We start from the raw sequence: 42303 nt of genomic DNA, 5'->3' as shown, positions 1-42303 counted from the left end.
AAACGCCCGGTTACATTCCGAACCCGGAAGCTAAGCCTTACAGCGCCGATGGTACTGCAGGGGGGACCCTGTGGGAGAGTAGGACGCCGCCGAACTCCTTTTAGAGCTCTGGCTCTTGGGCAACAACCCAAGAGCCAGAGCTTTTTTGCGTTGAGGTAAGGTCAGGGGGCATCGTTGGCACGTTTCCCACAGGAGGCCCCCGGGTGGAGGTCCAGGAGACCCGCGTCCAGACGGACCGGGTACTCACCATCCCCAACATCCTCAGCATGGCGCGTCTCGTCGGCGTGCCGGTCTTTCTGTGGCTGATCCTCAGGCCCGAGTTCGGTGGCCCCAAGAGTGACACGTGGGCGCTGCTGGTGCTGGCTCTGAGCGGAGTCAGTGACTACCTCGACGGCAAGCTCGCGCGGCGTTGGAACCAGATCAGCAGCCTCGGCCGGCTGCTCGACCCCGCGGCCGACCGGCTCTACATTCTCTCGACGTTGGTCGGCCTCACCTGGCGCGAGATTCTGCCGTTCTGGTTGACCGCTGTACTACTGGCGCGCGAGCTCGTCCTGCTGGTGATGGTGGGCATCCTGCGGCGGCACGGCTATCCGCCGCCGCAGGTGAACTTCCTGGGGAAGGCGGCCACCTTCAACCTGATGTACGCCTTCCCGTTGCTCCTGCTCAGTGACGGAACCGGATGGATCTCGTCACTCGCTGCTATTTTCGGATGGGCGTTCGCTGGATGGGGTACAACGCTCTACTGGTGGGCAGGAGTCCTCTACGTGGTACAAGTCCGCCGCCTCGTCCGCGCGGACGCCATGGCCGATTGAACTCGCCGATTGCTGCGGCCGTAGTGGCCGGATGGCCCTCGGCGGAAAAGTGCGGGACAATCTGGGCGGGTGAAGTCGGCTAGACCGTCGTCTTTTTGAGGAGGACGCTTCCGACATGAAGGCCGTCGTGATGGCCGGAGGCGAAGGCACACGCCTTCGCCCCATGACCTCAAGCATGCCCAAGCCGCTCCTGCCCGTGGCCAACCGCCCGATCATGGAGCATGTGCTACGGCTGCTCAAAAGGCATGGGCTGAACGAGACCGTCGTAACTGTCCAGTTCCTGGCCTCATTGGTCAAGAACTACTTCGGTGACGGCGAAGAGCTCGGAATGGAGCTCTCCTATGCCAACGAGGAGAAGCCACTCGGTACCGCAGGAAGCGTCAAGAACGCCGAAGAGGCGTTGAAGGACGATGCCTTCCTCGTCATCTCCGGTGATGCCCTGACCGACTTCGACCTCACCGAGCTGATCAATTTCCACAAGGAAAAGGGTGCGCTCGTCACTGTTTGCCTGACGCGCGTGCCGAACCCGCTGGAATTCGGCATCACGATCGTCGACGAAGAAGGAAAGGTCGAGCGCTTCCTCGAGAAACCCACCTGGGGGCAGGTCTTCTCCGACACGGTGAACACGGGCATCTATGTGATGGAGCCCGAAGTCTTCGACTATGTCGAGCCCGATGTGCCCGTCGACTGGTCCGGGGATGTCTTTCCGCAGTTGATGAAGGAAGGCAAGCCGATCTACGGCTATGTCGCGGAAGGGTACTGGGAGGACGTCGGTACTCACGAGAGCTATGTGAAGGCGCAGGCCGACGTTCTGGAGGGCAGGGTCGACGTCGAGATCGACGGCTTCGAGATGTCCCCGGGTGTGTGGGTGGCCGAGGGCGCCGAGGTGCATCCCGACGCCGTGCTGCGCGGCCCGCTCTACATTGGCGACTACGCCAAGGTCGAATCCGGCGCCGAAATTCGTGAGCACACCGTCGTCGGCTCGAACGTCGTGGTGAAGAGCGGGGCGTTTCTGCACAAGGCCGTTGTGCACGACAACGTGTATGTGGGGCAGCACAGCAATCTGCGTGGCTGCGTCGTCGGAAAGAACACCGACATCATGCGTGCTGCTCGGATCGAGGACGGCGCGGTCATCGGCGACGAGTGCCTCATCGGTGAAGAATCGATCGTTCAGGGCAATGTGCGGGTCTACCCGTTCAAGACCATCGAGGCCGGCGCCTTCGTCAACACGTCGGTCATCTGGGAGTCCAGGGGCCAGGCGCATCTGTTCGGTGCTCGCGGGGTGTCCGGCATCCTGAACGTGGAGATCACGCCCGAGCTCGCCGTGCGCCTGGCCGGTGCCTATGCGACGACTCTGAAGAAGGGCTCCACTGTCACCACGGCCCGCGACCACTCCCGTGGCGCCCGTGCGCTGAAGCGAGCGGTCATCTCCGCCCTGCAGGCCAGCGCCATCGACGTACGGGACCTGGAGAACGTACCGCTGCCCGTTGCCCGGCAGCAGACGGCGCGGGGCAGTGCGGGCGGGATCATGATCCGGACCACGCCCGGGGTGCCGGACTCCGTGGACATCATGTTCTTCGACGGGAACGGGGCCGATCTCTCGCAGGGCAGCCAGCGAAAGCTGGACCGGGTGTTCGCGCGGCAGGAGTACCGGCGTGCGTTCCCGGGGGAGATCGGAGACCTGCATTTTCCTGCGAGCGTCTTCGACTCGTACACCGGTTCGCTGTTGCGGAACGTCGACACCACCGGGATCACCGAGTCCGGGCTGAAGGTCGTCGTCGACGCGTCGAACGGCAGCGCCGGGCTTGTCCTGCCCAGCCTGCTGGGCAAGCTCGGTGTGGACTCGCTGACCATCAATCCCGGGCTCGACGAGTCGCGGCCCACGGAGTCCGCCGATGTGCGGCGGTCGGGGCTGGTGCGGCTCGGTGAGATCGTGGCGTCGTCGCGGGCCGCCTTCGGAGTGCGGTTCGACCCGGTTGGCGAGCGGTTGTCGCTGGTCGACGAGAAGGGGCGGATCGTCGAGGACGACCGGGCGCTGCTCGTCATGCTGGATCTGGTGGCCGCTGAGCGGCGCAGCGGGCGGGTGGCGCTGCCGGTGACCACGACGAGGATCGCCGAGCAGGTTGCGGCGTACCACGGGACGCAGGTGGAGTGGACGACGACCTCGCCCGACGACCTGACGAGGGTCGGAGGCGACGATTCGACCATCTTCGGCGGTGACGGCAAGGGCGGCTTCATCGTCCCGGAGTTCAGCAGTGTCTTCGACGGTACGGCGGCCTTCGTACGGCTGATCGGGCTGGTGGCGCGGACGCAGCTCACGCTGAGCCAGATCGATGCCCGGATTCCGCGGGCACACGTCCTCAAGCGGGATCTTGCGACTCCCTGGGCCGTCAAGGGACTGGTGATGCGGCGCGTGGTCGAGGCGGCCGGAGACCGCTTCGTGGACACCACGGACGGCGTGCGCGTCGTGGAGACCGATGGGCGCTGGGTGATGGTGCTGCCCGACCCGGCCGAAGCGGTCACCCACCTGTGGGCGGAGGGACCGGACGACGCCTCCGCCCAGGCTCTGCTCGACGAGTGGTCGGCGGTTGTGGACAGCGCCGGCCGCTGAAAAACGCAGCACGCGCGCGTGCCGGACAGGTGTCCCCAAGGGGGCCCGTCCGGCACGCCGGTGGGGCCATTCGGAGGTAGTGGTCGCGACATGCGACGATGTGCGGCATGCCGCAGCAGCCCCCCGTTCGGAGTACCCCCACGCGACCCTCGCGTCCGGACGCTTCCATGTCGCTGCTCACCAACGTCATGGACCACAGCCTGGACGACGGCTACGCCGAGGCGGCCGCCAGGAAAAGGGCCGCGGGCGACGGTCCTCTGTCGAAGACCCTTCGGGCCCGGCTCGGCCTGGCCGCCGGGCTGGTGCTCGCGGCTCTTGTCGTAACCGTCGGAGCGGCACAGGCTCGGGTGGCCGCTCCCGTCGTCGCCAAGGAGCGCGAAGAACTGATCAACCGCATCGACCGGGAGACCACGGCGGCGGACAAGCTGGAGGGCTCCGTCGACAAGCTGCGCGACGATGTGAGCTCGCGCCAGCGGGAGGCCCTCGAGAAGAGCGGCAGTGGAGATCAGTCGGAGCTGGTGGGGATTTTGTCGGGCGCCGTCGAAGTACACGGCCCCGGCGTGAGACTGGTCGTGAACGACGCCAAGGAAGCAACCAGCGGCGGCAACGGCAACCCGCGCGAGACCTCGGACTTCTCCGACACCGGTCGAGTGCGGGACCGCGACATGCAGCGTGTGATCAACGGGCTGTGGGAGTCGGGGGCCGAGGCCGTTTCGATCAATGGGCAGCGGCTGACGGCGCTTTCGGCCATCAGGGCCGCGGGGGACGCGATACTGGTCGACAACAAGCCGCTGGTTCCCCCTTATACGGTGCTGGCCGTGGGGAACGGCAAGCAGCTGAGCAGCAGGTTCCAGGACAGCGCCGACGGGCTGTATCTGCACGCCCTGCAGGAGACATACGGCATCCGGACCAGCATTTCCGTGGAAGGCGACCTCCGGCTGCCTGCCGCACCGAGTGTGATCGTACGTACAGCACAGCCGACAACCGAGAAGACTGAGAAGGGCACATCGTGATCGCCGTACTGGGCCTCGTAGTGGGAGTCGTGGCCGGCCTGTTGGTCCGGCCTGAGGTTCCGGCGGTCGTCGAGCCTTACCTGCCAATCGCCGTGGTCGCGGCGCTCGACGCCGTCTTCGGCGGTCTGCGGGCCATGCTCGACGGGATCTTCGACGACAAGGTCTTCGTGGTGTCGTTCCTGTCCAACGTGGTCGTGGCGGCGTTGATCGTGTTCCTGGGTGACAAGCTGGGTGTGGGCGCCCAGCTGTCCACCGGTGTCGTCGTGGTCCTCGGGATCCGCATCTTCTCGAACGCCGCGGCGATCCGCCGGCACGTGTTCCGGGCGTGAGGCCGATGAGCGACAGCGAAAAGACGCCGGAGAACAGGCTGCGCAAGGAACTTCCGCAGGAGGTCCCCGCTACGGAGCCCGACGTGACCCAGGCAGCTCCCGAGGACAAGCAGCTCTCTGAGGACAAGCAGCTCTCTGAGGAGAAGCGGCCCTCTGAGGAGGAGCAGCCCTCTCTCACCGGGCGGCAGCGGCTGGTGAAAGGCCTCTGGCCGCCGCGTGTGACCCGCGCCCAACTCATCGTCGCCGTCCTGCTGTTCGGCCTCGGCTTCGGCCTGGCCGTCCAGGTTGCCTCGAACAGCAACAGCGACAGCGCCCTGCGCGGCGCGCGTCAGGAAGATCTTGTTCGCATCCTGGATGAACTCGACAACCGTACACAGCGTCTTGAGGACGAGAAGCAGGGACTGGAGAAGCAGCGAGACGAGCTGGAGAACAGCTCCAACCAGGCCGAGGAGGCCCGCAAGCAGACCGTCGAGAAGGAGAAGCAACTCGGCATTCTGGCGGGCACGGCGGCCGCTCAGGGGCCCGGCATCACGATGACCATCGAGGACACGAAGGGGACGGTCCAGGCGGACATGCTGCTCGACGCGATCCAGGAACTGCGTGCGGCAGGGGCGGAGGCGATCCAGGTGAACGATGTACGTGTCGTCGCCAACACCTACCTCACCGACTCGGGCAAGAGCGTGAGCGTCGACGGGAACAAGATCAACGCTCCCTTTCGTTTCAAGGTCATCGGGAAGCCGGCGGACCTCGAACCGGCGCTCAACATCCCGGGAGGCGTGGTGCAGACTCTTGAGAAGGAGCAGGCCACCGTTGCCGTCGAGCGGTCGAACAAGATCATTGTGGACGCCTTGCGAGCGGCGAAGCGGCCTGACTACGCTCGGTCGTCCTCCCAGTGAACAGGCGGTGCATGGCCGACGTCCGGTGGGGGCATGAGGTTGCGGGGGGTCGGCGCACCGAATGGGTGGTGCGTGGTGGAAACTGTCTGGTGGATACGGACGTTGTGAGGATGTCCGGGTCGGCCGGTGTATGCAATCAGGGTTCGTCCTGCCCCACGGGCGGGTCTGTTTCGGTCAAGGGGAATCGCCCGTGAAGTTGTTTGCGAAGTTGTTCGGCAAGAGCGCGCGAGAGGGTAGCGACAACGCGACCGCTCGTCATCGCGCACAGCCAGATGAAGAGGGCCGGCGCCCGTTGTTCCGGGACCAGGTCCCTGGTCCGGGTGGTGACATTCCCGGAGGTCAGGGCGCGCCGTCTGTTGACCCTGCGCAGTCCGGCGGCATAGGTTTCGGGCAACCGTCAACCTCAAGTACGGGTGGAGGGTTTTCCCCTATGTCGGCCCTGGTGTGTACGAGGTGCGGTAACCGCAACGCGGAGAACAGCCGCTTCTGCTCCAACTGTGGCGCCCCGCTGCGCGCCGGCGGCGCGGCCGAGCGGCCGTCCGAGACGACGTCCACGATCTCGATTTCCGGCATCGAGGCCTACGACGCCGAGGTCACCGGTCAGACGCAGGTGCCGGCGCTGTCCCCCGAGGCGCAGGCGGCCGTAGATGCGCTGCCGCTGGGCTCCGCGCTCCTGGTCGTGCGCCGCGGGCCGAACTCGGGCAGCCGCTTCCTGCTGGACGGCGACCTGACCACGGCCGGGCGTCACCCGCAGAGCGACATCTTCCTGGACGACGTGACGGTCTCGCGCCGGCACGTGGAGTTCCGCCGTGGTGCGGACGGCTCGTTCACGGTGGCCGACGTGGGCAGTCTGAACGGCACGTACGTCAACCGCGAGCGGATCGACCAGGTCGCTCTGAACAACGGTGACGAGGTGCAGATCGGAAAGTACCGGCTGGTCTTCTATGCAAGCCAGCGGGGCTACTGACCCTTCCCCCAGACCCCGTCCGGGGGGACCCCAAGGGAATGTCCATGCTTCGAACACCGAGCGGCGGTGCCGGGCACGGCACCGCCGGCACGGACAGCGGTCTGATGAGCATCGGCACGGTGCTGAACGTGCTGCGCGACGAGTTCCCCGAAGTCACCATCTCCAAGATCCGTTTCCTGGAGTCGGAGGGGCTCATCGAGCCGCAGCGCACCCCGTCGGGGTACCGCAAGTTCAGCGCGGACGACGTCGAGCGCCTCGGCCATGTGCTGAGGATGCAGCGGGACCACTATCTGCCCCTCAAGGTGATCCGCGAGCATCTGGAGGCCATGGAGCGCGGTGAGGCAGTCCCGCTGCCCGTCGTGGGACGCCAGCGGGACGGCGAGTCCCTCCTCGAAGCGCCCGAGGGGCCCACCGCGGCTCGGATCGGGCGCGCCGAGCTGCTCGCGGCCGCCGGGATCGGCGAGCAGGAACTCGAGGAGTGGGAGTCGTACGGCCTGGTCGCGCCGCTGCCGGACGGGGCGTACGACGCGGAGACGGTGACCGTGGCGTCGCTCGTCGTGGAACTCGGGCGGTCCGGAATCGAACCGCGGCACCTGAGGGCCATGAAGGCCGCCGCCGAGCGTGAGGCCGGGCTGGTGGACCAGGTGGTGGCCCCGCTGAAGCGCCACCGCAATCCGCAGACCAGGGCGCATGCCGAGGCGCGTACGAAGGAGCTGGCGGCGCTCACGGTGAAGCTGCACGCAGCCCTGGTGCAGACCGCGCTCGGTGTGCGACTGCCCTGAGTCCGGGGCCTTTCCGGAGGCCGGATCGGCCCCCCGTTCCCGGCTCGACTACCCAAACGTCCCGGGCAGGTCCTAGGGTTGCTGTGTGAACGAGCTCGATGTCGTAGGTGTCCGGGTCGAAATGCCCTCCAACCAACCGATCGTGCTCCTGCGTGAAGTGGGAGGCGACCGTTACCTCCCCATCTGGATCGGGCCGGGGGAGGCGACTGCCATTGCCTTCGCCCAGCAGGGCATGGCCCCCGCACGACCGCTGACCCACGACCTGTTCAAGGACGTGCTGGAGGCCGTCGGTCAGGAGCTGACCGAAGTGCGCATCACGGATCTGCGGGAGGGCGTCTTCTACGCGGAGCTGGTCTTCGCCAGCGGGGTCGAAGTCAGTGCCCGTCCGTCCGACGCCATAGCGCTGGCCCTGCGCACCGGAACGCCGATCTACGGCAGCGACGGCGTGCTCGACGACGCAGGCATCGCGATTCCGGATGAGCAGGAGGACGAGGTGGAGAAGTTCCGCGAGTTCCTCGATCAGATCTCGCCGGAGGACTTCGGGACAAGCAGCCAGTGAGTCTCACATGCCGGCAAGTGCCAACGGCCAGTGAGAGCGTCCTGAGGCCCCCTCCGAGCGCATTCGGCTAGCCTTTCCCCGCGGTGGGGTGCGGGAAACCACTCTTAGGGTGATTATCACTCGGCGTGCCGAGTGTGGCGATCGTTGACGCACCCCTGGTGACTGCCTACCGTCGAGATGGCAGGTCAAGGACGGAGGTCGGCGTGAGAAGCAGCGGCGACGGTACGGCTGGGGGTGGCCCCGGACGCAGTCTCGGGGAGAGCGGTCCGTACCCTCCCCCAAGCTCTCAACTTCGTTCGAGTTGGGGGGACCCTCATCCCGGCAGCGCGGCCGATCACGCTCCGCGGCGACCGGCGGCCGTGCCGAGCAGCGGAGGGGCGGCGTCCATGGCGTCCGAGCAGATCGGCTATCGCGGTCCGACGGCCTGTGCGGCCGCCGGCATCACTTACCGGCAACTGGACTACTGGGCCCGTACCGGGCTCGTCGAGCCGAGCGTGCGGCCCGCCTACGGGTCCGGCACGCAGCGGCTGTACAGCTTCCGGGACGTCGTCGTCCTGAAGATCGTCAAGCGGTTCCTGGACACCGGGGTGTCGCTGCAGAACATCCGCACCGCGGTGGTGCATCTGCGTGAGCGGGGCTTCCGGGACCTGGAGCGCATGACGCTGATGAGCGACGGCGCCACCGTCTACGAATGCACCTCGCCGGACGAGGTCCATGCGCTGCTCCAGGGCGGCCAGGGGATCTTCGGGATCGCCGTCGGTGTGGTGTGGCGGGACGTCGACAGTGCGCTCTCGCAGCTGCACGGCGAGCGGATCGACACCGGCGAGACCCTGGTCGGGCACAACCCGGCGGACGAGCTGGCACGACGGCGCAACCGGGCGGGCTGACCGCGTCCTCGTCGGCTTCTGAGAGCCCTTTGGCGGTCGTAGGACGGCATTGTCAGTGGCGTAGGGCAGCATCGGAGATGTGAGAAACGCGCCCACGATCCTGCATCTCGACATGGATGCCTTCTACGCCTCGGCGGAGCAGGCATCCAAGCCGAGCCTGCGCGGGAAAGCCGTGATCGTGGGTGGGCTCGGGCCGCGCGGGGTGGTCGCCACCGCTTCGTACGAGGCGCGGGTCTTCGGGGTCCGGTCGGCGATGCCGATGGCTCAGGCGCGGCGGCTGGCACCGAACGCCGCGTATCTGGTGCCGCGCTTCGGGTTCTACCGGTCGATCAGCGAGCAGGTCATGGGGCTGCTGCACTCGCTGTCGCCGCTGGTGGAGCCGCTGAGCCTGGATGAGGCCTTCGTGGACCTGGAGGCCGGGGAGGCGGCCTGGGACGCGGCGTCGGCGCGGCTGGTGGGGGAGAAGCTGCGCGCCGACATACGGGCGGATACGGGGCTGACCGGGTCCGTGGGCCTTGCCGCCTGCAAGATGCTCGCGAAGATCGCCTCCGAGGAGGCCAAGCCGAACGGACTGGTGCTGGTCGAGCCAGGGACCGAGCGGGCCAAGCTCGGACCGATGTCGGTGCGGATGCTGCCGGGGGTGGGGCCGGCCACGGGGGACCATCTGCGGCGGGCCGGCATCACCACGGTCGACGAGATCGCCGAGGCCGGTGAGGACGAGCTCGTCCGGCTGCTGGGCAAGGCCCATGGGCACGCGTTGTACGCCATGGCGCTGGCCCACGACGACCGGCCCGTGGTGGCCGAGCGGGAGGCCAAGTCGGTATCGGTCGAGGACACGTACGACGTGGACATCCACGACCGGGTGAGGGTGGGGCTGGAGGTGCAGCGGCTGGCCGACCGGTGTGTGCGGCGGCTGCGAGGTGCGGGTCTTTCGGGGCGGACCATCGTGCTGAAGGTGCGCCGCTTCGACTTCTCGACGCTGACCCGTTCCGAGACGCTGCGCGGGCCCACGGACGATCCGGCGGTGGTGCGGGAGGCTGCTGCCCGGCTGCTGGATTCGGTGGACACGACGGGGGGTGTGCGGTTGCTGGGGGTCGGGGTGAGCGGGCTTGCCGACTACACGCAGGAAGACTTGTTCGCGCAGGCCGCCGGGGAAGGCGTGGAACATTCGGCGGACGAGGCGGACGAGGAGCCCGTCGAGGAGCAGCAGGTGGTTGTCGAGCGGCGGTGGCCCGCCGGGCACGATGTGCGGCATGCCGAGTTCGGGCACGGGTGGGTGCAGGGAAGTGGGCTGGGGCGGGTGACCGTGCGGTTCGAGACGCCGGATTCGGGGCCGGGGCGGGTGCGGACGTTTCGCACCGATGACCCTGAGCTGGAGCCGGCGGATCCATTGCCGTTGGTGGCGGGGAGACCCGGGGCCTCCGTGCACGGGGCCAGAGCCTGACCGTGGAGGGTGCTGGTCCGCGCGGGAGCCGGGCGCGGTGGGACGGGTGGGCTACGCGTCCGCGTCCTCCGTGCCCGCGAGCTTGCCGAAGTCGTGGTCCGGGAAGGGGGAAGCGGCGGGGATGTCGAGGCCGTAGTGGTGGTAGAGCTGGAGCTCCTGCTCGGGGGAGAGGTGGCGGCCGACGCCGAAGTCGGGGGCGTCCTTGATGAGGGACCGGTCGAAGGGGACGTGGAGGGTGCCCTCGATCAGTTCGCTGGGTTCCAGAGGGACGAAGGCGTCCCGGGAGAACAGGCCGGTGCGTATGGCCGCCCACTCCGGCACGCCCGTCGCGTCGTCGAGGTAGACCTCGTCGATGGTGCCGAGCTTGGTGCCGTTGCGGTCGAAAGCCTTGCGGCCGATCAGGTTGCGCGGATCGATGTCGGTCTGCACGGGCCCTCCATTTGGTCGCAACTCATCCGTAAGCACTACGAAAGAGCAGATTGGTGATGGCGGCCACTCGAAGGATTGGATGTGGTGCTCGCTGGTAGGCTGACAGCGGCTGCTGACCCCGTGCGGGAGAGTCCTCCAGACATCACCGGAGGCGCCGAAGGAGCAAATCCTCCCCGGAATCTCTCAGGCTCACGTACCGCGCGGACGAGGTCACTCTGGAAAGCAGGGCGGGTGTCGACAGCTCCCGCTCTCACCGACGGTGAAAGCCGGGTGCCCTCGGGTGATCCGGTGAAGCTCTCAGGTTGAGATGACAGAGGGGGAGGCCGTCCGGGTACCCGTGCCGTGGTGCCCCTCGAAGGTCGTGTCAGACCAGGAGGCCTCCGCAATGACCGCCCATCGCATTCCGCTCTCCGAGCTCGAACAGGGAATACCGTTCGAGCAGCGCCACATCGGGCCTGACCACGAGGCACGGGCCAAGATGCTCGCGCACGTCGGATACGGCTCGCTGGACGAACTCACCGCGGCAGCGGTGCCGGATGTGATCAAGAACTCGGATGCGCTGGAGCTGCCGGGTGCGCGCACCGAGGCCGAGGTGCTGGCCGAGCTGCGGTCGCTCGCCGACCGGAACCAGGTGCTCGACTCCATGATCGGGCTCGGGTACTACGGGACCTTCACTCCGCCCGTCATCCTGCGCAACGTCATGGAGAATCCCGCCTGGTACACGGCCTACACGCCCTACCAGCCCGAGATCTCGCAGGGGCGGCTCGAGGCCCTGCTCAACTTCCAGACCATGGTCGCCGACCTCACCGGGCTGCCGACCTCCGGTGCCTCGCTGCTCGACGAGGGGACGGCCGCCGCCGAGGCGATGGCGCTGTCCCGGCGCATGGGCAGGAACAAGAAGGGCCTGTTCCTGGTCGACGCGGACGTGCTGCCGCAGACCATCGCCGTGCTCGAGACCCGTGCCGAGCCGACCGGTGTGGAGGTCGTGGTCGCCGACCTCAGCGACGGAATTCCGGCCGAGATCGCCGGGCGTGAGATCAACGGCGTGCTCGTCCAGTACCCCGGCGCCTCCGGTGCCGTACGCGACCTCAAGCCGCTCGTCGACCAGGCGCACGAACTCGGAGCGCTGGTCACCGTCGCCGCCGATCTGCTGGCGCTGACGCTGCTGAAGTCGCCCGGGGAACTCGGCGCGGACATCGCGGTCGGGACCACGCAGCGCTTCGGTGTGCCGATGGGCTTCGGCGGGCCGCACGCGGGCTACATGGCGGTGCACGAGAAGTTCGCGCGCAGCCTTCCCGGGCGGCTGGTGGGCGTGTCCGTGGACGCGGACGGGCACCAGGCGTACCGGCTCGCGCTGCAGACGCGTGAGCAGCACATCCGGCGGGAGAAGGCCACCAGCAACATCTGTACGGCCCAGGTGCTGCTCGCCGTCATGGCGGGGATGTACGCCGTGTACCACGGGCCGGAGGGGCTCAAGGCGATCGCGCGGCGCACCCACCGGTACGCCACGATCCTTGCCGCGGGGCTTCAGGCCGGTGGCGTAGAGGTCGTGCACGGCTCCTACTTCGACACGGTCACCGTGCGGGTGCCGGGCCGCGCCGCCGAGGTGGTGGCCGCCGCGCGGGAGAACGGAGTCAACCTTCACCTGGTCGACGCCGACCATGTGTCGATCGCCTGCGACGAGACCACCGCGCGGGCCCAGCTGGGCGCCGTGTGGACCGCGTTCGGGGTCGAGGGCGACATCGAGGCGCTGGACGCGGCGACCGAGGACTCCCTGCCCGCCGGACTGCTGCGCACCGACGACTACCTGACCCACCCGGTCTTCCAGCAGCACCGCTCCGAGACCGCGATGCTGCGCTACCTGCGCCGGCTCGCCGACCGTGACTACGCGCTCGACCGGGGCATGATCCCGCTGGGCTCCTGCACCATGAAGCTCAACGCGACCACCGAGATGGAGCCGGTCACCTGGCCCGAGTTCGGGCAGCTGCACCCCTTCGCGCCCGCCGAGCAGGCGCAGGGCTACCTCACCCTCATCCGCGAGCTCGAAGAGCGGCTCGCCGAGGTCACCGGGTACGACAAGGTGTCCCTGCAGCCCAACGCCGGATCGCAGGGCGAGCTGGCCGGACTCCTCGCCGTACGCGGATATCACCGGGCCAACGGTGACGAGCAGCGCACGGTGTGTCTGATTCCGTCGTCCGCGCACGGGACGAACGCCGCCAGCGCCGTCATGGCCGGGATGAAGGTCGTCGTCGTGAAGACCGCCGAGGACGGCGAGATCGACGTCGAGGACCTGCGGGCCAAGATCGAGCAGTACCGCGACGAGCTGGCCGTGCTGATGATCACGTACCCCTCCACGCACGGTGTGTTCGAGGAGCATGTCGCCGACATCTGCGCCCAGGTGCACGAGGCCGGCGGGCAGGTGTACGTCGACGGCGCCAACCTCAACGCCCTTGTGGGGCTTGCCAAGCCGGGGCACTTCGGCGGTGACGTCTCGCACCTCAACCTGCACAAGACCTTCTGCATCCCGCACGGCGGCGGCGGGCCGGGCGTCGGGCCGGTCGGCGTACGGGCGCATCTGGCGCCGTATCTGCCGAACCACCCGATGCAGCCGGCCGCGGGACCGGCGACGGGTGTCGGACCGATCTCCGCGGCCCCCTGGGGTTCCGCGGGCATCCTGCCGATCTCCTGGGCGTACGTCCGGCTCATGGGCGGCGAGGGGCTGAAGCGGGCCACGCAGGTGGCCGTGCTGAGCGCCAACTACATCGCCAAGCGGCTCGAGCCGCACTACCCCGTGCTCTACACCGGTCCCGGCGGGCTGGTCGCGCACGAGTGCATCATCGATCTGCGGCCGCTGACCAAGGCGACCGGTGTGAGCGTCGACGACGTCGCCAAGCGGCTCATCGACTACGGATTCCACGCGCCGACGATGTCGTTCCCGGTGGCCGGCACACTGATGATCGAGCCGACCGAGTCCGAGGACCTGATCGAGCTGGACCGGTTCTGCGAGGCGATGATCGCCATCCGTGCGGAGATCGAGAAGGTCGGGGCGGGCGAGTGGCCGGCCGAGGACAACCCGCTCCGCGGTGCGCCGCACACCGCTGCCGCGCTCGGTGGGGAGTGGGAGCACGCGTACTCGCGTGAGGAGGCCGTCTTCCCGGCCGGGGTGTCGGCCGCCGACAAGTACTGGCCGCCGGTGCGCCGGATCGACCAGGCCTTCGGTGACCGGAACCTGGTGTGCTCGTGCCCGCCGCTGGACGCGTACGACGACTGAGGCAGTGGTCGTGGAGAAGGGCCCCGCTTCGGCGGGGCCCTTTCCCGTTACGCCGTCGCGAGTGAGATCTCCGTCGACTTGATCAGGGCCACGACAGGTGTGCCAGTGGCCAGGGCGAGGTCCGTGACGGCGTCCTTGGTGATGGCGGAGGTCAGTTCGCCGCCGTCGAAGGCGACCTTCACGGAGGCCATCGCGCCGCCGGTGGCCACGGCGGTGACCGTGCCCGGGAGCTGGTTGCGGATGGACAGGCCCTCGACCGGGGCGGTGGCCAAGGAGACCTCCGTCGACTTCACCAGGGCGCGTACGGCGGTGCCCGCCGCGAGGCCCAGTTCCTCGGCGGACTCGAGGGTGATCGCCGCGGTGATCTCCTGGCCTCCGGTGAGGCGGACCTTGACGGTGGCCATGACCTCGCCGGAGGTGACGGCGGTGACCGTACCGGGGATTTGGTTGCGGATGCTCAGGCTCATGGGGCTCATGGGGAACGCCTCGCAGGGGGTGGGGGGTTGAGGGCCTTCTGCCGGGGCCCACCGTAGCCCCGGTGGGGTGTTATGTCGGCTACGCGCCGGTCTGCGCCGTCTTGGCCATCGCTCAGACCGTGGCGCCCGGGAAACGCATGGGCCGCGGTTCGCTGTGGGCGTGTTGTCCGTGGTCAGGTGCGGTCGATGTGCACGTTGGTCGACTTCACGCGGGCGGTGGCCTCCATGCCGACCTCGAGGCCCAGCTCCTCCACGGCCTCGCGGGTCAGCAGTGAGACCAGGCGGTGCGGGCCGGCCTGGATCTCGACCTGGGCCGCCACGTCACCGAGCTTGATCGCGGTGACGATGCCGGGGAAGGCGTTGCGGACCGAGGTGTAGGAGGTCTCCTCCTCGGTGGTGCCCGCCTTGGCGAGTTCGACGGAGAAGGCGGCCAGGTCCCGGCCGTCGATGAGGCGTCGGCCGCCCTCGTCGCGATGGGTCGCCACCCGGCCGGCGTCGGCCCAGCGGCGTGCGGTGTCCGGACTCACGCCGAGCAGTCGTGCGGCCTGGCCGATTGTGTAGCTCTGCATGCGGTCACGATAGGGCCGGGAACAAGCCCTGGTGGACCGGGGCTTCGTATGCGGACCGGGCCCGGTCGTGGAGGTGCTGCGTGTCGCGGCCGGGGACGGTCGACCTGCCGGGGAGTGGCTTCGGAGGCCGCCGGCAAGGATGTCGACCGCATCGAGAAACGCGGCGCTTCCGCTCGGCGCGGTGACGGCCGGGTGGTGCCGCGGCGGCTGGAGATCGACTCGGAGTGGGGTGAGGTGACGCTCGACCTCACCGACGCGGTGATCACGCACGACACCCTGCGCATCGATGCCGGTGTGCGGCTCGGCCCGTGGGGTGCCTCGATCTGCTGTTGATCGTCTGCGGCGCCGTCGTGGCTGGTCGCGCCCGTGCGGCGGAGCCGCATATGGATGCAGTCCCGCGCCCCTCCACAGACCCGCCTCAGCCCGTGTGGACGCGCGGCCTGCGGACACGGTCCGGTTCGGCTTCGCGGAGGACCTCCCGGGTGACCGGGGCGACCTCGCCCTGGCCGAAGAGGAAGAAGCGCAGGAAGTTGGCGAAGGGGTTGCCCTCGGTCCACTCGAAGTAGATGTGCGGGGTGCACTGGGTGGTGTCGCGGACGTGCAGGAGCAGGGCGGCCAGCGCGTTCGGGATGGAGGAGGACTCCAGGGTCAGCACCCGGTAGCGGTCGTGCAGGACCTCGCCGCGCACCGTCAGGCCCGCTTCGAACTCGGACGGGTCGATGACCGTGACCTCGACGAAGACGAAGTCCTCGCCGGGGATGTCGTTGTCGGCGCGGATCTGCTCGATCTTGTCGCGGTACTCGGCCTTGTCCCGCTGGTCCGGCTCGTTGGCGATGAAGCGGATCTTTCGGCTGGCCATGTCCCGGATGAAACGTTCCGCCATGGGATCCAGTTCGACGTGCGTGACGCGCAGCTCGAAGGCGCGGGCCAGCCGGGACAGCAGCGAGACCAGGATGATGCCGGCGATGAAACAGGCGCCGATCTTGACGCCGTCCGGGCGCTCGATGACGTTGGCCACGGTGACGTAGAGGAGGACCGCCGAGACGACTCCGAAACCGATGGTCCAGCCCCGCTGCTGGGCGCGGCGGGCGACGATTGTCACCGCGATCGCGGCCGAGGACATCAGGACCAGGACGCCGGTGGCGTAGGCGCCGCCCTGGGCGTCGACGTCGGCGTCGAAGATCCAGGTGACCAGGAAGCCGATCAGGGTGAAGACGATCACCATCGGGCGCACGGCGCGGGCCCAGTGCGGGGCCATGCCGTAGCGGGGCAGATAGCGGGGCATCAGGTTGAGCAGGCCGGCCATGGCGGAGGCGCCGGCGAACCAGAGGATGGCGATGGTCGAGATGTCGTAGACCGTGCCGAAGGCGTTGCCCAGGTACTCGTGGGAGAGGTAGGCGAGGGCGCGTCCGTTGGCCTGGCCGCCGGACTTGAACTCCTTCTCCGGGATCAGCACGGTGGTGATGAAGCTCGTCGCGATCAGGAACACACTCATGATCAGAGCGGCGGCGGTGAGGAGCTTCTTCGTGTCGCGGATGCGGCCCTGCGGGTTCTCCTCGGTGTCGCCGGGGTCGCCCTGGACGTGCGGCATGACCGCGACGCCGGTCTCGAAGCCGGAGAGGCCGAGTGCGAGCTTGGGGAAGACCAGCAGGGAGACGCCGATCATGGCGAAGATGTTGCCGTGTTCCGTGGTCAGGGCGCTGGTCCAGTCGGTGACGAGGTGGCCCGCCGTGATCACGTGGTACATGCCCACGGCCACGACGACGACGTTGAGACCGAGGTAGACCACCACCAGCGCGACCGCGACCCCGATCGCCTCCAGGAAGCCCTTGAGGAACACCGCGCCGAGCAGGGCGACCAGGATGAGCGTGATCAGCATCTGCTGGTCGTGCAGGGTGCTGGTCAGGTGGGGGTTCTCGACGAGGTGGGTCGCGGCGTCCGCCGCCGAGAGGGTGATGGTGATCAGGAAGTCGGTGGCGGCGAAGCCGAGCAGGGTCAGGACGAACAGCTTGCCCTTCCAGAACGTCAGCAGCCGCTCCAGCATGGCGATGGAGCCTTCGCCGTGCGGGCTCTCCTCGGCCACCCGGCGGTAGACCGGCAACGCGCCGGCAAGCGTCACTATCACGAGGACGATGGTCGCCACCGGCGACAGGAGGCCGGCGGCCAGAGCCGCGATGCCGGGCTGATAGCCGAGGGTCGAGAAGTAGTCGACGCCGGTCAGGCACATCACGCGGTACCAGCGCTGCCCCTTGTGCGCGGGCTCCGGCTGGGCGTGCGGCGCCTGCTGGACGCCCTTGCCCATGTCGGACAGACCCTCCAGCATCCAGGCGCGCAGGCGACTGGGAGGGGGGTGCTCGGTCGTGGCCATCGGCGTGCTCCTGAGGTGCGGCTCAGCGTGTGGATTCCGGCCATCACGCGGACGGCGGCACCAGCGTAAGCGGAGAGTGACGCACGGGCCCACGGATGAGGGGGGCGACGGCGTCAAGCTTCCGTTAAGACTCGCTGTTCGTCTCAGGCGGCGCCCAGGAAGGGGGGTTCTGGAGTGGTTCGCTCTTGTTTGGGCCGTCCGGGGGAGGGGGTTCGCCGATCGGGACTGGACACCCAGCGTCATGGCGCGTGGGATGACGGCACCGGTGCACCGGCCGATCGCGCGGCCGCTGTGGCTCAGATGTCCGTCAGGCGGGCTTCCTCCAGGTCCAACGAACGCTGGAGCCTCCTGCGTGTCGTGTCGCTGATGGCGTGTTCGTCGTACAGGCGCTGCAGTTCCACTGCCTCGAAGGCGATGACGTCGCGGCGCAGCTGCCGGTAGAGCAGGTCGGCGGATTCGGCGGGGGCGCTTTGGCCGGTGTGGTCGGTGAGGCGGTCTCGGGCGTCGTCGAGGCGGGCGGTGAGGCCGCGACGGAGGCGGTCGAGAACGACCTCGGGGACGGCTTGCAGGTCGGAGAGTTCCTCCAGGCGGCGTATGCCCGCGTCGGCGAGGCGGCAGCGGGCCGCGGCCTCCTCGCGCTCGGTGTGGTCGGGTTCGAGGGCGATGCCGGAGCGGCGGACCACGGGGGCCAGGGTGAAGCCCTGGACGACGAGGGTGACGACCACCACCGAGGTGGTCAGGACCAGCACCAGGGGGCGGCCCGCGAGCGCCGCGCCGCTCTTGGCGGTCTCCGGGATGGACAGGGCCGCGGCCAGGGGGACCACGCCCCGGGTGCCCGCCCAGGTCAGCACCATCGGGACCCGCCAGTTCATGGGGCGGATACCGCCCTTGCGCTGTACCACCGCCGACAGCGGGGCCAGCCACAGCAGCCGTACGGCGATCAGGGTGCCGGCAACGGCGAGCGCGTACAGCGGCCACGCCCGGTCGTTGGGGGACAGCGCCTGCACCTGGGCGGGCAGGGCCAGGCCGATGAGGGAGAACACCACGCTCTCCAGGAGGAACACCACGGTGCCGTACACCGCGTGCAGCTGGAGCCGGATGTGCGCGGTGGTGAGCTTCTCGCCCCGTCCGCCCAGGACGACTCCGGCGACCACGACCGAGGTGACGCCGGAGGTGTGGGCCGCCTCGGCCAGGACATAGGCGGCATACGGCGTGACCAGGGCGATCACCGTTTCCAGGACCGGGTCCTCGGTGCGCCGCCGGATGAGTGTGACGACGTGGGCCACGGCCGCCCCGATCAGAGTGCCGCCGCCCGCCAGTACGGCGAACTCGCCGCCCGCCGCGCCCCAGTTCGCCGCCGCGGACGCCACGGCCACGCTCACCGCGACCCGGAACAGGACCAGCGAGGTGGCGTCGTTGAACAGGCTCTCCGCCTGGACCAGGACCTGGACCCTGGGCGGCAGGGCGAGGCGTCTGCCGAGTGCCGTGACCGCCACCGGGTCGGTGCTGGCCAGGACCGCGCCCAGCACCAACGCCATCGGCCACGACAGCGGCGTCACCAGCGAGGCCACGGCGCCGACCGCCGCCGCCGACGCCAGGACCAGGCCGATCGCGAGGATCCCGACCGGCTTCCACACCGCGCGCAGCTCGCGCCAGGACAAATCCTCCGCGCTCGCGTACAGCAGCGGGGGCAGCACGACCAGGCCGATGGTCTGGGGGCTGGTCCGGATCTCGGGGGTGCCCGGCAGCAGGGCCACGGCGAGGCCGGCGAGGACCAGGAGGGACGGTGCGGGGATGCGCCGGCGGTGGGCGAAGGTGGCCACGACGGTGGCCAGTACGACCAGTGCGAGTACCGTCCCGACGCTGCGCATGCCTTCCCCCTGGGGCCTTCACGGAAGCCACCGTGGCTCCCGGCCGACCAGACTTCCCGGCACACCGCCTTCACCCTATCCGCCCCCCACGCGTCAAGACAGTGCCAAGGCTCTTGACGTGGGCCGCGGCGGCTGACCGGTCGGTGCGGCGGGGAGAGGACGCATGATGTTGGCATGTTCTTGGCGAAATCTTGGATCCCGGGCGGTGCTCCGCCGGAACTGCCCTCGCGAGCTGCGGCGTTCTGCCTCGTGTGACGTCGACTCTCCCCCTCCGCATACCGCCCGGCCAGAGATCGCAGCACATGGTGATCTGCGGCGACGACGCTCTCGCGCACCGGCTCGCCGTCGAACTGGACGCCGTGTGCGGTGAGATCGTCACCGTCGTGCTGCCGTCCGCGAACGACGAGCGCGGCGCGGAGATCGCCGCGCTCCACGACGACCCGCACTCCCCGGTCGAGCTGCACGTCTCCGTCCGCCCCGACGAGCGGGCCCTGCGGGCGGCGGGTGTCGAGCGGGCCGCCGCGCTCGCCCTGACCTACCGGGACGACCAGGTCAACATGACCGCGGCGCTGCTCGCCCGGACCATCAACCCCTCGGTGCGGCTGGTGGTCCGTATGTTCGACCGCGAGCGCGGCCGCCATCTGGAGCGGCTGCTGGACCGGGCGGCGGGACTGTGCGACAACCCCGCCCAGGACACCTCCACCACGGTGCTCTCCGACGCCGACACCGCCGTACCGGAGCTGGTGGCGGCCGCCGCGGTGGGCCACGGGCACACCCTCCAGGTCGAGGGCAAGGTGTTCAGAGGTGTCGTACGGCCCGCGGGGTCACCGTCGAACGTCACCGACCTGGCCACTCTGGCCGTCCTGTCCGGCGCTCACCAGGACGACCCGGCCAGCCAGGACAGCGCGGAGACGCCCGGCGAGGAGGGCACCCAGCTGCTGCCCGACGCCCGGACCGCCCACCACCGGCAGCTCACCCACGGCCGGCTGATGCTGGAGGAGGTCACCCATCACGCCTCCGAAGCGGCCGCCCGCGCCCGGCGTCCGCACCCCCGACGGTGGCTGCGGGCACGACTGGCCCATCTGCCGTGGAAGGTCTTCCTCTCCCACCAACTGGCCGCCGTCTACGGGGCGTTGACGGCGGTCGTCCTCGCGCTCGCGACCGCCACCGCGCTCTTCGCCGACGAGCATCCGTGGTGGAAGAACTTCTATCTGCCGCTGCTGGACATCTTCACCATGGGCGACCCGGCCACCGAGGAGTCGGTCGCCCGGCGCGTGCTCCAACTCGTGGCCGGTTTCGTCGGTTTGGCCGTACTGCCGCTCGTGGTCGCCGCGACCATGAACGCCACCGAGGCCTTCCGTACCGCCTCGGCGAATCATCCGCCCGACGACGGTGTGAACGGCCACATCGTGCTGGTCGGTCTGGGGATGGTCGGCACCCGGGTGCTGGACCGGCTGCGCGCCACCGACCACCAGGTGGTGGCCATCGAACGTGACCCGCGTGCCCGCGGCGTCGCCCTGGCCCGCCAACTCGGCACACCGCTGATCCTGGAGGACGCCACGGCCCCGGGCGTGCTCGAACTGGCCCGCGTCCGGCAGAGCGGCTCGCTGCTCGTCCTCACCCGTGACGACGGCCAGAACCTCGACATCGTCATGGCCGTGCGGGAGACCAATCCCGCCGTGCGGGTGGTGACGCGGTTGTACGACGACGCCTTCGCGGCCACCGTCCAGCGCACCCTGCGCGCCTCCTACCCGGACGCCCTCACCCGGAGCAGAAGCGTTTCCGCGCTGGCTGCGCCCTCGTTCGCCGCCGCGATGATGGGGCGTCATGTGCTGGGGGTGATGCCCGTGGAGCGGGGCTCGCTGCTGTTCACCTGCGTGGACGTGGCCGGCCACCCCGAGCTGGAGGGACGCTCCGTGCACGAGGCGTTCCGGGAGAACGAATGGCGGGTGCTGGCCGTCGGGACCGCCGCCGGGCCGCTCCCCGCGGCGGAGGCCGTGGACGGCCTCAGCGGGCCGCATCCCGGTCGGACGGGCTTCGACTGGCGTCCCGGGCAGGGACGGATCCTGTGCGCGGGCGACCGTGTCGTCCTGGCGACGACGCGGCGCGGCTTGGACATCCTGATGACGGGGGTGCAGCGGCATTCCGCGGACCGGCGGCAGTAGTCCGGCCAAGCGCTGTGCGGCGATGCGCCGTGTCTCGTCGGCGGCATCGTCGTGGCCGGTCGCGCCCCGGGGTGGAGCCGTGAACCGACCCGACCGGCCCGGGGACACGTCACCTCAGGTCGGAGACCCTGAACACCGTCTCGGCCGTCTCGCGCCCCACTCGCTCCGAGATCCGCTCCAGTACGTCGGGCGCGCACAACAGGGTGCCGAGGGCCAGTGACTTGCGGGCGCCCTCGTGGAGCCGGTACCAGAGGTCCGGGTTGTCGATCAGGACCTGGAGGTCGAGCTCGACACGGGCAGAGCAGGAGGAAGGGCGGCACCGCGAGCGCGGACCACAGCGCACCGCGCCCCGGGGACGGCGCCAGGGCGAAGGCGCCGGGACCGAGCGGGCCGGGGTCGGCGCTGGCTTCGGGGTTGGTGTGCTCGTCTCCGCTTCCCTCTGTGACATGGGTCACATTGATGCGTGATCAGTGGTGCCTCGCGCGTGCTCCTTCGGTGGTCGGTGGACGCGCGTATCTCCGAGCGGTGTGCTTCGGGCGTTGGACGGTCCCGGATGCGCCGTAAGGATCGCCGCGATTGCCGAATGTTTCGCGCGTCCTGGGTGTGGAGCGTATGCGGCGGAGATCGATGCACGGCAATGCCAAAAGTGTTGCCCGCAGATTCACCGCGTACAAGGGGTTGCCACCGTTTGGGAGCTGTCTCTAGGGTGCGGCAACAACGCAGCTTTCTGGATCATCTCCGAAACTTTCGGTCCCAGTGGACGGTCGTGGACGCGCCGTCCCTACCCGAGGAGCGCAATGATGGGCGACCGGGCACTGTCCCGCCGCGGCTTCCTGGCGGCCTCCGCCGCGGCCGGTCTGGGCATGACGGCACTGAGCGGATGCGGCGGAGACTCGGACGGAGGGTCGTCGGACGGGACGACCACCATCGAGTGGTGGAACATCTCCACCACCGAGCCGGCGAAGACCGTGTGGGCCGGTCTGGCCAAGAAGTTCGAGGCTCAGAACCCCAAGGTCAAGATAAAGATCGTCCAGCTGGAGAACGACGCCTACAAGTCGAAGATGACGGCGCTGACCGCCTCCGGGAAGCTCCCCGACATCTTCCACACCTGGGGCGGCGGCGTCCTCAAGCAGCAGGTCGACGCCGGGCTCGTCGAGGACCTCACCGACAAGACCAAGCCATGGGCCGACGCCCTGCTGCCGGTCGCCAAGAAGCCGTACATCCTCGACGACAAGACGTACGCGATCCCGTTCGACATCGGCATGGTCGGCTTCTGGTACAACAAGGCGCTCTTCAAGCAGGCCGGCGTCAGCACGCCCCCGACCACCTGGAGCGGCTTCCTCGACGCCGTGCAGAAGCTGAAGGCCAAGGGCATCACCCCGCTCGCCCTCGCGGGCAAGGAGAAGTGGCCCGGCATGTACTACTGGGCCTATCTCTCGATGCGCACCGCGGGCATCGACGCGCTGCAGAAGGCCAGCGACACCAAGGACTTCACCGCCCCGGGGTTCGTTCAGGCGGGGCAGCACCTCAAGGACCTGGTCCGACTCCAGCCGTTTCAGAAGGGGTTCCTCGGCGCCGCCTACTCCACGCCCACCGGGGAGGCCGCGACCGTCGGCAACGGCAAGGCGGCCATGGAGCTGATGGGCCAGTGGGCCCCGAGCGTGCAGGCGGACCAGGGCAAGGGGCTCGGCAAGGACCTCGGCTTCTTCCCGTTCCCCGCGGTCGAGGGCGGAAAGGGCACCATCACCGAGGTGTTCGGCGGGGGCGGCGGACATGCCCTGCGCAAGGGCGCACCGCAGGCGGCCGTCGACTTCCTGAAGTTCTTCGCCTCCAACGCCACCGACATCGAACTGGTCAAGAAGACCAATACCATCCCGGTCGTCCCGGCCGCGGAGAGCGCCCTGTCCGACCCCAACATCAAGGCCGTACAGGCACAGTTGAAGGCCGCGACCGGCTTCCAGCTCTTCCTCGACCAGGCGTACGCCCCCGCCGTCGGACAGGAGGTCAACGACAGCGTCGCCGCGCTCATCGCCGGCTCCAAGTCGCCCGAGCAGGTCACGCAGTCGATCACGAAGACCGCGAAGGAAGAGCAGTAGCCGGCGATGACCTCCACGTCCTCCACGTCCTCCACGTTCCTTCCGGACAAACGGAGCGGCCCGGGCATCGAACTCCCGCCTCCCGCCGCGGACTTCGCGCGGGGGCGGGCCCGGCGGCGCCTGGCGAACTGGCTCACCGCGGTCGCCTTCCAGGTGCCCGCCCTGGTGCTGTTCATCGGGCTCGTCCTGCTGCCGATGCTGTTCGCCCTGTACGCGGCCTTCTTCCGCTGGGGCGGCTTCGGGATGCCCTCCGACTACGCGGGCACGGACAACTTCACCCGGCTCTTCCAGGACGACGTCTTCCTGGGCGACCTGTGGCGCTGCCTGGTCCTGGTCGTGCTGTCGCTCGTGCTGCAGCTGCCGTTCGCGCTCGCCATGGCCGTGGCGCTCAACCAGCGGCTGCGCGGCCGGGCCGTGTACCGGATGCTGTTCTTCGCGCCGTACGTCCTGTCCGAGGCCATCACCGGCGTGCTGTTCAGCATGGTCTTCGCACCGGGCGACGGACTCGCCGACCACGTCCTGGGCGCCGTCGGCCTCGACGGCCTGGGCGGGGAGTGGTTCGCCGATCCCTCCTACGTCATGGCGACCCTGTTCCTGGTCATGACCTGGAAGTACTTCGGCTTCCACATGATGCTCTACCTGGCCGGACTCCAGTCCATCCCGGCCGAGTTGACGGAGGCGGCGCTGATCGACGGCGCCGGGCCCTGGCAGCGGTTCCGCAACGTCACCCTGCCGCTGCTCGCGCCCACCCTGCGCATCAGCGTCTTCCTCTCCGTCATCGGGGCGATCCAGCTGTTCGACCTGGTGTGGGTGATCACCCAGGGCGGTCCCGACCACCACTCCGAGACGATGGCCGTGACGATGTTCCAGTTCGGCTTCAAGCGCTACCAGGTCGGCTACGCCAGCGCGATCAGCGTGGTCATGTTCGGCATCTGTCTCGTCTTCGCCCTCGCCTACCAGCGGTTCGTGCTCCGCCGCGACCTCGAAGGGGCCACCACGAACATGAGGGGAGACGGCAGGTGAAGACCCTGCGCAAACTGCCGCTGCACGTCGTCCTCGTCGCCGTCGGCGCGGTGATGGTCGTACCTCTGCTGTACGCCGTGCTGTCCGGCTTCAAATCGACCGCCGAACTGTCCCGCAACCCCTTCGGGCTGCCCGAGCACTGGCTGAGCGGCAACTACACCGACATCCTCGGCGGCGGCGACTTCTGGCGGCTGCTGGGCAACAGCACCCTGGTCGCGTTGGCGACGACCGTGCTGGTGGTCGGGGCGTCCGCCCTCGCGGCCTTCTCCTTCGCGCGGTTCGCCTTCCGTGGGCGTGAGGTGCTGTTCACCTTCTTCACGATGGGGCTGATGTTCCCCTTCGCGGTGGCCGCCCTGCCGCTGTTCCTCCTCCTGCGCTACCTCGGCCTGCTGGACAACCCGCTCGGCGTGATCCTTCCGCAGGCCGCCTTCGGGCTGCCGATGACCATCATCATCCTGCGCGGCTTCTTCCGGCAGATCCCGGGCGAGCTGGAGGAGGCGGCCACGCTCGACGGGTGCAGTGCCTTCGGATTCTTCTGGCGGGTGCTGCTGCCGATGGCGCGGCCGGCGCTCGGCACGGTCTCCGTCCTCGCCGTGGTCGCCAGCTGGAACAACTTCATGCTGCCGCTGCTGGTGTTCACCGACTCCAAGTGGTGGACGCTGCCCCTCGGCGTCGCGCAGTTCCAGGGCCAGTACTCGTCGGAATACGCGCGTGTCTTCGCCTACCTCGTGCTCGCGATGGTTCCCGCCCTCGCCTTCTACTCGGTCGCCGAGCGGCAGCTCGTCGGCGGCCTCACCGCCGGTGCCACCAAGGGATGAGGCGCACCGGCGTCCGTACGGCCCCGCACCACACACCGTGAGGAGTCGCACCATGCGCAAGACCACCCGTCTCAGACTCGCCGGCGGCCTCGCCGCCCTCCTGGTCGCCGCCGGAATCGCCACCGGCCCCGCGGCCCAGGCGAGCCCGAAACAGCCGACGCTCGCGGAACTGGCCCAGCGCCACGGCCGCTACTTCGGCAGCGCCACCGACAACCCCGAACTCACCGACACCGCCTATACGGCCCTGCTCGGCAGCGAGTTCGACATGATCACGCCCGGCAACGGCATGAAGTGGTACGCCACCGAGCCCCAACAGGGCGTCTTCGACTGGACGAACGGCGACCAGATCGTCGACCTGGCCCGCAAGAACCACCAGCGGGTCCGCGCCCACACCCTGGTCTGGCACAGCCAGCTGCCCGACTGGCTCACCGGCCGCACATGGACAGCGGACGAGCTCAGGGCCGTACTGAAGAAGCACATCCAGACCGAGGTACGGCACTACCGGGGCAAGGTCTACTCCTGGGACGTCGTCAACGAGGCGTTCAACGAGGACGGCACCTACCGCGAGACCCTCTGGTACAAGACGCTCGGCCCCGGCTACATCGCCGACGCGCTGCGCTGGGCCCACCAGGCCGACCCGCACGCCAAGCTCTACCTCAACGACTACAACATCGAGGCGGTCGGCCCGAAGAGCGACGCCTACTACCAGCTGGCGAAGGACCTCAAGGCCCGGAAGGTCCCGCTGGACGGCATCGGACTCCAGGCCCATCTGGCCCTCCAGTACGGCTATCCGACGACCCTGGAGGACAACCTGCGCCGCTTCTCCCGGCTCGGCCTGGACACCGCGCTCACCGAGGTCGACGTACGGATGCTCCTCCCCGCGACCGACGAGAAGCTGGCGCAGCAGGCCCAGTGGTACCGGGACCTGACCGAGGCATGTCTCACGGTGCGGCACTGCGTGGGCATCACCATCTGGGACTACACCGACAAGTACTCGTGGATCCCGGCGTTCTTCCCCGGTGAGGGCGCCGCGCTCCCGTGGGACGAGCAACTGCAGCCCAAGCCTGCCTACTTCGCGATCAGGGGGGCACTGGGCGGCAAATAGAGAACGCCCCGGCGGTGCAGTGGGGAGCACCGCCGGGGTCGGCACCCCCGGCTCAGGGCGCCGGGGGTGCCGTGCTCGACCGCACCACCAGCTCCGTGCCCAGCTCCACCCGCGGTGAGTCGGGCTGTTCGCCGCGGGCCAGGCGCAGCACCGTGCCGACGGCGAGCTTGCCCATGCCGGCCAGCGGCTGGCGCACCGTCGTCAGCGGCGGGGCCGACCAGCGGACCTCCGGAAGGTCGTCGAAGCCGACCACGCTCATGTCCTGCGGCACCCTGAGGCCCCGGCGGCGCAGTGCCTCGATCGCGCCGAGTGCCATCTGGTCGCCGGCCGCGAACACGGCCGTCGGCGGTTCGGGCAGGTCGAGGAGGGTGTTGCAGCCCGTGAAGCCGGACGCGGGGTGGAAGTCGCCGGGGACGACGAGGGTTTCGTCGACCGAGAGCCCGGCGCCCTCCAGCGCTGCGCGGTGGCCGTCGAAGCGGGCTCTTGAGCACAGCAGTCCGGGCGGGCCCGCGACGAGGCCGATCCTGCGGTGGCCCAGGGACAGCAGGTGCTGAGTGGCCGCCATCCCGCCCGACCAGTTGGCGGCGCCGATGGTGGGGACGTCGAGGGCGGGGGAGCCCGCCGGGTCGACGACCACCAGCGGGACGCCCAGGGCGCGCAACTCCTCGTGCAGGAGCGGCTCCAGCGCCGAGGTGACGAGGATGACGCCGTCACAGGCGCGGGCCCGCAGGTTGCGCATCCACTCGCGGGCGTCACCGGAGCGGCCGTGGATCGCCGACACCACGGTGCCGGCCCCGGCCGCGTGCGCGGCCTCCTCGACGCCCCGGATGATCTCCACCGCCCAAGGGCTGTCGAGGTCGTTGAAGACCAGGTCGAGCAGGGCCGCTCCGCTCGCGGTGGCGGCGGCGCGTCTGCGGTGGCCGTGCCGCAGCAGCAGCTCCTCGATCCGGGCGCGGGTCTGCGGCGAGACGTCCAAGCGGCCGTTGACGACCCGGGACACGGTCGGCACCGAGACCCCGGCCTGCCGGGCGATCTCCGTGATCGTGACCTTGCCGCGGACCTTGGACGGCCCCTCGGCCCCGGCCTCGTCCGTCGCCAATTCCCCACCTCCGTCGACGTGACCGGCACACGCAACTACGCTCAGTGATCGACCCCGCACATGCGTCGGGGCCGGTTCGCAGGGTGTCCTTGCGACCGGCCCCTCAAGTCCCCGGGCGGTGTGGCGCACCGCCCGGTGCCGCTCAGGCGGCCGTCATCACCTGGCCGGCGCCCACTGGGCGGTGCGGCGCGATGATCTGGCCGTCGGGCAGGAGCTCACCGGTGTCCTCGAAGAGCAGAACGCCGTTGCACAGCAGGCTCCATCCCTGCTCCGGGTGGTGCGCCACAAGTCGGGCGGACTCCCGGTCGGCGGAGTGGGCTGTCGGACACGGTGGCTGGTGCTGGCACATTGATGGGATCTTTCGCTCTGTCGTGACGTGTGAGATGGCTGTCTTGTCTGTCCCGCGGCTTGAAGCTCCGTTCATGGCCGCCCCCCGTGGCGATAAGTCGGTCCAGTCCCAGTGTTGCCCCACGGACGTCAATCCGCAGGGATTTCGCAGCACCGCTTCTCACAGGTTGAGGACGCATCCCCCGTGTGGACGGTTCAGTCCAACTGCACTGTCACTTCGGGTGGTTCTCGGTGGCCGGATGGGGCTAGTCCTTCCAGGTCAGGTACCGTTTTCGGCTCGTACGAGCAATTGGCTGCTCGTACGAGCGAATTGCCGGCGGAAAAGCGTCGTACCCCGCTTCCCGGAATTCCGGGGCGGGGTACGAAAAGTGCCGCGAGGGGCGGTGGTCAGGCGGGCGAGCCCAGGAGCGGCACGGGAGTCACCCGATGGGTCAGCACCGGCAGCAGTTCGGCGACGCGGTGCGGGCGATGGGCGGCGATGCCGGGCGGCGCCGGCGCCAGCGGGACGAGCAGGTCCGTGGCGGCGGGGTGGCCGGTGGCGCCGTCCGCGGTGCAGTCGCCGTGCAGCCACAGTGTGAGCATGTACAGGCTGGGTACCGAGAGGAGGCGCGGCTGGTAGGTCTGGCTCATCGTCTCGGCCTGACGCAGGGCGCGCTCGGTGGAGGCGATGTAGGGGCCCTCGAAGAAGTGCGAGAAGGCCCAGCCGTCGGGGGTCAGCATGGTCTCGGCGGCGGCCACCGAGCGCTCGCCGCAGCGGATCAGGAAGCGCCACCCGGCAAGCCTGGTGGCGGACACGCCCGCGGGGCTGAGTTCGTCCAGTACGTGTACGGGCAGCGGGAGTTCGGGGGTGGCGGGGCCCTGGGACCGCAGCAAGGAGGGAGTTCGGGCCTCGCGGACCGCGGTGGGGGAACCGAGTGCGGTCAGGACGGTGCGAAGGGCGGGCGCGGGAGCCGGGGGGACATGCAGCGGCATGGTGGGTCGCCTCTCATTCGACAGGCACGGTGGCGCGAGGGCGGGGGCGGACGGCGCTGTCTGCTCACGGGGCCAGAGGGGCGGGGGCCGGGGCCTGGGAACGAGGAGTGTGGGTGAGGCCTGCCGCACGTCACCTCGACGGCAGGTTCCATGACCGCGGGCGCCGACTCTCTGTCTTGTTCGCGGAGTTTATACGACATGTGTTCAGACGATGTTTCGTCTAGCCGTTTCCGGTGCACTCGGCAAGGGTGTATCCGGTCGGCGATACGCAGGAATCATCCCGATTCCGCTCCCGGCTTACGCCGGTGACCTCGGGAAATAGCCCTGGAGCGGTCGGCCAATTCTCGTCGGCGTTTTTCACGAGTTCGTCGCAGGCCCGAAACTGCGCCGTGCTCCATGCCCGGTGAATGTGCCAACGGTCACGTTCATCAGAGTAGCGGGCGACGCCCCCGCGCGGGGGCGTTATCGATCGCCGCGGCTGGGCATCATCCCACGTGACCCCGACACCGGGCGGCCGGATCTTCGGGCCGCCCACTCGAGGAGGGACGCTTCGATGGGGGAGAAGGTCGTGGCAGGCCGGTTCGACCTGTCCGATCGGCAGCACTACCGCGACAAGCTCCGCAGGTGTCTGACGGGGCTGGAGCGGCTCCTGGACGAGAAGCGGTTCGATCGCCCGAAGAACCTCATGGGGCTGGAGATCGAACTGAATCTCGCCGGTGGCGACGGCATGCCGAAAATGCTCAATGCACAGGTTCTCGAGCGGATCGCAAGCCGTGATTTCCAAACAGAACTCGCCATGTTCAATCTGGAAGTCAACATAGCCCCACATCGATTGGGCGGGCGGGTATTCGACCGGCTCGCCGAGGAACTGACGACCTCGCTGGCATATGCCCACCGAAAAGCGGGGGAACTCGACGCGGGAATCGTCATGATCGGCATTCTGCCGACCCTGGACCGCGACGACCTGGTCTCCTCCAACCTCTCCGACGTCGACCGCTACGCCCTGCTCAACGAGCAGATCGTGGCCGCCCGCGGCGAGGACTTCGTCCTCGACATCGACGGGGTGGAGCGCCTCACCTGCACCTCGAAGTCCATAGCCCCGGAGGCCGCCTGTACCTCCGTACAGCTGCACCTCCAGGTCACCCCGGGCCGCTTCGCCGACGTCTGGAACGCCGCGCAGGCCGTCGCCGCCGCGCAGATCGCCGTCGGCGCCAACTCGCCCTTCCTGTTCGGCCGTGAACTGTGGCGGGAGTCCAGGCCCCCGCTGTTCCAGCAGTCCACCGACACCCGGCCACCGGAGCTGCAGGCGCAGGGCGTGCGCCCGCGCACCTGGTTCGGGGAGCGCTGGATCTCCTCGGCGTACGACCTGTTCGAGGAGAACGTGCGGTTCTTCCCGGCCCTGCTGCCGATCTCGGACGAGGAGGACCCGCTGCAGGTCCTCGACGAAGGCGGTGTCCCCAAGCTCGCCGAACTCGTCCTGCACAACGGCACGGTGTACCGCTGGAACCGTCCGGTCTACGGCATCGCCGACGGCGTCCCGCATCTGCGCGTCGAGAACCGCGTCCTGCCCGCCGGGCCCACCGTCACCGACGTCATCGCCAACGCGGCCTTCTACTACGGCCTCGTCCGTGCCCTCGCCGAGGAGTCACGGCCCGTGTGGACCCGGCTGCCCTTCGAGGCGGCCGCCGCGAACTTCGACGCCGCCTGCAGGCACGGCATCGACGCCCGCCTGGAGTGGCCGCGGCGGGGCCGGTACAGCGGCACCACGCAGGTCGACGCGGTGAGCCTGGTACGCGACGAACTGCTGCCGCTCGCCGAGGCGGGGCTGGACGCGTGGGGGGTCGAACGCGCCGACCGCGACCTCTACTTGGGCGTCATCGACGAGCGCTGCCGGCGCCGGGTGAACGGGGCGACGTGGCAGGCGGCGACGTTCCATCGGGCCCTGGAGACCGGTCTGTCGCGGGATGCCGCGCTGGCGGCGACGACTCGGAGGTACAGCGAGCTGATGCGGATGGGGGAGCCGGTGCATACCTGGCCGGTTGGGCTGCCGGAGCCTGTGCCGCTGGGGTAGCCGCGGCCCCTTTCGGGGCGCTGTCGCACCGCACCGGATCGCGCGAGGCGTGCTAGTCGTCGCCCCTCGACCCCGCCGCCACGATCGCCTTCAGCATCACCGACTGGATCTGTGACGGATCGCTGACCGACTGGCCCGAGCCGCCTGTGGCCTCCGCTATCTGTTCGGCCTCCTGACGGTCGGCGTCCGGGCCTACGGCGATCATGATCAGTGGTACCGGGCGGGCGGGGTCGGTGAGCTTCTGGAGCTGGGCGATGAGTTCGGAGCGGGAGATGCTGCCGGGGTCCTGGTTGACGCCGTCGGTCAGGACGACCAGAGCGTTGAACTTCCCCCTCGCGTAGGACGAGGTCGCCGCCTTGTATGCGGCGAGCGTGGTGTCGTAGAGGCCGGTCGCCCCGTGCGGGACCGGTGCGAGGGCGTTGAAGGCCGCCGAGAGGCGGTCGCGCTGGGTGCCGCTGCCCTTCTGGTCGCCGAGGCGCTCGGTCGGCACCAGGATGCGGTAGTCCTTGGCGCCGTCGAGTTTTGTGGAGAACTCCCACAGTCCTATCTCGTCCTCGGGCGTGAAGGTGGCGAGGGCCTGCAGCAGGGAGCCCTTGGTGACGTCCATGCGGGACCGGCCGGTCCCGGGCACCGGCTGCGCCATGGACGAGGAGGCGTCCACGACCGTGGTGAGCCGGGCGCTCTGCACGGTGATCGTCCAGGTGCCGAGGGTCTCCTGGAGCGCTGCGTCCGAGGCCGGCTGGGGCGTGGGCTCGGTGTAGGGCTGGGGGCTGCTGCCGCCCGCCTCGGCGACCACCGCCTCGGGCGCCTCCTCGTCGGAGGTGCGGAAGCCGTACTTCTGCAGCAGCCGCAGCTGCGCCGGCTGCCGAAGGTAGGTGACGAAGCGCAGCGCGGCCCGGCTCTCGTCGGTCGTCAGCTGGTCGACCGTGGCGAACGGGTAGTCGAGCCGCGGCGAGCCGTCCTTCGGGTAGAACATGTCCACGCCGCCGCCGGTGGCCGAGGAGTTGTACGCGTACGCCGCCTGCTCGGACAGCACCAGCGCCTGGTTCCGCTTCGGGTTGCCCAGCTCGGTGCCCGAGGAGTCGCGGGGCAGGGTGTCCACGACCTGGCCGTCGCTGTCCGAGGTGCGCTGCGACAGCGTCTTCATCATGCCCGCGGCCAGCGTGTCGCCGTCCTTGAGCTCGGCGGCGGCCGTGCTGAGCCGGGTCAGGGCGAGCAGCCCGGTGGCGCTGCGCGCGGGGTCGGCCGCGCCCAGCCTGAGCGACTTGTCCTGCAGGGCGGCGCCGACCAGGTCGACCCAGCTGTACGTCTTCCCCGGCCACCCCAGCGATTTCGCCGCCGTGGGCACCATGGCCACGCCGATCGGCGTCGAGGCGACCGCGCCCACGGGAGTCACGTCGATCGGGCCGTTGTCCGCCGTGATCCGATCGATCCACAGCTCCGAGTCCGGCACCCACAGCTGCGCGTCCGGCTTCCTGCCCGCGGCGAGGGCGTCCGCGACCTTGTACGAGTCGCGCGCGGTCACCGTGACCGCGACACAGCGCCCGTCGGAGGTGATGTCGCTGCGCCGGGCCTGCTTGGCCGCCGCTGCCAGGGCAGGGGCGATGTCCGGCGAGGCGGTGAGCTTCAGGCGCACCGGGTCGTCCTGGCAGGAGGAGCCGAACGACAGCAGCCCGCTCTTGACCGCGCCCGCCGTGCCGCCGGCGACGGCGAGGACGAGCACCGCGGCCACCGCCACCGTGCGGCGCCGCGCCCGTGGACGGGGGGCGCTGCCGCCCGCCCCATACTGATCGGGCAAGCTGTGACGTCCCATGACGGTGGTGCCCCTCCCTGTTGAACCTCGTGCCGGACCGCGGCCGTATGGCAGGCAAAGGGGAGGTTTGCCCCGTACGACGTCCGTCCCCCCTGACGGCCAAGCGCACGATCCTCGTAAGTTCTTTCGAGACCCTAGCGGGGTGGCGGTGGGGATGAGGCTGGATTACTCAACTGGAGGCAGGTGTGCAGGCAGAGGCGGGCCCGGTGGCCGATTCCTTTCCGCCGGAACGGCCCTCGCGACGGATTCTCCGTGACGAGACGCTGCTCGTTCTGGGGCTTTCGCTCGGTGCGAGTGGTGTGTCCGCCCTGATCAGCTTTGTCGGATCGGTCACGAAACCAGGGGGGCTCAAGGAGCAGGCGGCCACCCTCAACGCCTCGGCCGCGCCGGGCCGCCCCTGGCTGGATCTGGCCTGGCAGCTGTTCGGGATCGCCACAGCCCTGGTGCCCGTCGCGCTCGTCGCGCACCTCCTGCTGCGCGAGGGCAGGTCACTGCGCACCATCGGCTTCGACCGCACCCGGCCGTGGCCCGACCTCGGACGCGGCGCCGGGATCGCGGCGGTGATCGGCAGCACCGGAATCGCCTTCTACCTGGCCGCACGCGGGCTCGGCTTCAACCTCACGGTGGTTCCGGAGGCGCTGCCCGACGTGTGGTGGAAGTACCCCGTGCTGGTCCTCTCGGCGATGCAGAACGCGATCCTCGAAGAGGTCATCGTCGTCGGCTATCTGCTGCGCCGGCTCGGGCAGTTGGGCTGGACGCCGGGCACCGCTCTGGTGGCCAGTTCCGTACTGCGCGGCTCGTACCACCTCTACCAGGGCATCGGCGGCTTCGTCGGCAACATGGTGATGGGCGTGGTCTTCGTCTACCTGTACCGGCGCTGGGGCCGGGTGGGCCCCCTGGTGGTGGCGCATTCCCTACTCGACATCGGGGCGTTCGTGGGGTACGCGCTGCTGGCCGGGAAGGTGGGCTGGCTGCCGACCGCGTGAGCGCCGGCAGCCGGGCACTCTAGGCGAGCAGCTCGCCCTCGATGACCGTGACCGCGCGCCCGCTCAGCAGCGTGCGGTCGCCGCGCAGCTGCGTGCGGACACGGCCGGAGCGGGGCGAGGCCTGCAGGCCGGTGAGGTCGGTGCGCCCGAGCCGCTCGGACCAGAAGGGCGCGAGAGCCGTGTGGGCGCTGCCGGTGACCGGGTCCTCGTCGATGCCGGCGTTCGGGAAGAAGCAGCGGGAGACGAAGTCGTGGCCCCGGGCGGGGTCCTCGGCGCGGGCGGTGGCGATGATGCCGCGCTCGGAGTAGCCGCCGAGCGCCTTGTGGTCCGGGGTGAGGGCGTGGACCGTCTTCTCGTCGGCGAGTTCGAGGAGCAGGTCACCGACGTTCGGGCCGGTGTCGAAGGCGGCGCGCGGCTCGGCGCCCAGCGCTTCGGCCACGCCGTCCGGCACCTCGACCGGGGTGAGCGGTGCCGTCGGGAAGTCCAGGGTGATCGAGCCGTCCTCCTGGGGCGTGGCGATCAGGACGCCGCTGCGGGTGGCGAAGCGCACCGGGCCCTCGTGGGCACCGGTCGTGTGCAGCACATGGGCCGTGGCCAGCGTGGCGTGCCCGCACATGGTGACCTCGGTCGCGGGCGTGAACCAGCGCAGCGCCCAGTCGGCGTCCCCGCCCTCGGGCAGCCGGTGCGCGAACGCGGTCTCGGCGTGGTTGACCTCCAGGGCGATCTTCTGGAGCCGGTCGTCGTCGGGGAAGTCGTCGAGAAGCAGGACGCCGGCCGGGTTGCCGGCGAAGGGGCGGTCGGTGAAGGCGTCGACGATTCGGATTCGCATGGCTTCGACGCTAGGGCGGAGTGGAGCCTTCCACCAAGGCCAATTCGGGGCCGGTGGACCGATTTCCGGGCCGCGTGCCTTAGCGAAGCGGCCCTCGGCTGACACCCTGTCGTTGACCGTTCCGCCTTTGCCCAGGAGGCCGTCATGTCACAGCCGTCCGTGCTCGCCGCCCTGCTCGCCGGGCTGCAGGGGGGATCGATCGAAGTCGTCGACCTCACCTCGCCGCTGTCGTCGACCACACCGGTGATCCAGCTGCCGCCCCAGTTCGGCCAGACCCAGGTCTTCGAGCTGGAGGAGATCAGCCGGTACGACGACCGGGGACCGGCCTGGTACTGGAACAACTTCCGCAGCGGTGAGCACACCGGCACCCATTTCGACGCGCCCGTGCACTGGGTCACCGGGAAGGACCTGGCCGATGTCGCCTCGGTACCGGCGGGCCGGCTGATCGCCCCCGCGGTCGTCCTCGACTTCTCCGAGCACGCCGCCAAGGACCCCGACTTCCTGGTCGAGGTGGACCACATCAAGGCCTGGGAGGCCGACAACGGGCCCTTGCCCGAAGGCGGTTGGCTGCTGCTGCGCACCGGCTGGGACGCCCGCTCGCAGTCGCAGGAGGCGTTCCTCAACGCCGACGAGAACGGCCCGCACACCCCCGGCCTGTCCGCGGAGTGCGCCCGCTGGGTCGCCGAGGAGTCCCCGGTGCTCGGCCTCGGCACGGAGACGGTCGGCACGGACGCGGGACGGGCGCACTCCTTCGACCCGGCCTTCCCCTGCCACTCCTACTTCCTGGGCGCCGACAAGTACGGGCTGACCCAACTCCAGAACCTCGGCTCCCTGCCCCCGACCGGCGCCGTCGTCATCGCGGGACCGCTGCCCATCGTCTCGGGCTCCGGATCCCCCGCACGCGTACTCGCCCTGGTGGAGCGGTCGTGAAGGTCGCCGAAGCCGTCGGGCGGGCCCTGGTCGCATCAGGGGTCGACCATGTCTTCGGCGTGGTCGGCTCGGGCAACTTCCATCTGACCAACGCCATGGTGGCGGCGGGCGCGCGGTTCGTCGCCGCACGGCACGAGGGCGGCGCGGCGACCATGGCCGACGCGTACGCCCGCACGAGCGGTACGGTCGCCGCGCTCAGCGTCCACCAGGGCCCCGGCCTGACCAACGCCCTGACCGGCATCACCGAGGCCGCCAAGAGCCGTACCCCGCTGCTGGTGCTGGCCGCCGAGGCGACCGCGCAGCACTCCAACTTCCGTATCGACCAAGCCGTGTTGGCGCACTCCGTCGGTGCCGTCACCGCGCGCGTGACGACCGCGCACGACGCGGTCGAACAGGCCCGCGCGGCCCTCCAGCGGACCCGGCACGAACGGCGCACGGTCCTGCTGAACCTGCCGCTGGAGGTGCAGGCCCTCGACGTGCCCGACGCGGCCCTCCTGGACGCCCACCCCATGCCCGTACGAGAACCGGTCGAGCCGTCCGAAGCCGCGGTGGCGGAGCTGGTACGCGCCCTGGAAGAAGCCCGGCGGCCGGTCTTCGTCGCCGGCCGGGGCGCGCGCACCACCGGCAGCCGTGACGCGCTCCTCGCCCTGGCCGACCGGTACGGCGCGCTCCTGGCGACCTCGGCCGTGGCCCGCGGCCTGTTCCATGCGAGCCCCTGCTCGCTCGACGTCTCGGGCGGTTTCGCCTCCCCCCTTGCGGTCGAACTGATCCAGGGCGCCGACCTGATCGTCGGCTGGGGTTGCGCGCTGAACATGTGGACCATGCGGCACGGCAGTCTGATCGGCCCGGATGCGACCGTCGTCCAGGTCGACGACACCCCGGAGGCGCTCGGCGCGCACAGGGAGATCGCCCTGGGCGTCACCGGCGACGTGGAACGCACGACGCGACGGGCACTGGAGGCCGACGGTGAGAGCCGCACCGGCTCCCGCACGCCCGACATCGCCGAGGCCCTCGGCGCACGGGTCCGGTGGCGGGACGTGCCGTACGAGGACGAGGGCACCCGCGAGCGGATCGACCCGCGGACGCTGAGCATCGCGCTCGACGACATCCTCCCCGCCGAGCGGGTCGTCGGCGTCGACTCCGGCAACTTCATGGGCTACCCGAGCGCCTATCTCTCGGTGCCGGACCACAACGGCTTCTGCTTCACCCAGGCCTTCCAGTCGATCGGGCTGGGCCTCGCGACCACGATCGGCGCGGCCCTCGCCCAGCCGGGCCGGCTCCCGGTGGCCGCGCTCGGCGACGGCGGCGCGCTGATGAGCGCCGTGGAACTCGACACCGTGCGCCGACTGGGCCTGCCGATGGTGGTCGTCGTCTACAACGACGAGGCCTACGGGGCCGAGGTGCACCACTTCGGCCCCGACGGCTTCCCGCTGGACACGGTCACCTTCCCGGAGACGGACATCGCCGCCGTGGGCCGCGGCTACGGGTTCGAGGCGGTCACCGTCCGCACGCCCGCCGACCTCAAGGCCGTGCGGGACTGGGTCGCCGGACCGCGCTCGGCGCCCCTGCTGATCGACGCCAAGGTGACCCGCGAGCACGGTTCCTGGTGGCTGGAGGAGGCGTTCCGCGGCCACTGACCGCCGCACGGTCCCGCACGGGCCCGGCCCTGATCCGGGGGCCGGGTTCACGATCGGGGCCTCACCACTGCATCGACTCCAGAATGCGGTCGAGGGTCCGGCGCCCCAGTCGGCTCATCGCCGGATTGCTCTCGGCGTAGTACCAGACCAGACCCACCGACTGTTCGAACGCCCATGCCTTGCCGCGCTCCCACTCCAGATCGTCACAGCCCAGTGTCCGCCGCAGCACTTCCCGCGGGCCCGGCTGCAACAGGTGCCAGGCACTGATCAGATCCAGCGCGGGGTCGGCGGGGCCGAAGCCGCCGGTGTCGAGTACGCCGCTGAGGCGGTCCCCTGCGACCAGCACATTGCCGGGGATCAGGTCGCCATGGCTCATCACGTCGGCACCTGTGCGTGGCAACTCTCGTAAGTGGCTCCACACCTGGCGCAGCCGGGGCACGTCGAGCAGCCCTTCGCTCTCCTCGAAGCACGTCGCCATCCACTCGTCGTGGTGAGTGAGAGCGCCGCCGCGATTGTCGCCGCTGAAGAGCCGCCCCCGCGTGTCGGCCTTTCGCAGGGTCGCGATGAAGGCCGCGAGGTCCTCGGCAAAAGCGTCCGACCCACTCGCGTTCGCATCGGAGGCGACCGTTCCCGGCAGCCACGTCTGGACCGACCAGGGCATGGGGTACCCCGCTCCGGGCTCTCCCAGGGCGACGGGTTCGGGGGCGGGGAACCGGGACACCCGAGCCAGCTCCGCGCTCGCCCGGGCTTCCCGTTCCAGAACCGCCAGCGCCTCGCCGGCATCGGCCGGACGCAGTGGGAAGCGCGCAGAGAGATCGTTCCCGATGCGGAAGATGGCGTTGACCGTCCCGGTCGACGGCAGGAGTCGGATCGCCTTCCCGCTCCACTGAGGGAACTGTTCTCGGACCAGGGCCGCCACGATCTCGGTGGTCACGTCGACTTGGTCAGCATGCATGGTCATGTCGGCCAGTCTCCAGACGCCAGGGGTCGTGGATCAACTGAGATGTGCGTCGGCCAAGTGACCTGTGACAGCGAAGATGGGCCGTTTGCCACTGAAGTTGGGCCAACGCTAGTTTGTGACGGCGAAGTTGGGCCGCTAGGGGATTAGGTAGACGGGGGATGCGGTGGGGGCGTTAGCCCGAGCAGTCGATCAGTCTGCGCTCACAGCCTTTGAGCTGGACTTCTCTCTCGACGGGGTTCGTAAGCGCTGCCTGTTGCAGACGAGCTGGGATGTGCGGTTCGAGACAGTGGAGCCGGTCCGCAGTTTCTCCTGGCGCAAATACGGCCGGGGCTTCGCAGGCTGGTACTACTCGGTGACTGTGCGAGATCACGTTGGCTACGAGTCGTGGCTGGAGAGAGACCGGCTGGTCCTGCTGGACCGGGACCCGCAGGTCACGGCTATCGCCTCGCAGCCCTTCTGGCTGCACTGGCACGACGGGGTGCGAAAGCGCAGACACGCTCCCGACTACTTTGTCCGGCTCGCCGACGGACGCGCCCGTGTCGTCGATGTCCGTGCTGAGGACGACCTGGACGACGACACCCGGGAGTCGTTCACCGCGACCGAGCATGCTTGCCGGGCAGTCGGCTGGGAGTTCGACTGGCTGGGGCGGCCCGATCCGGTGTTCATGGCAAACATCCGTTGGCTTGCCCGCTACCGGCGCACCCGTTGCAGCCAGCCTCAAGCGGTGGCCGATCGGTTGCTTGGCGTGTTCCGTGAGCCCAAAGGGCTGTGGGAGGGCGCCGGTTCGGTCGGGGACCGGTTGCAGGTCCTGCCGGTGCTGTTCCATCTGCTGTGGTCCGGCGCCTTAGAAACAGACCTGGTGGGCGGCTTGATGCAGACCGACAGCCTGGTCTGGACGGAGGGAAGCCGTTGAGCTTGCTGAGGCGGCCGCCGGTGTTGGCGGTCGGTCACAAGATCCGCTTCGAGGGCCAGGTCCGGGGGGTTCTCGAGGTCACCGCCCAGGCTGCGGTGGTGGAGGACGCGAAGGCTGAGCACCGGGTGGTCGCCCTGATCGACCTGTTCGAAGCGGCGGATTTCGAAGTCCTGTTCCAGCCCGAGCGGATGCCGCTGCCGACAGTCGGACTGCTGGAAGCGTTCCCGCCCGAAGTCGTGAAACAGGCTCTGTGGTGGGAGGGGCACATCCTGGAGGTCATCCACGGGCTTCCTCCGGACGCTGAGCCCGGTTCGCGTCCGCGGCCGGGCTACGGGCCGGGCTCGTCGGTGACGTCACGGCAGCGGACCAAGGCAGCCGAGCTGACGGCCGCCGGCCACGATGTTGCGGCCAACACGATCGGCAACCGGCGTCGCCGCTACCAGGAACAGGGCTTGGTCGGGCTGGCCGACCACCGGCCGGTCCGCAAGCGCACAGAGTTCGGCTCGGTGCCCGAACCGGTCGTCGAAGCTATGCGGAAGGCGATCAAGGAAGGTGTCGACACTTCGACTCGCAACGGGGCCTACTTGATCTGGCGGACCGGGGAGATCCTGCGGGAATCGGACGATGAGCATGTCGAGCTGCCGACCGAGCGGACGCTCTACCGGCTGCTTGCGAAGTTGACGAAAGGCACCCACGCGACCGGTTCGGCGGTCACGCGCCGTTCGAAGGCCCACGGGGCGGCGGCCCCGTTCGGAGAGCTGACGGTGTCGGCTCCCGGCGAGGTCATGCAGATGGACTCCACCCCGATGGACGTGCTGGTCCGTCTCGACAACGGGGTGGTCGGCAAGGTCGAACTGACGGGCATGATCGACGTCGGGACCAGGACGTTGTCGGCGGCAGTCCTGCGGCCGACGACGAAGTCGGTGGACGCGAGCCTGCTGCTGGCCCGCACGGTCACCCCCGAGCTGATGCGGCCGGGCTGGGTCGACGCCCTGAAGATGTCCCGGTCGGTGCTGCCGCACCGCAGGCTGCTGTCGCTGGACGAACGTCTCGAGCATGCGGCGGCCAAGCCGGTCATCGTCCCTGAGACGATTGTCTGCGACCACGGCAAGGTGTTCATCTCCCGCAATTTCCGGTCCTCATGCCGGTTCCTGGAGATCGACTTCCAGCCCACCTGGAAGGGCTCGCCCTTCCAGAAGGGGCACATCGAGAAGATGCTGGGCTCGGTGGCCACGATGTTTGCCCAGTTCCTGACGGGATACACCGGCCGCAACACCGACCACCGCGGACGCCACCCCGAGCGCGAGAACCTGTGGTCGCTGCCCGAATTGCAGGACCTGCTGGACGAATGGGTCGTCGCCAAGTGGCAGAACCGCCCCCACGAAGGCCTTCGTGACCCCCACCATCCCGGACGGCTGTTCACCCCGAACCAGAAGTACGCCGCCCTGGTCGAGGCATGCGGCTACGTTCCGGTCGCGCTCAGCGGGCAGGACTACGTGGAACTGCTGCCTGCGGCCTGGCGAGCCGTCAATCCTTATGGAGTCCGGATCAACAACCGGACCTACGACAGCTCCGAACTGGGACCGATGCGCCTTCGCGACTCCGGTGTCACCGCGAAGCGGGGGCTCTGGGAAGTCCACCGCGACCCCTACGACGTCTCCTACGTCTGGGTACGCGACCATCGCGGCGACGGCAGCTGGGTCCAGGCGACCTGGAAGTACCTGAAGCGAGCCCCGTTCCCGTTCGGCGATCTGGCCTGGGACCACGTCAGACATCAACTGCCCAAGGCCACCGAGGAAGAACTCGCCCAGGCGGTCGCCGACCTGCTGACCCGGGCGCATGCCGGCCCCGACCGGCCGGCCGCGAAGAGAAATCCCAGGTCAGCGAAGGCGGCCAAGGCCGAGCGACAGGTCGCCGCCCGCACGAAGGCCGCCCCGCCCACCATCTCCTCCCCGCCACCAAAGCCGCCGCAGGAACGCGAGGTTGAAGTGCCTGTCGAGGAAGACGATCTCGCCGAGGTGATCCCGCTGGGACTGTTCGACCCGCTCGAAGACCCCTGGAGGCGACCGTGACCGCGCTGCTTGCCGACGGCCCGGAGACGGACTTCGGACGGCAGCTGACGACTCTGCCCGGTTGGCGCCAGTTCGTCGGTGCCTGCCTGAGCCAGCCCATGGCCGTGCTGACGAAGGCCGAGTACGACGCACTAGAGGCAGAAAGCCGGGATGCCTACGACGACGACCGGCTCGATCATCATGCCCGCCTCCAGGTGGTCGCCACCTCCACGGTCCGCTCAACCGTCACCTGCGGGCGCCGTCTGATCATTCTCAACCGCGGGGCGATCAGCGCTCGCCGCGGCCTGATCATCTCCGGACCTGCCAACACCGGTAAGACCATCGCTCTCACCCAGCTCGGGCTGGCCCACGAGTTGCAGGACCGCCGTCGGCACCCGGGAGTGGACGACCGCATTCCGGTCATCTACATCACCGTCCCGCCGGCCGCGACACCCCGCATGATCGCCGCCGAGTTCGCCCGCTTCCTGGGCCTGCCCGTCCTGCGGAGTTCGAACATCACCGACCTCACCGAGGCAGTCGTCGGCGTCTGCAACAGAGCCCGGACCGGCCTGATCCTGGTGGACGAGATCCACAACATCTCCCTGATGACCCGTCATGGAGCGGAGGCATCGGACACGCTGAAGTACTTCTCCGAACGCATCCCGGCGACCTTCGCCTACGCAGGCATCGACATCGAGGACGGCAGCCTGCTGTCCGGCACCCGGGGAGACCAGATCGCCGCCCGTTTCACCCCCATGGCCACCCACCCCTTCCCCTACAACGCCGAGTGGAAGGCCCTGGTCGCTCAGATGGAGGCCAACCTCGTGCTGCACGAGCACCAGCGCGGCACCCTGACCCGCCTGGACCGCTTCATCCACACCCGCACCGGCGGCATGATCGGCACGCTCTCCCACCAGATTCGCGGAGCCGCCGTCGACGCCATCCTCGGCCGCAACGAGAAGATCAACAAAGCAGGTCTGCTGGCCGTCGATCTGGACATCGCCTCCCGCCGCAAGCGCACGGACGCGGACCGGTGACTTCGCCGACCGGGCACAGCCACGTCGCACGGCTGCCGTTCCAGGTCCGGCCGAAAAGCGGCGAAGGAGCCCGCGCGTTCATCACCCGGCTCGCTCAAGCTAACTGTCTTCCGCCCGCCTACCTGCGGAAATACCTCGCCGAGCCCCCCATGCACCGCGGTCTTC

Annotated in this window: 36 protein-coding genes, 1 rRNA gene and 1 riboswitch; of the genes, 25 read left to right on the top strand and 12 right to left on the bottom strand. The window is 69.4% G+C overall.

The window, feature by feature from the left end:
- The 11 genes from rrf to ACFY1U_RS47320 form a co-directional block, all read left to right on the top strand.
- Positions 1–95, top strand: a 5S ribosomal RNA gene (gene rrf, locus ACFY1U_RS47370); the annotation flags it as partial.
- 108 nt (positions 96–203) lie between these two features.
- Positions 204–812: a CDP-alcohol phosphatidyltransferase family protein gene (locus tag ACFY1U_RS47365; RefSeq protein ID WP_123963785.1), complete on the top strand. Its 609-nt coding sequence runs from the start codon at positions 204–206 to the stop codon at positions 810–812.
- A gap of 115 nt (positions 813–927) precedes the next feature.
- Entirely contained in the window at positions 928–3423 is a 2496-nt protein-coding gene (locus ACFY1U_RS47360) for a sugar phosphate nucleotidyltransferase (protein ID WP_390700295.1), read from the top strand.
- A 107-nt stretch (positions 3424–3530) separates the two neighbouring features.
- Entirely contained in the window at positions 3531–4436 is a 906-nt protein-coding gene (locus ACFY1U_RS47355) for a DUF881 domain-containing protein (RefSeq protein WP_390700294.1), read from the top strand.
- A complete protein-coding gene (locus ACFY1U_RS47350) occupies positions 4433–4765 on the top strand; it encodes a small basic family protein (RefSeq protein WP_003988855.1) in 333 nt (110 codons plus the stop codon). The genes ACFY1U_RS47355 and ACFY1U_RS47350 overlap by 4 nt, the downstream gene beginning before the upstream one ends.
- A gap of 5 nt (positions 4766–4770) precedes the next feature.
- Entirely contained in the window at positions 4771–5661 is an 891-nt protein-coding gene (locus ACFY1U_RS47345; protein WP_390700293.1) for a DUF881 domain-containing protein, read from the top strand.
- A gap of 61 nt (positions 5662–5722) precedes the next feature.
- Positions 5723–6628: an FHA domain-containing protein gene (locus tag ACFY1U_RS47340; RefSeq protein WP_390700292.1), complete on the top strand. Its 906-nt coding sequence runs from the start codon at positions 5723–5725 to the stop codon at positions 6626–6628.
- 44 nt (positions 6629–6672) lie between these two features.
- A complete protein-coding gene (locus ACFY1U_RS47335) occupies positions 6673–7410 on the top strand; it encodes a MerR family transcriptional regulator (RefSeq protein ID WP_390700291.1) in 738 nt (245 codons plus the stop codon).
- A gap of 85 nt (positions 7411–7495) precedes the next feature.
- Positions 7496–7969 carry a bifunctional nuclease family protein gene (locus ACFY1U_RS47330; RefSeq protein ID WP_004002801.1) on the top strand — a complete coding sequence of 158 codons (474 nt, stop codon included), beginning with the start codon at positions 7496–7498 and terminating at the stop codon, positions 7967–7969.
- Positions 7970–8172: 203 nt separating this feature from the next.
- A complete protein-coding gene (locus tag ACFY1U_RS47325) occupies positions 8173–8856 on the top strand; it encodes a MerR family transcriptional regulator (RefSeq protein ID WP_390700290.1) in 684 nt (227 codons plus the stop codon).
- A 79-nt stretch (positions 8857–8935) separates the two neighbouring features.
- Positions 8936–10300 carry a DNA polymerase IV gene (locus ACFY1U_RS47320; protein WP_390700289.1) on the top strand — a complete coding sequence of 455 codons (1365 nt, stop codon included), beginning with the start codon at positions 8936–8938 and terminating at the stop codon, positions 10298–10300.
- Between the two features lie 51 nt (positions 10301–10351).
- Here the strand turns inward: ACFY1U_RS47320 and ACFY1U_RS47315 are convergent, their stop codons facing one another.
- Positions 10352–10729, bottom strand: a complete 378-nt coding sequence (locus ACFY1U_RS47315; protein ID WP_390700288.1) for a PRC-barrel domain-containing protein — start codon at positions 10727–10729, stop codon at positions 10352–10354.
- Positions 10730–10842: 113 nt separating this feature from the next.
- A riboswitch (glycine riboswitch) is annotated at positions 10843–10938 on the top strand.
- A gap of 176 nt (positions 10939–11114) precedes the next feature.
- Here ACFY1U_RS47315 and gcvP point away from each other — a divergent pair.
- On the top strand, positions 11115–14000 hold the full coding sequence (gcvP, locus tag ACFY1U_RS47310; protein WP_390700287.1) for an aminomethyl-transferring glycine dehydrogenase: 2886 nt from the start codon (positions 11115–11117) through the stop codon (positions 13998–14000).
- Positions 14001–14047: 47 nt separating this feature from the next.
- Here gcvP and ACFY1U_RS47305 read toward each other — a convergent pair whose 3' ends face one another.
- The gene (locus tag ACFY1U_RS47305; protein WP_390700303.1) at positions 14048–14467 is read right to left on the bottom strand and encodes a molybdopterin-binding protein; all 420 of its coding nucleotides are present in this window, start codon (positions 14465–14467) and stop codon (positions 14048–14050) included.
- Positions 14468–14649: 182 nt separating this feature from the next.
- Complete coding sequence (locus tag ACFY1U_RS47300; protein ID WP_390700286.1) at positions 14650–15045, bottom strand: molybdopterin-binding protein; 396 nt, start codon at positions 15043–15045, stop codon at positions 14650–14652.
- A 114-nt stretch (positions 15046–15159) separates the two neighbouring features.
- Here ACFY1U_RS47300 and ACFY1U_RS47295 point away from each other — a divergent pair, with 114 nt between their 5' ends.
- Complete coding sequence (locus tag ACFY1U_RS47295) at positions 15160–15378, top strand: hypothetical protein (protein ID WP_390700285.1); 219 nt, start codon at positions 15160–15162, stop codon at positions 15376–15378.
- Positions 15379–15463: 85 nt separating this feature from the next.
- Here the strand turns inward: ACFY1U_RS47295 and ACFY1U_RS47290 are convergent, their stop codons facing one another.
- Positions 15464–17413, bottom strand: a complete 1950-nt coding sequence (locus ACFY1U_RS47290; RefSeq protein WP_390700284.1) for an amino acid transporter — start codon at positions 17411–17413, stop codon at positions 15464–15466.
- Positions 17414–17709: 296 nt separating this feature from the next.
- Entirely contained in the window at positions 17710–19284 is a 1575-nt protein-coding gene (locus ACFY1U_RS47285) for a Na+/H+ antiporter (protein ID WP_390700283.1), read from the bottom strand.
- Positions 19285–19586: 302 nt separating this feature from the next.
- Here ACFY1U_RS47285 and ACFY1U_RS47280 point away from each other — a divergent pair, with 302 nt between their 5' ends.
- On the top strand, positions 19587–21449 hold the full coding sequence (locus ACFY1U_RS47280) for an NAD-binding protein (RefSeq protein ID WP_390700282.1): 1863 nt from the start codon (positions 19587–19589) through the stop codon (positions 21447–21449).
- A gap of 109 nt (positions 21450–21558) precedes the next feature.
- Here ACFY1U_RS47280 and ACFY1U_RS47275 read toward each other — a convergent pair whose 3' ends face one another.
- A complete protein-coding gene (locus tag ACFY1U_RS47275; protein WP_390700281.1) occupies positions 21559–21897 on the bottom strand; it encodes a hypothetical protein in 339 nt (112 codons plus the stop codon).
- Positions 21898–22249: 352 nt separating this feature from the next.
- Here ACFY1U_RS47275 and ACFY1U_RS47270 point away from each other — a divergent pair, with 352 nt between their 5' ends.
- From ACFY1U_RS47270 to ACFY1U_RS47255, 4 genes are read left to right on the top strand one after another with little or no spacing between them, the layout of a single operon-like run.
- Positions 22250–23545, top strand: coding sequence for an extracellular solute-binding protein (locus ACFY1U_RS47270; protein ID WP_390700280.1), 1296 nt, complete (start codon positions 22250–22252; stop codon positions 23543–23545).
- Between the two features lie 6 nt (positions 23546–23551).
- Positions 23552–24568, top strand: coding sequence for a carbohydrate ABC transporter permease (locus tag ACFY1U_RS47265; RefSeq protein WP_390700279.1), 1017 nt, complete (start codon positions 23552–23554; stop codon positions 24566–24568).
- Between the two features lie 53 nt (positions 24569–24621).
- Positions 24622–25386, top strand: a complete 765-nt coding sequence (locus tag ACFY1U_RS47260) for a carbohydrate ABC transporter permease (RefSeq protein WP_390700302.1) — start codon at positions 24622–24624, stop codon at positions 25384–25386.
- Between the two features lie 52 nt (positions 25387–25438).
- Positions 25439–26491 (top strand): endo-1,4-beta-xylanase, encoded by a 1053-nt coding sequence (locus ACFY1U_RS47255; protein ID WP_390700278.1) that lies wholly within the window; start codon positions 25439–25441, stop codon positions 26489–26491.
- Positions 26492–26543: 52 nt separating this feature from the next.
- Here ACFY1U_RS47255 and ACFY1U_RS47250 read toward each other — a convergent pair whose 3' ends face one another.
- The 3 genes from ACFY1U_RS47250 to ACFY1U_RS47240 all read right to left on the bottom strand — a co-directional run bounded on the left by ACFY1U_RS47250 (position 26544) and on the right by ACFY1U_RS47240 (position 28910).
- Positions 26544–27590 (bottom strand): LacI family DNA-binding transcriptional regulator, encoded by a 1047-nt coding sequence (locus ACFY1U_RS47250; protein WP_390700277.1) that lies wholly within the window; start codon positions 27588–27590, stop codon positions 26544–26546.
- 142 nt (positions 27591–27732) lie between these two features.
- On the bottom strand, positions 27733–27939 hold the full coding sequence (locus ACFY1U_RS47245) for a DUF5999 family protein (protein ID WP_390700276.1): 207 nt from the start codon (positions 27937–27939) through the stop codon (positions 27733–27735).
- Positions 27940–28325: 386 nt separating this feature from the next.
- Positions 28326–28910, bottom strand: a complete 585-nt coding sequence (locus tag ACFY1U_RS47240; protein ID WP_390700275.1) for a hypothetical protein — start codon at positions 28908–28910, stop codon at positions 28326–28328.
- A 553-nt stretch (positions 28911–29463) separates the two neighbouring features.
- Here ACFY1U_RS47240 and ACFY1U_RS47235 point away from each other — a divergent pair.
- Positions 29464–30981, top strand: coding sequence for a glutamate-cysteine ligase family protein (locus ACFY1U_RS47235; RefSeq protein WP_390700274.1), 1518 nt, complete (start codon positions 29464–29466; stop codon positions 30979–30981).
- Positions 30982–31033: 52 nt separating this feature from the next.
- Here ACFY1U_RS47235 and ACFY1U_RS47230 read toward each other — a convergent pair whose 3' ends face one another.
- Complete coding sequence (locus tag ACFY1U_RS47230) at positions 31034–32794, bottom strand: substrate-binding and VWA domain-containing protein (protein ID WP_390700273.1); 1761 nt, start codon at positions 32792–32794, stop codon at positions 31034–31036.
- A gap of 185 nt (positions 32795–32979) precedes the next feature.
- Here ACFY1U_RS47230 and ACFY1U_RS47225 point away from each other — a divergent pair, with 185 nt between their 5' ends.
- Positions 32980–33780 (top strand): CPBP family intramembrane glutamic endopeptidase, encoded by an 801-nt coding sequence (locus ACFY1U_RS47225; RefSeq protein ID WP_390700272.1) that lies wholly within the window; start codon positions 32980–32982, stop codon positions 33778–33780.
- Positions 33781–33799: 19 nt separating this feature from the next.
- On the opposite strand, the gene ACFY1U_RS47220 is transcribed toward ACFY1U_RS47225, so the two are convergent.
- A complete protein-coding gene (locus tag ACFY1U_RS47220) occupies positions 33800–34609 on the bottom strand; it encodes a PhzF family phenazine biosynthesis protein (protein ID WP_390700271.1) in 810 nt (269 codons plus the stop codon).
- A gap of 144 nt (positions 34610–34753) precedes the next feature.
- Between ACFY1U_RS47220 and ACFY1U_RS47215 the strand changes: the two genes are divergently transcribed.
- Both ACFY1U_RS47215 and ACFY1U_RS47210 read left to right on the top strand, forming a co-directional pair.
- Positions 34754–35539, top strand: coding sequence for a cyclase family protein (locus ACFY1U_RS47215; RefSeq protein WP_390700270.1), 786 nt, complete (start codon positions 34754–34756; stop codon positions 35537–35539).
- Positions 35536–37176: a thiamine pyrophosphate-binding protein gene (locus ACFY1U_RS47210; protein ID WP_390700269.1), complete on the top strand. Its 1641-nt coding sequence runs from the start codon at positions 35536–35538 to the stop codon at positions 37174–37176. The genes ACFY1U_RS47215 and ACFY1U_RS47210 overlap by 4 nt, the downstream gene beginning before the upstream one ends.
- A gap of 61 nt (positions 37177–37237) precedes the next feature.
- Here the strand turns inward: ACFY1U_RS47210 and ACFY1U_RS47205 are convergent, their stop codons facing one another.
- Positions 37238–38137, bottom strand: coding sequence for an aminoglycoside phosphotransferase family protein (locus ACFY1U_RS47205; protein ID WP_390700268.1), 900 nt, complete (start codon positions 38135–38137; stop codon positions 37238–37240).
- Positions 38138–38387: 250 nt separating this feature from the next.
- On the opposite strand from ACFY1U_RS47205, the gene ACFY1U_RS47200 reads away from it, so the two are divergent.
- Genes ACFY1U_RS47200 through ACFY1U_RS47190 form a run of 3 tightly spaced genes read left to right on the top strand, consistent with a single transcriptional unit; the run spans position 38388 to position 42138 of the window.
- Entirely contained in the window at positions 38388–39050 is a 663-nt protein-coding gene (locus ACFY1U_RS47200; protein WP_390700301.1) for a TnsA-like heteromeric transposase endonuclease subunit, read from the top strand.
- Positions 39047–41122 carry a Mu transposase C-terminal domain-containing protein gene (locus tag ACFY1U_RS47195; RefSeq protein ID WP_390700267.1) on the top strand — a complete coding sequence of 692 codons (2076 nt, stop codon included), beginning with the start codon at positions 39047–39049 and terminating at the stop codon, positions 41120–41122. Before ACFY1U_RS47200 ends, ACFY1U_RS47195 begins: the two co-directional genes overlap by 4 nt.
- Positions 41119–42138 carry a TniB family NTP-binding protein gene (locus ACFY1U_RS47190; RefSeq protein ID WP_390700266.1) on the top strand — a complete coding sequence of 340 codons (1020 nt, stop codon included), beginning with the start codon at positions 41119–41121 and terminating at the stop codon, positions 42136–42138. Before ACFY1U_RS47195 ends, ACFY1U_RS47190 begins: the two co-directional genes overlap by 4 nt.
- Positions 42139–42303 lie beyond the last annotated feature (165 nt).

The organism is Streptomyces sp. NPDC001351 (genome assembly GCF_042896045.1).
Taxonomy (GTDB): domain Bacteria; phylum Actinomycetota; class Actinomycetes; order Streptomycetales; family Streptomycetaceae; genus Streptomyces.
The sequence above is the reverse complement of the archived record's forward strand: the minus strand, read 5'-3'. Positions and strand labels throughout refer to the sequence as shown.

Coding starts and splice junctions, on each gene's coding strand:
- ACFY1U_RS47360 (WP_390700295.1), top strand. CDS start 928: ATGAAGGCCGTCGTGATGGCCGGAGGCGAAGGCACACGCCTTCGCCCC.
- ACFY1U_RS47355 (WP_390700294.1), top strand. CDS start 3,531: ATGCCGCAGCAGCCCCCCGTTCGGAGTACCCCCACGCGACCCTCGCGT.
- ACFY1U_RS47345 (WP_390700293.1), top strand. CDS start 4,771: ATGAGCGACAGCGAAAAGACGCCGGAGAACAGGCTGCGCAAGGAACTT.
- ACFY1U_RS47340 (WP_390700292.1), top strand. CDS start 5,723: ATGGGTGGTGCGTGGTGGAAACTGTCTGGTGGATACGGACGTTGTGAG.
- ACFY1U_RS47335 (WP_390700291.1), top strand. CDS start 6,673: ATGCTTCGAACACCGAGCGGCGGTGCCGGGCACGGCACCGCCGGCACG.
- gcvP (WP_390700287.1), top strand. CDS start 11,115: ATGACCGCCCATCGCATTCCGCTCTCCGAGCTCGAACAGGGAATACCG.
- ACFY1U_RS47305 (WP_390700303.1), bottom strand. CDS start 14,467: ATGAGCCTGAGCATCCGCAACCAAATCCCCGGTACGGTCACCGCCGTC.
- ACFY1U_RS47300 (WP_390700286.1), bottom strand. CDS start 15,045: ATGCAGAGCTACACAATCGGCCAGGCCGCACGACTGCTCGGCGTGAGT.
- ACFY1U_RS47290 (WP_390700284.1), bottom strand. CDS start 17,413: ATGGCCACGACCGAGCACCCCCCTCCCAGTCGCCTGCGCGCCTGGATG.
- ACFY1U_RS47285 (WP_390700283.1), bottom strand. CDS start 19,284: ATGCGCAGCGTCGGGACGGTACTCGCACTGGTCGTACTGGCCACCGTC.
- ACFY1U_RS47280 (WP_390700282.1), top strand. CDS start 19,587: ATGGTGATCTGCGGCGACGACGCTCTCGCGCACCGGCTCGCCGTCGAA.
- ACFY1U_RS47275 (WP_390700281.1), bottom strand. CDS start 21,897: ATGTCACAGAGGGAAGCGGAGACGAGCACACCAACCCCGAAGCCAGCG.
- ACFY1U_RS47270 (WP_390700280.1), top strand. CDS start 22,250: ATGGGCGACCGGGCACTGTCCCGCCGCGGCTTCCTGGCGGCCTCCGCC.
- ACFY1U_RS47265 (WP_390700279.1), top strand. CDS start 23,552: ATGACCTCCACGTCCTCCACGTCCTCCACGTTCCTTCCGGACAAACGG.
- ACFY1U_RS47260 (WP_390700302.1), top strand. CDS start 24,622: ATGGTCGTACCTCTGCTGTACGCCGTGCTGTCCGGCTTCAAATCGACC.
- ACFY1U_RS47255 (WP_390700278.1), top strand. CDS start 25,439: ATGCGCAAGACCACCCGTCTCAGACTCGCCGGCGGCCTCGCCGCCCTC.
- ACFY1U_RS47245 (WP_390700276.1), bottom strand. CDS start 27,939: ATGTGCCAGCACCAGCCACCGTGTCCGACAGCCCACTCCGCCGACCGG.
- ACFY1U_RS47240 (WP_390700275.1), bottom strand. CDS start 28,910: ATGCCGCTGCATGTCCCCCCGGCTCCCGCGCCCGCCCTTCGCACCGTC.
- ACFY1U_RS47235 (WP_390700274.1), top strand. CDS start 29,464: ATGGGGGAGAAGGTCGTGGCAGGCCGGTTCGACCTGTCCGATCGGCAG.
- ACFY1U_RS47230 (WP_390700273.1), bottom strand. CDS start 32,794: ATGGGACGTCACAGCTTGCCCGATCAGTATGGGGCGGGCGGCAGCGCC.
- ACFY1U_RS47220 (WP_390700271.1), bottom strand. CDS start 34,609: ATGCGAATCCGAATCGTCGACGCCTTCACCGACCGCCCCTTCGCCGGC.
- ACFY1U_RS47215 (WP_390700270.1), top strand. CDS start 34,754: ATGTCACAGCCGTCCGTGCTCGCCGCCCTGCTCGCCGGGCTGCAGGGG.
- ACFY1U_RS47205 (WP_390700268.1), bottom strand. CDS start 38,137: ATGACCATGCATGCTGACCAAGTCGACGTGACCACCGAGATCGTGGCG.